The following is a 55497-nucleotide window of genomic DNA, read 5'->3' as shown; positions in this document are numbered from 1 at the left end:
TTGTGATCGACCTCCTGGGTGGAGACCGAAACCTCGGCGCCGTTGAGCTGGCGTTCCACATCAATCGGGTAAGCGAATGCGCTCAGGGGCAACAGGGCGATCAGTGCACAGGCAAGTTTTTTCATATGGCAGCCTCCAAAGGGGCTGCCAGTTTAGGGCGAGAATGCCGAGCTGTGCACCCGCCTGCGCGAATACCAACAGGAGAGCATCAGCATGAAGGCGCCACGCGTTACCCTCGATCAATGGCGCACCCTGCAGGCCGTTGTCGACCAGGGCGGCTTCGCTCAGGCTGCCGAGGTATTGCATCGTTCGCAATCATCGGTGAGCTACACGGTGGCGCGCATGCAGGAGCAACTCGGTGTTCCGCTGCTGCGCATCGACGGACGCAAGGCTGTGCTTACCGAGGCTGGCGACGTGCTGCTGCGCCGCTCGCGCCAGCTGGTCAAGCAGGCCAGCCAGCTCGAAGACCTGGCCCACCACATGGAGCAAGGCTGGGAAGCCGAAGTGCGTCTGGTGGTGGATGCGGCCTACCCCAACGCCCGTCTGGTGCGCTCCCTGACCGCCTTTATGCCACAGAGCCGCGGCTGCCGCGTGCGCTTGCGCGAGGAGGTGCTGTCCGGCGTCGAGGAGGTGCTGCGCGAGGGCGTCGCCGACCTGGCCATTAGTGGGTATTCGCTGCCCGGCTTTCTCGGCTCGGAGATGAACCCGGTGGAATTCCTCGCCGTGGCCCATCCCGACCACAGCCTGCATCGCCTGCAACGCACCCTGAACTTTCAGGACCTGGAAACCCAGATGCAGGTGGTGATTCGCGACTCCGGTCGGCAACAACCGCGCGATATGGGTTGGTTGGGCGCCGAGCAACGCTGGACAGTCGGCAGCCTGGCCACCGCCGCCACTTTCGTCAGCAACGGCCTGGGGTTTGCCTGGCTACCGCGCCATCTGATCGAGCGCGAGCTCAAGGATGGCTTACTCAAGCCCCTGCCCCTGGAAAAAGGCGGTACCCGCAACCCGCCGTTCTTTCTCTATGCGAACAAGGACAAACCCCTCGGCCCGGCCACGCAGATTCTCGTCGAGCTGATCCAGCGTTTCGATGAAGCCCCACTGGGCGCGGCCTTCGCCGCGCCGCTACCGCCCGCCTGAACCTGCAAGGACGCTCGCCATGCCCTACTTCGACCAGGACGATTGCCAGCTGCACTACGAGGACTACGGTCAGGGAACGCCACTGCTATTGCTGCATGGGCTGGGCTCGAGCGTGCGCGATTGGGAGTACCAGATCCCGGCGCTGGCCCGCCACTACCGTGTCATCGCCCTCGACATACGCGGCCATGGGCGCTCCGACAAACCCCGCGAGCGTTACAGCATCGCCGGCTTTGCCAGCGACGTGACGGCCCTGATCGAGCACCTGGCGCTGCCGCCCGTGCACCTGGTCGGTCTGTCCATGGGCGGCATGATCGGCTTCCAGCTGGGCGTCGACCAGCCCCAACTGCTGCGCAGCCTGACCATCGTCAACAGCGGCCCGGAGGTCAAACCCAAGAGCCTGCGCGACTGCCTGGAGATCGCCCGGCGCTGGACCCTGTCCCGCGTGCTGAGCCTCGATACCATCGCCCGCGGCCTCGGTCGGTTGATGTTTCCCAAGCCCGAGCAGGCCGAGCTGCGGCGCAAGATCGAAACCCGCTGGCCGCAGAACGACAAGCGTGCCTACCTCGCCAGCCTCGACGCCATCATCGGCTGGAGCGTGCGGGAACGCCTGGCCCGTATCACCTGTCCTACTCTGGTTATCAGCGCCGACCATGACTACACCCCGGTGGCGCAGAAGGCGGCCTATGTCGCCGAGATGCCGAACGCACGCCTACTGGTGATCGACGACTCGCGCCACGCCACCCCGATGGATCAACCCGAACACTTCAACAGCAGCCTGCTGGCCTTTCTCGCAGAGGTCGACAGTGCTGCCCAACCCGCCCCAAGGATGCCCTGACATGCTCAAAAAACTCGTGCTCACTGCCTGCTCGCTGCTGCTGGCCAGTCACCTGATGGCTGCTGAACAACCGCGCGTACTGCTGACCACCAGCCTCGGCGAAATCGAAATCGAGCTGAACGCCGACAAGGCGCCGATCAGCGTGAAGAACTTTCTCACCTATGTGGACAGTGGCTTCTACGCCGGCACCCAGTTCCACCGGGTAATTCCAGGCTTTATGGTGCAAGGCGGCGGCTTCGATGCCGACCTGCAGCAAAAGCAGACCCAAGCCTCGATCAAGAACGAAGCCGACAATGGCCTGCATAACGTACGCGGCACCCTGGCCATGGCCCGCACCCAGGTGCGTGACTCGGCCACCAGCCAGTTCTTTATCAACCACAAAGACAATGCCTTCCTCGACCACGGCTCGCGTGACTTCGGTTACGCAGTATTCGGCAAGGTGACCCGCGGCATGGACGTGGTCGACAAGATCGCCCAGGTGCCCACCGGCAATCGCGCCGGTCAGCAGAACGTGCCACTGCAACCGGTGCTGATCATCGACGCCAAGCGCCTCTAACAGCGCGAACCGCCACCCGCGCCTGCTGCAAAACCGGCAGACGCGGTGACTCTTACAGTTGCCAGGAAAGGCTATATCCCTAAATCGTGTTGCATCCCGTGCAAGCCATCACGCAGCACCAGAGTGAACTAGCGAACATGCGTAGGAGCCCCGCCTCGGGGCGAATCGATTGCAGCCATTCAGTTATTTCGGCGTTGCCCATGGCATTCGCCGCGGGGCGCAGCTCCCACAAAAGCATCGTCGCCGTGCAACACTGTTTGGGACATAGCCCAAGGAAACCCCATGCTGTTCCAGCGTTTCGAAGCCCTTATCGACGTATTCAAGCCCAGCCCGGACGTGGCCCCGCCCGCCGGCTTGCTGCGCTTTTATGCCTATTACCTGCGGCAGATCTGGCCGCTGATGCTCGCGGTGATCGTGGTCGGCTTCTTCGCCGCGCTGATCGAGGTGGCGCTGTTCAGCTTCCTTGGCCGCCTGATCGACATGACCCAGGCCACGCCAAGCGCAGCCTTTTTCAGCCAGCACAGCGGCGAGCTGCTGTGGATGGCACTGGTCGCCCTGCTCATTCGCCCACTGGTGTTCGGTCTGCATAACCTGCTGGTGCACCAGACCATCAACCCGGGTCTGACCAACCTGATCCGCTGGCAGAACCACCGCTACGTGCTCAAGCAGAGCCTGGGGTTTTTCCAGAATGACTTCGCCGGGCGCATTGCCCAGCGCATCATGCAAACCGGCCCTTCGCTGCGCGACTCGGCCATGCAGGTGGTCGATGCGCTGTGGCATGTCACCGTGTATGCCGGCAGCGCGCTCTACCTGTTCGCCGCCGCTGACCTGCGCCTGGTGATCCCGCTGCTGCTGTGGATCATCGGCTACTGCGCCACGCTCTGGTACTTCGTGCCACGCATCAAGGACCGCTCCGCTGCGGCCTCGGCCGCACGCTCGGCGGTCATGGGCCGGGTGGTCGACGGCTACAGCAACGTCAGCACGCTCAAGCTCTTCGCCCACACCCAGGTCGAAGAGAACTACACCCGCGACGCCATGCAAACGCTGCTCGAGCGCTTCCGCCTGCAGGGCCGCACCATCACCAGCCTGGACTTCACCATCACCTGTCTCAATGGCCTGCTGATCGCCGGCACCGCCGGGCTGGCGCTGTGGCTGTGGCACCAGGAGCTGATCAGCACCGGCGCCATCGCCCTGGCAGTGGGCCTGGTGATCCGTATCAACGGCATGGCCGAATGGATCATGTGGGTGGTCAACGGCATCTTCGAGAACGTCGGCACCGTGCAGGACGGCATGCAGACCATCGTCCAGCCGCGTCTGGTGCAGGACCGTGACGATGCCGAGCCGCTACAGGTGCGCCAGGGTGGCGTGCGTTTCGAGGGTGTGCAGTTCCACTACGGCAAAGCTGGCGGAGTGATCGACCACCTGGACTTGCAGGTGGCACCCGGCGAGAAGATCGGTTTGGTCGGCCCATCCGGGGCAGGCAAGTCGACCCTGGTCAACCTGCTGCTGCGCCTGTACGACCTGCAAGGCGGGCGCATTCTCGTCGATGATCAGGACGTCTCTCGGGTCACCCAGGAAAGCCTGCGCGCGCAGATCGGCGTGGTCACCCAGGACACCGCTCTGCTGCACCGCAGCATTCGCGACAACCTGCGCTACGGCAGGCCCGAGGCCAGTGAAGCCGAGCTGCTGGAAGCCGCCCGCAAGGCTCGCGCCGATGCCTTTATCCCGCTGCTTGACGACGGCCAGGGCGGCCATGGCCTGGATGCCCAGGTCGGCGAGCGCGGCGTCAAGCTGTCCGGCGGCCAGCGCCAGCGCATCGCCATCGCCCGGGTGTTGCTGAAGAACGCGCCGATCCTGATCCTCGACGAGGCCACCTCGGCGCTGGACTCGGAGGTCGAAGCGGCCATCCAGGAAAGCCTCGACAGCCTGATGGAGGGCAAGACGGTGATCGCCATCGCCCACCGCCTGTCGACCATCGCGCGCATGGACCGCCTGGTGGTGATCGACGCTGGGCAGATCGTCGAAACCGGCAGCCATGCCGAGCTGATCGCCCGCGGCGGCCTTTATGCGCGCCTGTGGCAGCACCAGACCGGCGGTTTTGTCGGCGTCGACTGAGCCCACTTAGGGGCACACTTAGGCCTGGCGATACGGCAGTAAGGTGCGCGCCTCTTCGGCATACGCGAGCACGCCAGCGCGCTCCTGGTCGAGAAAATCGGCCACGGCGGCGCGCAGGCCGGGATGACAGAGGTAATGCCAGGAGCGAGTGATCTGCGGCTCGAAACCGCGGATCAACTTGTGCTCGCCCTGGGCGCCGGCATCGAAACGCTGCACACCCTGCTCGATGGCGTAGGCCATGCCCTGATAGAAACAGGTCTCGAAGTGCAGCCGGTCGAACTCGGCCAAACAGCCCCAATAGCGGCCGTACAGGCTACCGCCACCAATCAGGCTGAACGCCATGGCCACCGGCCGACTGCCCTGGCGCGCCAGCACCACGCGGATTGACTCGGGCATGCGCTCAGCCAGCAGGCTGAAAAAAGCCCGCGTCAGGTACGGCGCCTGTCGCCGCACCTGGTAGGTGTTGGCATAGCACTGGTAGACAAAATCCCACTCGGCCTCAGTGAGTTGATGGCCCTCGCGCCACTCGAACTCGATGCCCTGCCCGGCCACCTGCTCGCGCTCCTTGCGCATCTGTTTGCGTTTGCGCGAACTCAGGGCCTCAAGAAAATCCTGAAAATCCCGGTAGCCGCGGTTGTGCCAGTGAAACTGGCAACCGTAGCGCTCCAGCCAACCCTCGCGCCCCTGCAACAACGCATCGGCTGCCGGGTCAGTGAAGTTCACATGCACACTCGACAGCCCCTGCGGCTCCAGGCTGGCGGTCAGTTCATCGAGCAACTGCGCCGCCGCCAACGGATCCCCCAGCAGGCGCGGCCCGCTGACCGGTGAGAAGGGAATCGCGCCCAGCAACTTGGGGTAGTACTCAATGCCTGCGCGGTGACAGGCATCGGCCCAGGCGTGATCGAACACATACTCGCCGTAAGAATGCTGTTTGACATAGGCCGGCAGTGCGGCCAGCGGCTTGCCGTCTGCGCCCAAGAGCACCTGATGGGCCGCCTGCCAGCCCGTACCAGCGCCGATGCTGCCGCTGTCTTCCAGGGCACTGAGAAAAGCGTGACGTAGAAAGGGTTGGTCAGTGGCCGACAGCGCGTCCCAGCTCGTAGCCGGCAAGCAGCGCAGAGAATCTGCGAGCAGAAGGGTCATGGCAGGGCTCCGAAGAAAATTTCCCGAGAGGGACTGCTCCAGCGCTGCGCGAACGAAATGGAACAGGCCCTGACAATGGCCAGACATGATGCCGTCGCACGCGAGCCACCACAACTCGAAGCCGTACTCTAAGTTTGCCAATCAACATATGAGGTTCGCCCGCGCGGCCCTACCGCGGTGATCGCTCCCCCGCTAACGGGGCCTTATATGCAATGCAACTGCTTGATTCTGAAAAAGTTCCCCTGACTCTAAAATGTCACACGGGAGCAAGCCTTCTGTCATATGGGACTTCCATAATCGCCTCCGTCCAAACAGATGAAGTCATGCCAAAGGCGATGACGGCGTTTCATAACCGAAGGAGTTTTTCAATGAAGATGAAGTTGATTGCGGTTGCTGTTGGTGCTGCTCTGTCGGTACCTGCTGTGGCCATGGCAGACGTAAGCGTCTATGGCCGTGCGCACGTATCGGTGGATTACCTTGATGATGGTGCCAAGTACTCCGAAACCAACCTGTCGAGCAACTCCTCCCGCCTGGGTTTCAAGGGCGACCATGAAATCAACCCGGACCTGAAAGCTTTCTTCCAGATCGAGCAGCAGATCAATTTCACCACCGGCTCCTCCAGCGGCGGCACCAGCTTCGCCACTCGTGACACCTTTGTCGGGCTGAGCGGCAACTTCGGCGCTGTTCAGGCCGGTCGTTTCGACAGCCCGTTCAAGGTAGCTCGTGGCCCGTTCAACCTGTTCGGTGACCAGGTCGGCGACATGAACAACCTGGCTCGCGTCACTTCCGGCCGCCTTGACGAGCGTTATGACAACACCATCCAGTACACCACGCCTGACTTGAATGGCTTCAATGTCAAAGCGGCCTACTCGATGTACCAAGGCCAATCGCTCAACATCACCGATAGCGCTGCCAACAACGAAGATAGCGATGCCTTCAGCGTGTCGCTGAACTACCTCGGTGGTCCTCTGGAAGCCTCCCTGGCCTACGAGCAGGTAGAAGAAGATACCCTGCGTGGCGAGGCTGACTCCATTCGCGCCGCTGCCGCCTACAAGCTAACCGAAACCTTCAAACTGGTCGGTTTCTACCAAACCACCGATTTCACCGGCGTTGACGATACTACCAGTGCTCAGCGTGATGCTGGCACCTTCAACGTCTTCGGCCTGGGTGGCGAGTTCGCAATTGCCAAGAACACCGCACTGAAAGCCACCTGGATGACCAACGACAGCGACACCAGAAATGCTGACGCCACCATGTGGGTAGTGGGTGTCGAGCACAAACTGGACAAAGCTGTACGCGTCTACGCCAACTACGCAGTAGTAGACAACGACGAAAACGTTGCTTACTCCCCATGGATGCAGTCCCGCACTGCCACGCCAAGCGGCCAGTCAATCGACGAAAACGACGTAAACAGAGCAGCCGGTGAAAAAGCGGCCGGTCTCACCGTAGGTCTGCGCTACGACTTCTAATCCCTAGGGACTGGAATGAAAACAAACCGGGCTGCTCCGCGAGGGGCAGCCCGGTTTGTCATTTAACTGACACTTATCAGTCTTATTCTTGTGTTCGAAATGCAATCGACCAAACCGCCGAGTACCGGCGGGCCTTCGCAATTAGGAGTTTCCATGCGCCGCTTGTTCGTTATCACAATGGCCTGCCTGATGGCCGCCTGTGCCCAGCAACCACAAGTTCAACTGTATTCCGGCGCACCGCAGCCGCAGAGCAAGGTACTGACTGTAGTGGTTCCCGGCGAGTTGGAGATTCGCAGTATCAACGGCCAGCCCTACTCCGCAGCCAACGCCGCGTATAGCCTGGACGACAAGCAACTGCTACTACAACCAGGCGCCTACCAGATTCAGGCTTTTTACAAGAATGGTTTCGACATCGCTGGCGGCATCAGCCATGAAGTAGTGCGTGGCCGCACTGCCATCTTCAATATCGAGGGCAAGGCCGGTGATCTTTGGCGCCTGGAGTTCGACCGCCCGAACAATCTGGCAGAAGCCAAGAAGTTCGAGGACGAATTCACTGCCTGGGCCGTGAACACCCGCACTGGTGAGCGTCAGCAAGCACAGGCCGGCAATCGTAACGTCTCGGCACTCGCCGCCCTGATGGGGTCCAGGGAAGTCGCCCCGCAAGCCACTACCGTCGCACCACTGGGCACAGCTTCCGGCGCAGCGACCCAACCAGTAGTACTGTCTCCCGCACCGGCTCAGGCCGCTGCGCTGCCGCACAACGATGCAACCCTGACCACTCTGCAACAAATGTGGAACCTGCTGACCCCGGAAAGCCGCAGCGCCTTCCTGAAATGGGCTCAACAGTAAGCACCTAAAACAGGGCTCCTGCGGTGCGCAGGAGCCAACTCTCAAGGCGCTCATCTATCACGACGCCCTCCCACTGCAGGGGCCTTAGCAGGGTCTTTTGATGTTTCGTTCGCGGCAACGCGGCGTGCAACGAAACATCAAAAGGCCCTCACATCCAAGGTGTCCTGGAGACGATTGAAAAAGGCTCTGTCCCAATAGGCTGTTGCAACCTTATGCAGGCCATAACGCAGCGCCGGTATAAACCACCCTACAGGCGTAAGAGCCCCGCCTCAGGGCGAATCGATTGCAGCCATTCAGTTATTTCGGCGTTGCCTATGGCATTCGCCGCGGGGCGCGGCCCCCACAAGTCGATTCTTGGACGCAGTGATTCAGGTACAGCGAAGGTTTAAGGACACCAGATGCCCTGACGTTGCCAGTCATCCAGCACGATCTGGGCGTTGTTGAAGTACTGCGTATCGGCCCTCAGGCCATGCTGCTGGGCCAGTTCCAGCAGAGCCGGTTCGGCCTCGCTGACATCCAGCGCCAGCTCGACCCACTCGTAATGCGCCAGCTCCAGCACAAACGGCGGATCGCCGGCCTCGGCGACATAGCCCTGCTGCAACCAGGCGAGAAACTCCTGGCTGATCTGCAAGAAATACGGCGTGCGCGCCTGGTGCTCAGCGATAAAACTGCGCACCAGGCGCTGCCAGCGACTGGCCTCGATCAGCCGGTGCAGCACCGGAAAGGCGCCGCTGATAAAGCCTTCGATATTGTTGCCGCTGTGAGTATTTTCTGCCGCGTTGAAGCACACAGCATCAGACATTACGGGGGAGAGTCGCTGGAAGGGTTGCGGGACAATGCCTGCAAGAAGACTCAGGGCAGCTCGCGGCGGGTCTCGGCCAGGCGGCTGGCGAGCGCATCGAGCTCGGCGCTGACGGGTTTGTCCAGCTGCCGCAGCACCGCCTGACTCAGGCGCATCTGGCGGATAAAGCGCCGGCAATGCCCGCACAAGGCCAGGTGCGCGCACACCGCCAGACGGCCGCGCAGGTTCAGTTGTCCATCCAGGTAGTCACTGGAATGCGCGACCAGCTCTTTGCACGTCAACATTGGCCGGTCTCCTCGAAGTGCTCCAGCGTGGCGAATACCTTCAAACGTGCACGATGCAGCAGCACGCGGACATTGGAGAGCGAGATGTCCAAAAGATTACAGATGTCTTGAAGCTCCAGCCCCTGTTGCTCACGTAGCTGCAAGACGCTGCCTTGCAACTCGGACAGGCTGGCCAACGTCCGCTCCAGGCAATCGCGCAGCTCGGCCTCGGTCAGCAGCGCCTCAGGGGTGTCCTGATGCCAGGCATGGGGGGCTAGCAACCAGTGGCCGTCTTCGGCGAAGCGCGCATCGTCGATGCTGCCGTGAGGCGATGGCAGATCATCCATCAACACCTCACGGCGGTTGTGGCGCAAACGGGTCTTGGCGGTATTGGCAGTGATGGTCAGCAGCCAGGTCTTGAGGCTGGCGCGACCCTGGAAGCCATCGAGGCTACGCACCACGGCCAGCCAGGCATCCTGCACCACTTCGTCGGCGTTACGGCTGCCGACAATGGCGAACGCCACCGCGCGCATGGCGCCCTGGTAAGTGGTAACCAGCTCACGGTAGGCCTTCTGCTCACCGGCCAGAAGACGCTTCAGCAGATCGGCATCCGTCATGGCGTTCCCGTAGGGTGCGCTATGCGCACCACAGCCGCATCAACAGGTACGCACGGCGCACCCTACAGCGATCTCAGCGTTTGCGCAGGATCACGCTGCCAATCGAATAACCCGCACCGAAGGAACTCAGCACGCCGATGCTGCCACTGGGCAGGTCTTCGTGGTTCTTGTGCAGGGCAATCACCGAACCCGCCGAACTGGTGTTGGCGTAGGTATCGAGGATCACCGGCGCTTCATGGGGCTCGGCGTCACGGCCCAGCAGTTTGCGGGCGATCAGCAGGTTCATGTTGAGGTTGGCCTGGTGCAGCCAGAAGCGTTTGACCTGGGCGACTTCCAGGCCGTTTTCCTGCAGGTGCGCGGCAATCAGTTCGGCAACCATCGGACAGACGTCCTTGAATACCTTGCGACCTTCCTGCACGAACAGCTTGTCGCGGGTGCCGATCCCCTCTTCCGCCGCGCGGTTGAGGAAACCGAAGTTGTTGCGGATGGTGTTGCTGAACTGGGTCAGCAGCTTGGTGCCGAGCACGTCGAACTGCTGCGCCGAGGTGGCCTGGTCGGCACGCTCGATGATCACGGCGGTGCAGGCATCGCCGAAGATAAAGTGGCTGTCGCGGTCACGGAAGTTCAGGTGGCCGGTGCAGATCTCCGGGTTGACCATCAGGATCGCCCGCGCCTGACCGAGCTGCACGCTGTTGACCGCAGCCTGGATACCGAAGGTTGCCGAAGAACAGGCGACGTTCATGTCGTAGCCAAAGCCCTGGATGCCAAGTGCGGCCTGTACTTCAATGGCCACCGCCGGGTAGGCGCGCTGCAGGTTGGAGCAGGCGACAATCACCCCATCAATGTCGGCGGCGGTCTTGCCGGCTCGCGCCAGGGCATCCTGGGCCGCGCCAATGGCCATCTCGCAAAGGATGCCCCACTGCTCGTTGCTGCGCTCGGGGATACGCGGAACCATGCGTGCCGGGTCGAGGATGCCAGCCTTGTCGATAACGAAGCGGCTCTTGATACCCGAAGCCTTTTCGATAAAGGCACTGCTCGACTCGGTCAGCGCGTCGACCTCGCCACGCTCGATGGCGCTGGCGTTCTCGGCATTGAACTGCTGCACGTAGGCATTGAAGGACGCCACCAGCTCATCGTTGGAAATGCTGTTGGCCGGGGTGTACAGGCCGGTGCCACTGATGACGACGTTGTGCACGGTCATTCCTCTTGTTCTATGCCACACGGGCAGACAGTTATCCGGGCGGCGCGGGCAGCCTGTCCGGGAGCAGATGGGACACAGGCGCCAGGCAGGAGCACATCCCTCTTAAGCAGCAGAGTGTGCCATAACCAAACCCTTTCGCCCATGCCGCTCGGAGACGCTACAGCGCTGGCAATTGCTGGCGAATATGCAGGGCGAACGCCGCCACCAGGCTACTCGGCTGCTCCCGGTCAAAGCGCAGGCTGATGCCCACGGCCGGTAGCGGCGGTAAGCCGGCGCTGGCCGGCACTATTTGCAGGTCGGCCGGTACCGCAGTCTGGGTCAACACCGCAATTGCCTGGCCGGAGCGTACCAGCGCGGTCAAGCCAGCGAGGCTGCTGCTGGCATAGGCCACGCGATAGGCACGGCCGACGCTGTCGAGCGACTGCCGCGCCGCCACGTGGTCAAGCGTGTCCAGGTGCGAAAGCGCCAGAGGCAGAGGCTCAAAGGCCGCGGCATCAGTGCCGGAGCAGCCGACCCAGACCAGCGGTTCACGGCGGATCACGTCCGTGGCATCGGCGTCGGCCAGGGAAATCAGCGCCAGGTCCACGGCATGCCCCTCGATCTGCTCAAGCAGGCGCGGAGTGGGTGCACAGATCACCTCCACCAGCACCTGCGGATGCTCGCGGGCGAAACCGCGCAGCAAGTGCGGCAGGAACACCGCGGCGTAATCGTCCGGGCAGCCGAAGCGGATGGTGCCGCTCAGGCCCTTGCCCGTGAGATCAGCCAGGGCCTCGTCGTGACAGCGCAAGATGCGCTGGGCATGCACCAGCAGGCGTTCGCCCTGAGGGGTGAGCAATACACCGCGACCGGTGCGTTGCAGCAGCGGCTGGTCGAGCACCTGCTCAAGGCGCTGCATCTGCATGCTCAAGGCCGACTGAGTGCGCCCGATATGCGCAGCGGCGCGGCTCAAGGCGCGGGTTTGCGCGACCATCACGAAACTGCGCAACAGATCGATATCCAGAGACAGGCCCACGCTATAAGCACTCCTGATAACTCATATAAGAACTATTCGATCCAATAAAACCTGAGGCAGCCCTAGACTGCAAGCTCAGTCAACGCTCACAGGAATCACCCGCCATGTCCGCCAATAACGATCCCATCTTCTGGCGCAATGCGCGTGAACACCTGATCCGCTATGGCGGCAGCTTCGAGCCGATGATCATCGAGCGCGCCCAGGGCAGCTTTGTCTATGACGCCGATAGCCGGCCGATTCTTGATTTCACCTCGGGGCAGATGAGCGCCCTGCTCGGCCACGGCCACCCGGACATCTGTGCCGTGGTCAGCGAGCACATTCAGCGCCTGGACCACCTGTTCAGCGGCATGCTCAGCCGCCCGGTGGTCGAGCTGGCCAGCAAACTCGCCGAAAAGACCCCGGCCGGCCTGGACCGCAGCCTGCTGCTGAGCACCGGAGCCGAGTCCAATGAAGCGGCCATTCGCATGGCCAAACTGGTCACCGGCAAGTTCGAAATCGTCGGCTTCGCTCAGTCCTGGCATGGCATGACCGGCTACGCCGCCTCGGCCACCTACAGCGCCGGGCGCAAGGGCTATGGCCCCGCGGCGGTCGGCTCGCTGGCAATCCCGGCGCCCTTCCCCTACCGGCCACGTTTCGAGCGCCACGGCGAGTTCGACTGGCAAGCCGAGCTGGATTACGCCTTCGACCTGGTCGACCGGCAGTCCACCGGCAACCTGGCCGCCTTTATTGCCGAGCCGATTCTCAGCTCCGGCGGCATCATCGAGCTGCCAGCCGGCTATATGCGTGCCTTGAAAACCAAGTGCGAGGAGCGCGGCATGCTGCTGATCCTCGACGAGGCGCAGACCGGCATCGGCCGCACCGGCATGATGTTCGCCTGCGAACGCGAGGGCGTAACGCCGGACATTCTTACCTTGTCGAAAACCCTTGGCGCCGGCCTGCCTCTGGCCGCGGTGGTGACTTCGGCGGCCATCGAAGAGCAGGCCCACGAGCGCGGTTTTCTGTTCTACACCACCCATGTCTCCGACCCGCTGCCTGCGGCTGTGGGCCTCAAGGTGCTGGAAGTGGTGGAACGCGACAACCTGGTCGAACGCGCCAATGTAGCCGGTGCGCGCCTGCGCAATGGTCTGCTGGCCTTGCAAGAGCGCTTCGACTGCATCGGCGATGTGCGCGGCCGCGGTCTGCTGCTGGGCATGGAAATCGTCAAGGACCGCCAGACCAAGGACCCCGCCTCGGAGCTGGGCGCGGCCATCACCCGCGAGTGCATGCGCCTGGGCCTGAGCATGAATATCGTGCAACTGCCGGGCATGGGTGGGGTGTTCCGCATCGCACCTCCGCTGACCGTTCGCGACGAGGAAATCGACCTGGGCCTGGCGCTGCTTGGCAGTGCCATTGCTAACTGCTTGAGCAAGGGTGTGTGAACACGCGCACGGTGATACCCAGCGCGCAGGCTTTCTGGTTAAGTGTCGGCTGCGCGATCTTTGCGAGCAGCCGGCATGCCCCGACGCCCCCTCACCTGGTACTCCCTGGTTTTTGCCTGCCTGCTTCTGGTGGGCAAGGCAACAGCTGACGAACAACGACCGCTGCGTTTTTCCGTCAGCGATAGCTGGGCCATGCCGATGATGCAAATCGTCGAGGGTCAAGCGACTGCCGGCATCCTCTACGACCTGCAGCTGCGCCTTGCCCAAAAGGTCGGGCGCCAGGCGGAGCTGTTGGTGCTTCCGCGCCTGCGCGTGCAGCAGATGCTGGTGCGCGGTGAAATCGACGTGCGTTGCTACGTCAACCCGGCCTGGCTGACCGAGTCCCATCATCAGTACATCTGGAGCGTGCCCTTTATGGTTCAGCACGACCTGCTGGTCGCGCACCAGCCAGTTGCTGTGGAGCCAACGCAGTTGCACGGCGAAACCATCGGCACCGTACTGGGCTTTACCTACCCGACCCTCGAAGCACTGTTCAGCAGTGGCCAGTTGCGCCGTGAAGACGCCCGCAGCCAGGAGCTGGTGCTGGAAAAGCTGAAGGCCGGACGCCAACGCTATGGCATCAGCAACTCAATGACGTTGGCCTGGTTCAATCGCCACCAGTCACCTACGCAGCAACTCTACCCAGTCAAAGCGCTGGCTTCCGATCTGGTGGCCTGCATCGTGCGTGACGAGCCGGATGTGCCAACCATGCGCTTGCTGCGCGCGTTGGTGCAGATGAGCCAGGACGGCGAATTCGAAGAAATACTCGCGCGCTATCGCTAAACCTGACTACCGGGTTTCCCGCCGACCTGTGAAAGGGGGATAATCGGCGGCTTTCTTCGCCGCACCGAGAGCCTCTGATGACTGCTGCAACCAGCCCCCGATTGACGCCGCGGGCGATCCTGCTGATCGAACTGGCTCTGGCCCTCGGCGGCTTCGCCATCGGCACCGGCGAGTTTGCCATCATGGGCCTGATGCCCGAAGTGGCGCGCGACCTGGGCATCAGCGAACCCCAGGTCGGTCATGTGATCAGTGCCTACGCCATCGGCGTGGTGGTCGGCGCGCCGATTCTGGCCATGCTCGGTGCTCGCCTGCGCCGACGCCCTTTACTGCTGATGCTGATGGGCACCTTCGCTCTGGGCAACGTGGCCAGCGCCCTGGCGTCCGACTATCCCTGGCTGATGCTGTTTCGCTTTCTCGCCGGCCTGCCCCACGGCGCCTATTTTGGCGTCGCCATGCTGGTGGCGGCGTCCATGGCCCCGCCACACAAGCGCGCCAAGGCCGTCAGCCGGGTGCTGATGGGGTTGTCGATCGCCATTCTGATCGGTAACCCGGTGGCCACCTGGCTCGGCCAGACGTTGAGCTGGCGCTACGCCTTCGCCCTGGTGGGCCTGATTGCCCTGTGCACCGTGGCCATGGTGGCGATCTTCCTGCCGCTCGACCGCAGCGAGGTGCGCAGCAGCCCGCTGGGCGAGTTACGCGCCTTCAACCGCGCGCCGGTGTGGCTGGCGCTGCTGATCGGCTCGATAGGCTTTGCCGGCATGTTCTGCGTGTTCAGCTACATGGCGCCGACCTTGTTGCAAGTCACCCGCGTCGACCCCGGCTGGATTCCGGTGGCCCTGGCGATCTTCGGCCTGGGCGGCATCCTCGGTAACCTCGCGGGCGGCTGGCTGTTCGACCGCCTGCGCTTCAAAGCGGTGGCCTGGATTCTCCTGTGGAGCGCCCTGGTGCTGGGCCTGTTCCCCCTGGCTGCCGACTCCCTGTGGACCCTGCTGCCGGCGATTTTCATGGTTGGCACCATGGTCGCCCTGGCCCCGGCGCTGCAGACCCACCTGATGGACGTGGCGCAAGGCGCGCAAACCCTGGCCGCCGCCTCCAACCATGCGGCCTTCAATATCGCCAATGCCCTAGGCCCATGGTTGGGCGGCCTGGCGATCAGCGCCGGCTTCGGCTGGACCATCACCGGCTATATCGGCGCCGCCACCGCCCTGGCCGGCTTGCTGGCGTTTGCCTGGGCCTGGCAGGTGCAACAAGCCAACGCGCAGGCAAACACCTGAGTACAGCCCCATGCGTAAGAAACGCTCGCGGCTAAAGCCCCTCCTACACACAGCTCGATAGCCTTCAGTGTTGTAGCCTGGGCCGCGCGAAGCGACAGCCGGGAATTAGCGTGTTCCCATGGGGCCGTTGATGGTCCCGATCATTGCGCACGACGGCCTCGACCGCGCTGGCGTAAAACGCCGCCTTGCTCCTACGCAGGCGGCGTTTGGCTTTATGTGCCTGAAGGCTGAACGTCCACGCGCTGCTCGTGCACGCTGCAAGTGCCCGCCCGGCAACGGTTGGCCTGGTGCTTGGGATCTTCGCGCAGGAGTTGTCGGGTCACCCCGTTGGTCCAGCCAAAGCCGTCCTGCAGCGGGTACTCACCCCCGTCAGCAGGCTCGGCACCCGCCTGCAGCACATACTTCTCGACCAGCTTGCTGCCCTGCTCGAAGCGCTCGGCGACGATGGACAACCAACGCTGCTCGATCTCCTCAGCCAGTTGCGCATGGCCGTAATGCTGCAGGCCGCGGATGGCGATCCATTGCAACGGCGCCCAGCCGTTGGGTTTGTCCCATTGCTGCGCGCTGACGTCCACGGTGGTGGTCGCCAGGCCACCGGGCATCAGCAAGTGCTCGCTGACCGCCGTCGCCACGCCGTCGGCCTGGGTCGGGCTGGCCAAGCCGACGAACAGCGGCGTGAGCATGGCAGCGGTCAGCGCGGTACGCGGGCTGGCGCGCTGCCAGTCGTAATCCAGGTAGGTACCCGCCTCAGCGCTCCACAGATAACGGTCGATGGCGACGCGCCGGGCATCGGCCAGGGCGTCGAAAGCTTCGGCCGACTGCGGGTCGTCGCGGATCGCGCTGAGCCGGGCGATCTGCCGCTCCAGCTTGTATAAAAAGCTGTTGAGGTCGACCGGCAGGATGCGAGTGGTGCGGATGCTCGACAGCTGCTGAGGATCATCCAGCCAACGCGAGCTGAAGTCCCAGCCGGATTCGCAACCGGCACGCAGGTCGCGGTAGACATGGTGCGGCGGCCGCGCGCAGGCATGGGCCGTTTCCACATCTTCGAGGTAGGCTTCGTCACGCGGCGTATCGCGGTCGTCCCAGTAGCGATTGAGCACGCTGCCGCACGGCAGGCGCACGCAACGGCGATGAGTTTCTCCGGCAGGTAGATGATCTGCGCCGTCCATCCAGAACGCGTGTTCCTTACGCAACTGCGGCAGGTAATCGCTGGCGCGGCGCACCCCGCACTCCTCGAACAGGTCGGTCATCAAGGCGAATACCGGTGGCTGCGAGCGGCTCAGGTAGTAGGTGCGGCTGCCATTGGGGACATGCCCGTAGGTGTCGATCAGGTAGGCGAAATTATCGGCCATGTGGCGCATCAGCTCGCACTGGCCACTGGCGTCCAGGCCCAGCATGGTGAAGTACGAGTCCCAGTAATACAGCTCGGTAAAGCGCCCGCCCGGCACTACGTAGTCGAACGGTAGCGGCAACAGCGAGGAACGCTGCGGGTGCTCGCAGGGGTGGCGGGTCAGCACCGGCCAGAGGCGGTCGATGTGCGCGCAGAGGCTGGCGCTGCGGTCGGCATCAAAATCACGCTCGGCGAAACTGAACACACTGAAGTGCGCATCGACGAACGCCGCCAGGTCGAAGTCCGGCCCATGATGCTCGGCCCGGTAAGCCTGCAGAATGTGCTCGGGGTACTGGCGCGGGGCGCAGTCAACGAAGGTTTTGCTGTCGGCAAAAACGCGCTGGGTCTGCACCGCAACGAACAGCTCCTGATAACGCTCGGCTGGCGACAGGGTGTCAGCCGGACAGACATCGGCCAACGCATCGCTAAAGGGATCAACCAGGGTCTCGGCGTTTATTGTTCGCTGTACTGCCATAACAGGCCTCCATCGACGACCAGCGTGGTACCGGTGATGTACTCGGCATCCGCCGAAGCCAGAAAGGCCACGGCGCCAGCCACATCGCGCGGCTGGCCCAAGCGTCCGGCGGGGATGTTCTCAAGCAGTCGCGCCAGGGTTTCGGGGCGGTTCATCAGGGCCTGGTTGATCGGCGTCTCGATGGCCCCCGGCGCCACGTTGTTGACCCGGATACCATGGGGCGCAAGCTCCAGCGCCAGGTTGCGGGCGAGCATCTTCAGCCCGCCCTTGCTGGCGCAGTAACTGCTGAAATTGGGGAATGGCAGCTCCTCGTGTACCGAGCTGTTATTGATCACGCAACCGCCACCACCCTGCTCCACCCGGTAACGGGCGAATGCCTGGGAGACGAAAAACGGCGCCCGCAAGTTGACCGCCAGCACCCGGTCGTAATCGGCTTGTTCTGCGTCGAGAAAGGCGGCGTGCTGCTGCACCCCAGCGTTATTGACCAGTATGTCCAGCGTGCCCATCTGCGCGATGGTCTCTGCTACCAGGCGTTGGCAGTCTGCTACGTGGGCCAGGTCTGCGGCGATAAAACAGGCGCGCCGCCCCTGCGCCAGTAACTGTTTCAGCGTCTCGCGGCTGTCATCGTCTTCACCACGGCCATTGATGACGACATCAGCGCCTTCGTCGGCCAGACGCAGCGCAATGCCGCGTCCAATGCCTTGGGTTCCACCGGTGACCAACGCCACCTTGTTCTGCAATTTCATCCGTCTCTCCAGGCACGCACAGGGGTGTGCAGGTTCAGACGGGGTAACGCGGCAGGTGTTCCCCCTCAAGCGTTGCAGAACATGAGGGGGCGGTTTTTACGGGGCTTCGAGGCGCAGATTGAAGCCGCCCTGGGACTGGCTGACGATGCGCACGTGCTGGGTCTGGCCGGACACGATCGGCACGGCGATTTCCTTGCGCAGGCGGCCTTTACCGCAGAGCGTGTCATCGGCTTCATCGACGCCGATCCCGACGACCCGCTTGCCCGCCGGCACTTGCAGAGTCACTTCTTCGCCGATGCCGATGCGCGCAGCGACCTGACGGTCGACCAGCACGGCGACATAGCAGCCACCGCCGAGCATACCCAGATCGCGGTTGACCACCACCTGGCCACCACCGGCCACCGGCGCCTGGTAAGCCAGCACGCGATCGGCCGGCACCTGGGTGATGGCCTCGGGATCAGCCTTGAACGAAGAACAACCGGCCAACAACAGCACGGGCCATAAGGCATGGATCAATCGCATGAAAGCCCTCCATGGGCGCAAAGAATTCAGCATTTAAGGTGGGTTAAAGCCTGCTCGCTCAAGCCTGTAAGCGTTTGAGCAAGCGCGCCTGCAACGCTTCGAGGTCGGCTGGATCGGCTTTCTGGCTGGCATGCACGCCCAGGCCCTGCTCGGCAAACCGCGGCACGATATGCACGTGCAGATGGAACACCGTCTGCCCGGCGGGCGCGCCATTGAACTGCGCGACCTGCACGCCTTCAGGTTGCAGCTCCTCGACCAGGACGCCGGTCAAGCGCTGCACCACCGCCATCACCTGGCACAGGCTCTCGGTGTCGATCTCGAGGATATTGCGCGCCTGAGCATGCTTGTGGATCACCAGCGTATGACCAAACGACTGCGGAAACAGATCGAGAAAGGCCAGCACGTTGTCGTCTTCGTAGATTTTGTAGCAAGGCGCATCGCCCCGGATGATCAGGGCAAAGATGTTTTGGGGATCGTAATCACCGTACAGGCTCATCGGGGTTCTCCGCTGATGGAATGAGGCTTGTCTGATGCGAACCATACCGGCTTCTACCCTGCCAGGTAAAAGCCTGTGTGCGCTATCGCCTGACGGTTTGCCGGCCAACCCATGATCATCGTGCGCCGGTGTCGTCTCGGGTCTGTTCCCGTTTCGTTCGCGGCAACGCAGCTAGCGACGAAACGGGAACAGACCCTAAGCTCTATGCGTCGGCCTGCTGAACAAGCACAATAGCCATGTGCCTTTATGGCCACCACGTCCGGTGTGGTTCGACAGTCTGTTGTCCTCACCTGCAGTTTTTTCAAAGGGTGCGGTATGCCAGCTCAACTGGAAACCAACGAACGCCACAAGCGCATGGTGCTCAAGGCACTGCTCTGGACCACTCTGGCCGGTGGCATATTCTTCGGCATTCTCAACCTGTTTCACGGCATCTGGGTGCTGTCCGCGCTTGAAGGCATTTATGCCTGCTTCTCGGTGGCGCTGCTGCGCATCGTTGAGCGCACGCCCCATCTGCGCTTTTGGACGCTGGTCTACCTGCTGCCGTTCTTCTGCGTCATGATGATTGCGTTGCTGCTGGCCAAGACCAGTTACACGATATTCGCCTGGATCCAGACCATCCCCATCATCTGCTACCTGCTGCTCGGTCTGCGTACCGGTTCGCGGGTCGCCATTGTGTTCATTACCCTTGGCCTGCTGGCGTTCAACTACCGCTTTACCGGCGAAAATCACCTGCTCAATCTCTCGATCATGTCCAACGTTGTCCTGGCCAGCCTGGCGATGGTGCTGTTCTCGCACATCTACGAGCGCAGCCGCATGGACAACGAGCGGCGGCTAATGGAGCTGGCCAGCACCGACAGCCTTACCGGCCTGGCCAACCGCATGAAACTGACTGAAGTGTTCAAACGCGAGCATGCTCACGCCCAGCGAAATACCGCGCCGCTGGCGCTGATCTTTATCGACATCGACCATTTCAAACTGATCAACGACCAGTATGGCCACGAGGCCGGTGACCAGGCGCTGCAACACCTGGCTCAGGTGCTGGGCGAACGCCTGCGCACTACCGATCTGCTCTGCCGCCTGGGCGGCGAAGAGTTTGCCGTGCTGCTGCCCAACACCGCCCCTGCCCAGGCCATTGAAGTTGCCGAAAACCTACGCCAGCGCCTAGAGGACAGCCCCCTGCGACTGGGTGAAAAATGCGTGGCGATGTCCCTCAGTGCAGGTGTGGCCAACCTCGGCTATGACGGCACCAGCCTGGACGATCTGCTGCGTACAGCCGACAGGCGCACCTATGCGGCCAAACGCAACGGCCGCAACCAGGTGGTGAGTGTCGATGAGCCCAGTGCTGATGCTCAGTCCGCCTGACCACTCGTTTAACAGGCTGTTGAAAAACTACCTGCGTGGCCATCGCCGCGTTAAAAACAGGCTCAAAATGCTCATTTACAACTCGTAAACTCCGCTTTTTCGCCTGTTTTTGTCTTGCGCTGGCTGCCTCGTCTACGCTTTTCAACGGCCTGTTAAAGGAACATACCGCCAGACGCCTCGATCCGCTGTCCGGTAATCCAGCGGCCACCGTCGCTCAGCAACATGGCAATCGCCCCGCCGATATCATCCGGCAAGCCGACCCGGCCCAAGGCCGTATTGGCGGCGATAAAGGCGTTGACCTGGCTGTTATCGCGCACCACACCGCCACCGAAGTCGGTCTCGATGGCGCCCGGAGCCAGCACGTTGACGCTGATCCCGCGCGGCCCCAGCTCCTTGGCCAAGTAGCGCGTCCACACCTCAATACCACCCTTCATTGCTGCATAAGCGGCATAGCCTGGCAGGCTGAAGCGTGCCAGGCCGGTGGAGATATTGACGATGCGACCCTGCTCGGCGATCAGCGGCAGTAACTGTTGAGTGAGGAAGAACGGCCCCTTGAGCTGAATATTCACCAACTGATCGAACTGCGCCTCGCTGGTTTCGGCAAAGCTGGCGTGAATGCCGATACCGGCGTTGTTGATCAGAAAATCAAAATCGCTGCGGCCAAAGGTGCTCTGCAAGCCTGCCGCCACTGCCGTGGCAAACGCAGCAAAGCTACTGCTCTGGCCAACATCCAGTTGCAGCATCAGCGCACGCGCGCCGAGCTGCTCGACCTCGCTAGCCAGGCTTTGCGCATCAGCCGCCTGACTGTGATACGTGCCGATGATGTCGATGCCCTGGGCCGCCAGATGCAATGCAGCATTACGTCCAAGGCCGCGGCTTGCGCCGGTGATCAATGCGATTTTACGTGTCATGTGCGTACCCTCTAATCGGTGACTAGCCGTGGTTGCAATCAGTGAGCACAGGTTATTGCTCGGTTTAAGCTGGATAAACCCAGAAAAATTGGAAACACTGATCGTCAATCACGAACAATCCAGTAGAGCTGCTGCCCATGAACACCCTGGAACTGCTGCGCACCTTCGTCCGCGTCAGCGAGCTGGCCAGTTTTACCCAGGCCGCCGATAACCTGGGCTTACCCAGGTCGAGCGTGTCGCAACAGGTTCAGAGCCTGGAAACCCTGCTCGGCACCCGCCTGCTGCACCGCACCACCCGCAAGGTGCGCCCCACCCAGGACGGCCTGGTGCTGTATGAGCGCAGCAAGGACCTCCTGGCCAACATGGACGAGTTGGAGAACCTGTTCCGCCAGGACGGCACGCAGCTCAGCGGTCGCCTGCGCATCGACATGCCGACCGCTATTGCACGGCGTCAGGTTGCCCCTCGGCTGGGAGAATTTACCGCGCAGCATCCCGCGATCGAGCTGGAGATCAGCAGCAGCGACCGACGTGTCGATCTGGTGCGCGAAGGCTTCGACTGCGTGCTGCGCGTCGGTGTAGTCAACGAGCCCAATCTGATCGTGCGCCCGCTCGGCCAACTGCCCATGGTCAACTGCGCCAGCAGCGCCTACCTGGCGCAATACGGCACCCCCCAGAACCTAGAGGACCTGGCCCAGCATCGGCTGATTCATTACGTGCCGGTGCTGGGCAGCCGCTCAGATGGTTTCGAATACCTGGACGGCGACACCCTACGCCAGCTTCCGATGGCGGGGAGCGTCACGGTCAATAACATCGATGCCTACGAAGGCGCGTGCCTGGGCGGCCTGGGGATTATTCAGGCGCCGCTGATCGGCGTCAGCGAGTTGCTGACCAGCGGCCAACTGCACCGCCTGCTAACGGATTACCTGCCGCCGCCCATGCCGATCAGCCTGCTCTACGCCCAGCGTCGCCATCAGCCGCAGCGGGTGCGGGCCTTTATGCAGTGGCTGGAAGAATTGCTGGCCGAGCACACAGGCACCTGACCAAACCACCAATCACCGTTATCCTGCGCCTTTCGCCACCCTCATATCCGGAGCGCGTATGTCAGACCCTATCGCCCACCCGATCACCCACAAATGGCCCGCCCAGCACCCCGAGCGCCTGCAACTCTATTCGTTGCCCACGCCCAACGGCGTCAAGGTCTCGATCATGCTCGAAGAAATCGGCCTGCCCTATGAGCCGCACCTGGTCAGCTTCGAGACCAACGACCAGCTCAGCAGTGAATTCCTCTCGCTTAACCCGAACAACAAGATTCCCGCCATTCTCGACCCCGCCGGTCCAGACGGCGTGCCCTTGGCGCTGTTCGAGTCCGGCGCGATTCTGATTTACCTGGCGGAAAAAACCGGCCAGCTACTGTCTCAGGATGCCGCGACGCGCTATGAAACCATCCAGTGGCTGATGTGGCAGATGGGCGGCATCGGCCCGATGTTCGGCCAGCTTGGCTTCTTCCATAAGTTCGCCGGCAAGGACTACCCGGACAAACGCCCGCGCGACCGCTATGTCGCCGAAACCCAGCGCCTGCTCGGCGTACTCGACCAACGCCTGCAAGGCCGCGACTGGATCATGGGCAATGCGTACAGCATCGCCGATATCGCCATCTTCCCCTGGGTGAGAAACCTGGTGGGTTTCTACGAGGCCGGCGAGCTGGTGGAGTTCGAGCGGTTCAGCAATGTGCAGCGGGTCTTGCAAGCCTTTGTCGAGCGCCCGGCGGTGATCAAAGGCCTCGCCACTCCAGCCCGCAGCTAACCTGAGATAACCGCGCCCCTGTAGGAGCGAATTTATTCGCGATTGTGCCGCGAATTTCGCGAATAAATTCGCTCCTACAGGTATGCAACATCCTATTGGGACATAGCTAATTTATTCGCGATACGCTCGCGCTACACAAGCCAAATCGGGGCGTAACAGCCAACTTGAATAGAGTCAGCACCCCATTCAACACTTACAAAAACAGCGTCACGAGAAGCGATATGAACAACCCACTTCAACAACCCACGGTGACAGCATGATCGAGGTAACCGAGGTTTCCATTGCCAAGCTGCGCGCCGCGCTCGAAGCCGGCCAGACCACAGCGGTCGAACTGGTGCAGGCCTATTTCGCGCGCATCGGTGCCTACGATGGCGCCGACACGCCGACCCGGCTCAACGCCGTGGTGGTACGTAACCCCGATGCGCTCAAGGAAGCCCAGGCATCCGATGAGCGCCGCGCCCGCGGTGCCACCCTCGGCCCACTCGATGGCATCCCCTACACCGCCAAGGACAGCTACCTGGTCAAGGGCCTGACCGCCGCCTCCGGCAGCCCGGCCTTCAAGGACCTGGTCGCCCACCGCGACGCCTTCACCATAGAGCGCTTGCGCGGCGCCGGGGCCGTCTGTCTGGGCAAAACCAATATGCCGCCCATGGCCAACGGCGGCATGCAGCGCGGCGTCTATGGCCGCGCGGAAAGCCCGTACAACGCCGGCTACCTCACTGCGCCCTTCGCCTCGGGTTCGTCCAACGGCGCCGGTACCGCCACTGCCGCCAGCTTTGCCGCCTTCGGCCTGGCCGAGGAAACCTGGTCGAGTGGCCGCGGCCCGGCCTCGAATAACAGCCTGTGCGCCTACACACCCTCGCGCGGGGTGATCTCGGTGCGCGGCAACTGGCCGCTGACGCCAACCATGGACGTGGTGGTGCCTTACGCCCGGACCATGGCCGATCTGCTGGAAATACTCGAGATCGTGGTCGCCGACGACCCGGATACCCGTGGCGATCTGTGGCGCCTGCAGCCCTGGGTGCCGATCCCCAAAGCCTCCGACGTACGCCCCGCCGCCTATGCCGAGCTTGCCGCCAAAGCCGATGCCCTGGCCGGCAAACGCTTTGGTGTGCCGCGCATGTTTATCAACCAGGACGCCGCCGCCGGCACCAGTGACAACCCAGGCATCGGCGGCCCAACCGGCCAACGCATCCACACTCGGCCATCAGTCATTGCGCTCTGGGAGCAGGCGCGTAAGGCACTGGAAGCCGCCGGCGCCGAAGTCATCGAAGTGGACTTCCCGCTGGTCTCCAACTGCGAGGGCGACCGCCCCGGCGCGCCAACCGTGTACAACCGCGGCATCGTCACCCCGGATTTTCTCCACGATGAACTGTGGGAACTGAGCGGCTGGGCCTTTGACGACTTCCTGCGCGCCAACGCTGATCCCAAGCTGAACAAACTAGCCGACGTAGACGGCCCGCAGATCTTCCCCCACGACCCCGGCACCCTGCCCAACCGCGAGGGCGACCTGGCCGCTGGCATGGACGAATACGTCAACATGGCCAAGCGCGGCCTGAAGACCTGGGAGCAGATCGAAACCCTGCCCGATGGCCTGCGCGGCCTGGAGCAAACCCGCAAGCTCGACCTGGAAGACTGGATGGACAACCTCGGCCTCGACGCCGTGCTGTTCCCCACCGTCGCCGACGTCGGCCCGGCGGACGCCGACATCAACCCCGCGTCTGCCGATATCGCCTGGAGCAACGGCGTCTGGGTGGCCAACGGCAACCTCGCCATCCGCCACCTGGGCGTGCCCACCGTCACCGTACCGATGGGCGTGATGGCCGACATCGGCATGCCCGCAGGCCTGACCTTCGCTGGCCGCGCCTACGACGATTCCGCCCTGCTGCGCTACGCCGCCGCGTTCGAGTCCACCGGCTCGAGGCGTTTGGTACCGCCGCGCACGCCGCCGCTATCGCGCGCTTGAAAGTAAAACGGGATTGGCGCGCAAGGCGTCAATCCCGTTTGGCGAGTCCATGAGATGCGCTACACTCTGCCAAGTCATGCACCAAGAGGTGAGCATCAATGGGCACCCTCAGCTTTGAAGCAAAGAAAGCCTATGCAGCCCGGACACGCAAATCCAACTACCTGGCCAGCCTGCGCCTAGAAGGCTTCAAAACATCTCTCGCAGACAGCAACTCCAAGCTGCCTTCTCGTGATGAAATCCTGAACGCTTTGGCTAAGCCCCGGCGCTAATGCCTGACAAATACGGCGTCGGCCAAGACTCCTATTGCTACCCGGACTCCACTGTCCTGTGCAACAAGCTCGGCATTCGTGACGAAGCAACCTTGAGCGAGGTTGAACGCCAACTATCGATGCTCGCAGCTGAAAGTCTTGATTTCAGCCTTCCGCCTTATGACCTGGGATATATGCAGAAAATCCATCACTGCCTATTTTCGGACCTGTATGAATGGGCCGGAGAGTTACGGACAGTGGGTATAGCAAAGCAAAACACCCGCTTCTGCCAACCAGAATATATGGCAAAGGAAGCCGACAAGATCTTCAAGACGATGGCGGCGGCAGACTGGTTTGAGGGCAGAGATCGTGCGGACCTGATTGTCTCGGTTGCGGAGGCATATTCAGAGCTCAACGTCGTACACCCGTTCCGTGATGGTAATGGTCGTACGCAACGGATTCTTTTTGAGCACCTGATCATGAACGCTGGATTTGAAATCAGTTGGTGGGGGATTGAAGAAGACCAGTGGCTCTACGCAAATATCGCGGCATACAGCTGCAACCTCGGGCCTATGGAACAGGTTTTTGAGAACTGTATTGGTCAGGCTATTGAGCCTTAAATCCCGCGACACTCATCAAAACCACATGGCGGTAGCCTGAAATATCTCCAAGGCAAAAGGGGATTCAGTCAAACCCGTTTGTTTGCTGTATAGCCCCGCAGCCAGTCAGCCGACAGTTCCTCAGTCTTTTCTAATGTTCTGGTAGAACATCAACCGCGAGGTTTCGTGCAGGACGCGGGTCAGTTCGGCTAGGCGTCGAAACTCTTCGGGGTATTGCTCGGCAACACTATTGAGCAGGGTTTGCGAGGCCAGGTCTTGCAAGGCTGGCTTGCTGCCGTCGTGCTGCATTTACCGGAGGAAGTTTTAAGCGTAAGCCTGGATAAACAGCTCCACCGCCGCGGCGATGCGTGACTGATCCGTAGGCGTGCTGGTACCGGGGTCCAGGTTACCGACCGCGAGCAGCAGGAATTGGCCAGCGCCGCGCCCAGGGTCGCGGCAACGGGCAGATTGGCCGAGCACTTTTTCCAGGTAGGCCTGATACGGGTGATAGCGCTTTCGCCAGCGCTTTTGTGGCACCCAGTTAGAGCGCAGCAGAATGTTCGTGAGTGCGAGAAATGCCGGATGCATGCTTTGCTGCAACAGCGCCTGGGCGACTGCGTCCAAACAGGTGCATAACTCGCCATTCACCGCGCTTGGCAGCGACGGCTCCGGCAGCTCCTCCATCCAGTACTCGATAACGGCCCGAAACAGCTGCGCCTTGTCGCCGAAATGCGCATAAAGCGTCGCCTTGGTCACGCCGGCGGACTCTGCAATCATCTGCATGTTGGCAAGGTCGTGGCCGAACGCCGCGAATATATCGCTCGCCGCCCACAACATCTCCCTCTGGCGCCTGCCACGGCGGGAGTCTTCTCGTAGCCGCAGACTCATGACAGAGGCTGCCAACGGCGCAACAGCAGGCTCGCATTGACGCCGCCAAAACCGAAGCCGTTCGACAGGGCGTACTGGATCGGCATTGGCCGCGCATGCAGGCCAACCAGATCGAGGCCGTTTGCCGCCTCATCAGGGTTGATGAGGTTCAGCGTGGGCGGAACGATCTGATCGCGTAGCGCCAGGACGGTGAAGATGGCCTCAACTCCACCTGCAGCTCCCAGTAGATGGCCGGTGCTGGATTTGCTCGAGGTGATCGCCACGCCCGAGCCAGTCCCAAAAACCGCGCGAATGGCGGCCAGCTCGCCGCAGTCGCCCACGTGGGTGGAGGTCGCATGGGCATTGATATGCTGCACCTCACCCGCAGTAACACCGGCCTGACGCAACGCCTGCTCCATGGCACGGCGCGCACCGCTGCCATCCTCGGGGCCGGCAGTGAGGTGATAGGCATCAGCACTGGTGCCGTAACCGACCAGCTCCGCCAGTGGCTGTGCGCCGCGGGCCAACGCATGCTCCAGGGACTCGATCACCAACAGGCCTGCGCCCTCGGCCATGACGAAACCGTCCCGGTAACGGTCGAACGGGCGCGACGCTTGCTGAGGGTGGTCGTTGAAGCCTGTGGACAGGGCGCGCGCCGCGGCAAAGCTGCCGAGCGTAACGCGATGGATCGCCGCCTCGGTCCCGCCGCACACGGCAATATCCGCCTCACCGCTGCGGATCAGCCGCGCTGCATCGCCGATGGCTTGCGCACCGGCCGCGCAGGCGGTCACCGGCGCGCCGAGCGGCCCCTTGAAGCCGTGCCGGATCGACACATGCCCGGCCGCCATATTGGCGAGAAACGAAGGCGCAGTGAATGGCGAGAGCCGGCGCGGCCCGCGTTCGTCGGTGATGCGCACGGCCTCGGCAATGGCTCCGAAGCCGCCAACCCCGGAGGCAATGATGGTCGCAGTGCGCTGGCGCTGCAGCTCGTCTGTCGGCTGCCAGGCCGCCTGCGCCAGGGCTTCCTGGGCGGCAGCGAGGGCAAACTCGATAAAGCGATCCATCTTCTTGCGTTCCTTGGCGGCGACGTATCGCTCCGGGTCGTAGCCGGCCTGTTGATCTTCTTCCAGCGTGGGCACCTGCCCGCCCACCGCACAGCCAGTACCGTCGGAAAGCTCGTCAGGCAGCGCTCGGATGCCTGATTGCCCAGCCAGCAGGCGCGACCAGACCGTCTCGCTGCCGCAGCCCAGCGGGCTGACCACTCCGACGCCCGTGACTACGATTCTTACGGGGTGCTCTTTATGGGTTGCCATATCTCGATCCTGCAACGCTGATGATGGGATAGCCAACGCGCTTTCAGCCGATACCGAAAGTCTTGCGCAGGCCAGAATCGACAGGGCCTGCCGGCATGAAGCGGCGCAGCCTTCTCAGCAAAGTGGCCTCGCCACTGGGCGTGTGGCGCATCTTCCAGCCGCCCAGGGCGGCTTCGACGATGGTCGCGGCGACACTTTCGGGCGCCGGCGCTTTGTGCACGTTCATCTGTATGGCCTGGGAGACGGTCGCCCGCTCGCTGTCGTATGCCGCAATTCTCAAGGCCGCCTGAGGCGCATTGAGGTCCAGATTGGTCTTGGTGAAAGATGGCTCGACCAGCGCAACGCGAATACCGAACTTGCGCACCTCGTGATCCAGGGTTTCCGACAGCCCTTCCACCGCATGCTTGGAAGCCGAATAAAGCCCCATATACGGCGCGGGAAGAAAGCCGAGCACCGAACTGACATTGACGATCCGTCCGCTACGCTGCGCGCGCATGTGCGGCAGTACCGCCTGGACCATGCGCAGAATGCCGAAGACATTGCTATCGAACAGCGCCACGGCCTCGCTGACTGCGGTTTCTTCCACCGCGCCGATCAGGGTCGTACCCGCGTTATTGACGAGCACGTCAATGCGCTTGGCCTGGTCGATGATGGATTGGATGCCAAGACGAACAGAGGTTTCCTCGCGCACATCCATCTCGACCAACTCGACACCGGCCAATGGGCTGGCGTTGGCAATGCTGCGTACGCTGCCAAATACCCGGCAACCCTGTTTGACAAATTGCTCCGCGGCGGCACGGCCAATGCCCGATGACACGCCGGTAACCAGAACAACGTTTGAATTCGACATAGCAGTTTCTCTCGCTTTAGATGAAAAAATGCGCCAGGGCCTGCCCGCCACAGACGCCTGTTTATGCGGGCTGCGCCTCCAGGAAGCGGCTACTGCTATCGGGTTTGATCCGGAACCAGATGGAGTACATGGCCGGCAGGAACACCAGGGTCAGCACGGTTCCCGCCAGGGTGCCGCCGATCAGGGTGTAGGCAAGCGTTCCCCAGAACACCGAATGGGTCAGCGGAATAAACGCCAGAATCGCCGCCAATGCGGTGAGGATTACCGGGCGGGCACGCTGCACGGTGGCCTCGACCACGGCGCGGAACGGATCGAGACCGGCCTGTTCGTTGTGGTGGATCTGCCCGATCAGAATCAGCGTGTTGCGCATGAGGATGCCGGACAGCGCAATCAGGCCGACCAATGCATTGATGCCGAACGGCTGCTGGAACAGGATCAGCGTCGGCACCACACCGATCAGCCCCAACGGGCTGGTCAGGAAGACCATGATCATTGCGGAGATCGAACGCACCTGCAGGATGATGATGATCAGCGTGACGGCCAGCATGATCGGGAACAGCGGCAACATGGCGACCATGGCCTTGCCCGACTCCTCGATGGAGCCCGCCTGCTCGATGCGATAACCGCTCGGTAGCTTCGCCATGATCGCTTGCAACTGCTGGGTGATGGCCGTCGATACGTCTGGCGGTTGCAGACCTTCGGCGATATCGCCACGCACAGTGATGGTCGGCATACGGTCGCGCCAGCGCATGATCGGCTCTTCCATGCGCACCTCCACGGTGCCGATCTGCGACAACGGGATGCGCTGGCCATCGGCACCGGCCAGGGTGAAGTCCATGACGCGGGTTGGATCGAAGCGAATATCGCCGGCCGCCCGGGCCATCACCTGCACCGTGCGGATGTCTTCGCGAACGGCGGTGATCGGTACGCCGCTGAGCAGGAACTGCAACTGTTGTGCAACGGCGCTGGAAGTGAGCCCCACTGCCTGCAGACGATCCTGCTGCAGGTTGAAGTGCAGCGCAGGCACGCGGGTGCCCCAGTCGCTATTGACCGTGCGCATCAGCGGGCTGGCGTCCAGCACCTGCTGCACCTCGGCGGCTATATCACGCAGCGTGTCCGGGTTCGGGCCGGTGACGCGATAAGCAACCGGGTACGGCGAATACGGACCGAACACCAACTGGCTGACGCGCACCTGCGCCTCGCTGGCCAGCCCCTCGGCAATCACCTGACGTAGCCGGTGCTTCAATGCTTCGCGCGCTTCCTGGCTGTCGGTCCGCACGACAATCTTGGCAAACGAAGGATCAGGCAGCTCCGGCCCCATGGCCATGAAGAAGCGCGGCGCGCCCTGGCCGATGTAGGCGGTGACGATCTTCGCCTCTTCCTGCTGAGCCAGCCAGGTCTCGACTTTTTCCGCGGCGGCGCTGGTCTGGGTAATGGAGGTGCCGTAGGGCATCTGCACCTCGACCAGCACCTCGGGGCGGTCGGAGATGGGGAAGAACTGCTTCTTGACCAGGCCCATGCCAAGCACCGCCACGACGAACAATCCGACCACGGAGCCGGCGACCAGCCACTTGTGGGCAATGACCCGGCCCAGTAGCTGGCGAAAACGGTTGTAGCGTGGGGTGTCGTAGATGGCGCCATGGCCGCCCTCAACCTTCTTAATTTCGGGCAGCAGCTTGACGCCGAAGTAAGGTGTGAAGACTACCGCGACCAGCCAGGAGGCGATCAACGCGATACCGACGATCCAGAACATGTTGCTGGTGTATTCGCCAGCGGTGGAGCGGGCAAAACCGTTGGGCATGAAACCGACGGCGGTGACCAGGGTACCGGAGAGCATCGGCGCCGCCGTATGGCTCCAGGCATAGGCGGAGGCCTGCACGCGGTCGTAGCCCTCCTCCATCTTCACCACCATCATCTCGATGGCGATGATGGCGTCGTCCACCAGCAGACCCAATGCCAGAATCAGCGAGCCCAGGGTGATGCGGTCGAAGTTCTTGCCGCTGGCAGCCATCACCACGAAGACCATCGCCAGCGTCAGCGGCACTGCCACGGCGACCACAACACCGACGCGCCAGCCCATGCTGACGAAGCACACCAGCATGACCACCAACAGCGCGACGAAGAACTTGACCATAAATTCGTCAACCGACGAGGCGATGTTGACGGCCTGGTCCGTGACCTTGCTCAGGCTCATGCCCAGCGGCAACTCGGCGTTGATCGCACTCACTTCGCCGTTCAGCGCCTTGCCCAGGTCGAGCCCGTTCCAACCCTCGCGCATGACAATGCCGAGCAGCAGGGCCGGCTCGCCACCGTTGCGAATCAGGAAGGTCGCCGGGTCCTCATAGCCGCGCTTGACTGTGGCGACATCCGACAGCTTCAGGGTTCGGCCCTGGGCGATCACCGGCGTGTCGCGAATCTTCTGCAGCTCATCGAAGGCGCCATCCAGGCGCAGGAACACGTCCGGGCCGCGGGTTTCCACTGAGCCGGCCGGGGTCAGGGCGTTCTGCCCGTTGAGCGCGGCGAACACCTCCTGCGGGCCAATGCCCAGGGTCGCCAGGCGCTCATGGGAGAACTCGACGAAGATGCGCTCGGCTTGCTCGCCGATGATGTTGACCTTTTTCACCCCCGGCACGTGCAGCAGCCGTTGGCGCAACGTCTCGGCGTCGCGCACCAGGCGGCGCTGCGGCTCGCCCTTGGCCTTGAGTGCGAACAGGGCGAAGGTGACGTCGGAATACTCGTCATTGACCAGCGGGCCGATCACCCCGGCGGGCAGCGTTTTCGCCTCGTCGCTGATCTTCTTGCGGGCCTGGTAGAACTCCTCCGGCACCTCAGAAGGCGGCGTGCTGTCGCGCAGCGACAAGGTGGTAAAGGCCAGGCCTGGTCGGGTGTAGGTCTCGCTACGGTCGTACCAGCGCAGCTCCTGCAGACGCTTTTCGATTTTCTCGGCGACCTGGTCCTGCATTTCCTGGGCGGTAGCACCGGGCCAGGCGGTGACGATGGTCATCACTTTGACCGTGAACGCCGGGTCCTCCGCACGACCCAATTTGAGAAACGCGATAACCCCAGCGAGCGAGATCAGGCAGACCAGAAACAGGGTGATGGAACGCTCGCGTACAGCAAGCGCTGACAGGTTGAAACGCCCTTCGCTCATGGCCGGTCTCCCTCGGCCGCCGCGACGGCGGCCTCACCGGCCACCCGTACCTGTTGGTCTTCGCGCAGCAGGTGCACGCCGAGCGCAACGACCCGCTCACCTTGCTTGAGCGGGGCAGTGATGCGTGCGTGCTCATCATCAAGGTGCTGAACCACCACCGATTGCCAGTGAACCTGTGCCGGTTCGCCCTGGATAACCCACACACCGGGGCCCTTGCCCGCGTCGTACAGCGCGCCGATCGGCACCTGCAAGAGTTCTTGCACGGAGGAATGCTCCGTTGCGGCAGGCCCGTGCGAAATCTGCACGGTGATCGTGGTGCCCAAGGGCGCGTTAGCCAACGCCCCTTCCAGCACATAGCGCGCCTCAAAGGTGCGGGTCTGGCTATCCGCTACATCCGAGAGTTGCCGCAATGTGGCCGGGACGCTAACGGCAGCATTGCCGAAGAGCATGGCCTGGGCAGCGGAGCCGAGCGCCGGGCGCAGGGTTTCCGGCAACTGGATAAGCGCTTCACGGGAGCCGGCATGTGCCAGACGCACTACGGCTTGGCCGGCACTGACGACCTGCCCGGGCTCGACCAGCGTGTCCATGACAACGCCGTCGGCATCCGCCCGCAACTCGGCATAACGGGTCGCATTGAGGGCTACCTCCGCCTGGGCCTGGGCCGCACGGAGCTGGGCGTTGGCGGAATCCGCCGCGGCCTTGAACTGATCATAGGCCGACGCCGATATCGCGCCGGTTCCGCGTAGGTCGCGGTAGCGCGCTTCATCATCACGGGTTTGCTGTGCCAGCGCTCGCGCAGCGGCGACCGCTTCGCGCTGTGCATGGGCGGCAAGTTTCAGGTCGACGGGGTCGATACGCATCAGTGGCTGACCGCGCTTGACGGTCTGCCCCGCATCCACAAGCCGTTCCAGCACCTTGCCGGCGACACGAAAACCCAGGTCGCTCTGCACGCGCGCCGTTACGGTTCCGCTGAAGGAACGCGAAGCGGGGATTGCCTGTTGCACGGTAGCGGCACGCACCAGCGGCGCTTCGGTGCGTGGATCGGTTTGCGTCTTCTCGCCGCACGCAACCAACGCAAACGGCAATACGCAGATAAGGGTAGGTAAAACAAAGCGACGCCGGAGCATGAGAGTCCCATACGCGAAATGATCGGGGCTCTCACTTTGATTCTAGTGACCAATTTAGTCAATAGTCACAACGACAATGATGCTGTTACGGTGACAGGCTGCGCAGTACCAGGCTGGACAGTTGCGCCGGCGCCTCGTCGATGTAGTCGAAGCCGTGCTGCAGCAGCAGTGGGTTGATATAGGGCCGAAGAACCAGATAGATCGCCATCACGGTTTCATCCAGGGGCGTCTTGCGCTCGAAGTCTCCGCTTTGCCGACCGGCCTGGAGGATGTCCTGCAGCAACTCGCGGATGCGCCCTTCATAAGCAAGCGCCGCCTGCCAGCGCTCGGTCGCCGCCGACGTCGCAATCTCGTAGAGCTTACGGTCCTGGGAAAACAGACGCAGGCTGGCCTCGACGATCGACTTGAACATCCGCCGCAGCTGCTCCGGCGGGTGTTCGGCCTCACTGACGGCCGCCCTGACATCGGCCTCGATCTGGCTCAGACAGTTGGCGCAGATCGACTCGCCAATGGCCTGCTTGGACTCGAAGAACTTGTAGATATAGGCCTTGGAAAAGCCGATGGCCTTGGCGAGATCGGAAACGGTGGTCTTCTCGTAGCCATACAGGCTGAAGTGCTCGGTTGCGGCGGCAACGATCTGAACGCGCACATCGTGATCAACCGGGCCGCGGACCGAACCTGAATTAAGCTCTGTCTTGCTCATGGGTACATGCCTACTGCCAATATTTAAAGTGGACAACTAGTGACCAATACGTATTATGGTCACAAGCAGTCTGTTTATCATACCCCGTTCTGGAATAAGCCCATGCCAACCAAGCGCGTTCTTGCCCTGCTTATCAGCGTCAGCCTCTCGGCAGGCTGCGCCGTCGGCCCCGACTACACGCAACCCGATACGCCCCTGCCGGAGCGATACCTGGGGCAAACGGTAGTCGAGCAACGGCATGCCGCTGCCAATGCCAGCCTTATCGCCTGGTGGACAGGTTTCGACGACCCGCAGCTAACGCGCTTCGTAACCCTGGCCCTTGAGCAGAACCTCGACCTGTCACAGGCGGCCGCCCGCGTCGCTCAGGCGCGTGCTGGACTGGGAGCGGCGAATGCCGCTTTGCTGCCCTCTGGCAACATCAGCGGTCAAGCGGCCAGGACCTACCAGTCAGTTGAAACGCCGCTGGGACAAGTGCTGAATTCGACACCCGAGTTCGACCGCTACGGCAATGCCTATGAAGCCAATCTTGGCGCGAGCTGGGAGCTGGACCTGTTCGGTGGCCTGCGCCGCGAACGCGAAGCAGCGCTGGCCGAGTACCAGGCGAGCGACGCCGGGGCGAGCGCCACACGATTGGCTGTGGCGGCACAGACCGCAGACATTTACATCAGCATCCGCGGGCTGCAGGCCCGTCTCGACATTGCCCACAAGCAGATACAGACCCAGCAAGAGCTGCTTGCGAGGGTCAATCTTCTTTATAGCAAGGGGCTGGCTGCCGAACTCCAGGTCCATCAGGCTGAAGGGGCACTCGCCCAGGTTCAGGCATCCGTCCCCGTCCTCGATACGGCCCTGACGGCGGCCATGAACGCAATGGATGTGATGCTCGGCGTATCGCCCGGCACACACCGCACGGAACTGGCCGAAGCGACCGCCATACCGGCTGCGCCGCAGATTGCGGCGACGGGGTCACCGGGTGACCTGCTCAGACGCCGCCCCGATCTGATTGCGGCCGAACGCCAACTGGCCGCCGCCAACGCACGTATCGGCGTCGCCATCGCCGAGTATTACCCCAAGCTCTCCCTGAGTGGACTGATTGGCAGTGCGACCTCGGTGTCCAGCGGCAACCTGTTCAGTAACGCCGCCAGCCAGACCGCCGGCGTGCTGGGCCTGCGCTGGCGTCTGTTCGATTTCGGCCGGATCAACGCGCAGATCGACCTGGCCAAGGGCCAGGAGGCCGAGATGCTGGCGGCCTATCGACTGGCCGTGCTGCGCGCCACCGAGGATGTAGAAAACGCCTTCTCGGCACTGGTCAACCGCGAGCAGCAGGCAACGCTACTTGCCAGGGGCGTCGACTCGCTCGGCCAAGCACGCGATGCTTCGTTTATGGCCTATCAGAAGGGGGCTGTCAGTCTGATCGAAGTCTTGAATGCCGATGAAACCTTGCTGCGCGCCAGCGATACGCGCGCACAGGCGCAGACGGAATCAGCCCGCGCAGCGGTCGCGGCCTTCAAGGCCCTCGGTGGCGGCTGGCAACCCCGTGAGCCGGCACAGCAGTTGCTCAGCGCTGCACAAATCTTCTAAACAGCGCTCGGCAAAACGCAGTAATTTGAGCGCCCACGCAGATTAAGCTGAACAACCACTTCTGGAGTCATCCGTGGATACACGCAACTGGATTGAGCTGTCCCAGGATGCCGATACCGGGATTGAGTCTATTCGCGCCCATTTTCAGGGGCATGCCTACGATCCGCATTGGCATGACAGCTTTCTGGTGGGGGTAACCGAACAGGGCGTACAGCAGTTCAATTGCCGGCGTGTGCGCCATCTCAGCACACCGGGCAAGGTCTTTATGCTCGAGCCAGGGGAAATCCACGATGGGCATGCGCCGACCGAGGAAGGCTTTACCTATGCCATGCTCTACCTTGAACCGCATTGGCTGGAAAGAGAGTTGCACGCGCTGTTCGAGCACGTACCAGCCAACAGCCAACTGGGCTTTGCCGCCACCCTGAGCCAGGACCGCGACCTGTCCATGGCCATTAATCAGGCATTCCACGCGTTCCATGGCGGTGATCTGCGCATCGTGCGCCAGAACGCCGTCGACACCTTGCTCGACTCGCTCACTTGCCACCTTGATTGGCGCAAACGCCAATCGCGTGACCCGCGTCTGCCGCTGGTGGCCCAGGTTGCACGTGATTACCTGCATGCACATGTCTACGAGAACATCGGTCTGGATGATCTGGCACAAGCCTGTGCAGTTGACCGCTTTCGCCTGACTCGAGCCTTCAAGGCAGCCTTTGGCTTGGCCCCACATGCTTATCTGATCCAGCTGCGGCTGGCCAAGGCCCGCCAGCTGTTAGCCCGCGGCGAGTTGCCGGCACAGGTGGCCAGTGCCCTCGGGTTCGCCGATCAAAGCCATCTGGGGCGCTGGTTTCGTCGGGCCTACCAACTCACACCAGCGGATTACCGCAAGCGCTGCTCAAACCTTCCAGACTGACTGGCACTGACTTGCAACCATGGACTTCTTTTCGATTCAGGAGTCCATGCCATGCCGTTGTCACTGCTCGCCTTGCCTGTCTCATTGCACTGCAAGGGAGCCTGAGCCATGGAGTCCTTGCTGCCTTTTCTGCTGTTTGCCTTTGTTGCCTCGATTACCCCAGGGCCGACCAATATTCTGGTGTTGAGCCACAGTTCGAGGTGCGGGCTAGGCGCCACGCTGCCGATCATTTTGGGGGCATGCACAGCGGCGGCATTTATAGTGTTGGCCGTCGGTCTCGGCGTAGGTGAAACGCTGCTGCGCTTTCCACTTGTCCAGCAGGTGATGGTGTGGTCCGGCGTGCTGTGGCTAAGCTGGCTGGCGTGGCAGATTTTCCATAGTCCACCGCCCTCCCTGGACGTGCCGAGCCCCCGCGGCAAGGGCATCAATGTCCTCAGTGCCGCCACCCTGCAACTGGTCAACCCCAAGGTCTGGATGATGGCCGTGGCAGTGGTCAGCGTGTTTGTCGGTGCTGGCGACAAGACTTTGCAGGTGATGGTCCTGACGCTATTGTTTCTGCTGGTCTCCTTGCCGTGCATGACCCTATGGGCATTACTCGGCTTGGGCAGTGCCCGAGTTTTACGCTCGCCTCAGGCGCTCAAGCGACTGAACCAGGTGCTGGCGTTCTTGCTGCTGATCTCGGCTTGGATGCCCATACTGGTCTAACGCAGTGGAAGAGCCTTGAACACTGCGGCAGTCAATTGCCGTTATAGCCCCAATTGCGAAAGCCCCGGATGCTCGTCAGGACGACGGCCCAGTGGCCAGCGGAATTTACGCTCGGACGCCTGAATGGGCAGGTCATTGATACAGGCAAACCGGTGGGCCATCAGGCCGTTTTCGGCGAACTCCCAGTTCTCGTTGCCGTAAGAGCGAAACCAGTTGCCCGAGTCGTCGTGCCACTCATAGGCATAACGCACGGCAATGCGGTTATCGGTAAACGCCCACAGCTCCTTGATCAGGCGATATTCCAGCTCCTTGTTCCATTTGCGCTCTAAAAACGCCTGGGCTTCGGCACGGCTGGTCACGAACTCCGCGCGGTTGCGCCATTGGGTATCAGGGGTATAGGCCAGGGCCACTTTTGCCGGATCGCGGCTGTTCCAACCGTCTTCGGCCAGACGCACTTTCAAGGTGGCGGACTCCCGGGTAAAAGGCGGCAACGGTGGACGCGTTTCAGCACTGGGCATGACGGTGGCTCCTGTTTTTTTGAGAGAGGGAATAGCCGGCTAGTATCGCGTCAACCATGAAATGTCGGTACGCAGGATGGGCCGGGCGGCGCTCCGCTTTAGCCGCAACACTGCAGCGCTTTAACGATTTATCGCGAATAAAGGCTAGGCGCCCCCTTCGCTACTACAAAAAGCAACAGATGATTCGTGTCGCGACACTAGAGTTCAAGCACCAGAGGTTGGATACCACCTTCCTGCTGCGCCGGTACAGCGCAGCAGATCAGCACACTATCGCTCGCCGGTAGCTGTGCCGGGGGATTGGGGTAATGCACGTTGCCGCTGATCAGGCGCGTTTTGCACGTACCGCACGAGCCGCCACGGCAGCTGAAGTCGGGGCTCAGACCGCGGCTTTCCGCCAGCTCCAGCAAGCTGCCACTGCCCGGTGTCCAGCGCGCCTCTTTCGCCGACGAGGAGAAATAGACCGGTACCGGGGCACTGGCGGCGGGTAACTGGGCCGGTGCAGCAAACGGTTCAACCGCTAAGCGCTGCAATGTCGAGGGGCCGAAGGCTTCGGCGTGGATGCGTTCATCAACAATGTTCAACCCGCGCAGGCCGTCGTACATGCTCTGCAGAAAGCTGCCAGGACCGCACAGGTAAAAGTCGTAGTCATCCAGCGGCAACCGCGCCTTGACCTGGGCGAAGTCGAGCCGGCCGGTTATTTCAAAGTCGCGGCCAGCCACAGCATCCGCACCCGGACGGCTTAAGGCGCGATGGAGATGCAGGCGTTCGGCATCGCGTTGCTGCAGCGCCTTGAGTTCTACCTGGAACGGCAGGTCCTCCAGGGTTCTGGCACTTTGAAACAGATGTACCTGGCGCTGGGATTGATGCGTTTGCGCGGCCAGCTCCCGGAACATCGAGAGCAAGGGCGTGATGCCAACCCCGGCCGCGATCAACACCACGGGGCGCTCGGTTTCCTCGATCAGGGTGAAACTGCCCATGGGCGGGCGAACCTCCAGGACATCGCCCACCTGCACATGCTTATGCAGATGATGCGAAGCCGGCCCCTGGGCCTTGACGCTGATACGGATATGCCCGTCGGACGGCGCGCTGGAGACGCTGTAGGTGCGGATCAGCGGCGCCTCAGCGTCAGGTGTTTGCAGGCGTAGCGGCATATGCTGGCCTGGGGTAAACGCCACCGCGGCCTTATCCAGCGGCTGGATAAACAACGAGCGGATGTCCTGGCTCTCTTGCTGTATCTGGGTCACACGCCATTGTTGCCACTGCCGGCGTTGTTCGTTCTGCCGCAGCTTCTCGTCCGCCTCAGCCCAGGAGCCGGTGGCCAGGCTGGTCGGTGCGTAATCGTGAAATTCCCAACGCAGCGCTGTTGCTGCCGGGCGTAATACTGCCTGCTCGACATCGAAGGTCCAGAGACGCTCGGCGCCTTCAAACGCGGTGATCATCGGGCCATCGAGAATCAGCTCGGTACGGCCGGTAAGTTGCAGCATGTCGCCGCTGACGAAATCGACAAACAGCAAGCCGGCGACAGGATTGGCCTGCAGGTTTCCCAGGGTGTTGAAGAACAGGTTGCCGGCGTAATCGGGGATGGTCAGGCGGTTACCCTCGACTTTGACAAAGCCGGCGCGGCCACCGCGATGCGAGACATCCACCGAGCGGCTGTGCGCGTCATGGTCGAAGTAACTGGCGATAAAGAAGGTGTCCGCTGCGCGGATCAGCTCGGTGGTGCGGGCATTCAACTCCGTGAAATCCTCGCGTGCGGCGCGGTGCTTCAGCCGCTCCGGCAAGCGGCTATAGCCGCGTGCCTGGATGTACTTGGGGCAATTGCCGTAGGAGTGCTCGACCGCCACGGCCAGGCCATCGGCAGAGACCTGCTGGATCACCCCGTTGATGCGATTGCGCCGCCGTGTATGCAGCTCGATGCCGAGCAAGCCAATGGCCTGGCCGGGTTGCAGGCCGGCAGCGGCCGGGTCCTGCTCGTCGGGTTGTACGGCCACTAGCAACTGCTGCGGATCGGGCGAAGTGACGAAGCCTTCCGGCCCCTCAAGCAAGGTCGCCCAGGGCCGCTGCTGTGCATCGACCGCGCCGACCAGCATAAAGGGCAACTGCTGATAAAACTCACGATGTTGCTCAGGCATGTAGTCGCGAATGACCTTCTGCCCGATAACCTCCATGCGCTCGGAAACGCTGTAGCGCTCCTGAAGCTGTTTTTCCCCGGCATGCCAGGGTGAGCGGCGGTGTTTGGGCAGATGATCCATGCAATGCGCTCCTCGAAAGGGCTACCGGAAAACCCGGCAGCCAGTACGGGCTCAGAGGGTTTGCAAACCGGCAGCAGTACGCTGCATGGGCACAAAACCTGGTAGTGCTTCTACCCGCTCCAGCCAGGCGAGCACGTTCGGGTAGGCCTGCAGCGAAACATTGCCTTCCGGTGCATGGGCAATGTAGGTGTAGTTGGCGATATCGGCGAGGGTGGCCGTATCGCCTGCCAGGAAAGGCGTGCTGGCCAGTTCGCCGTCCATCACCTTGAGCAGGGCGTGGGAGCGCGCGATCACTTCCTCGGCATTCAATGGCGCACCGAACACCGTGATCAGCCGCGCAGATGCAGGGCCGTAAGCCAGTTGACCAGCCGCCACCGACAGCCAGCGCTGAATGCGCGCAGCAGCAAGAGGCTCTTCAGCCAGCCACTTACCGTCGCCATATTTCTTCGCCAGATAAACCAGAATGGCATTCGAGTCGCTGAGAATGGTGCCGTTGTCATCGATAACCGGCACCTGCCCAAAAGCGTTGAGCGCGAGGAACTCAGGCTTTTTATGGGCGCCATTGGGCATGTCGACAAACACCAGCTCGGTGGGCAGCTGCAGCAGTGACAGCATCAGTTCGACGCGATGGGCATGGCCTGAAAGAGGGACGTGATAGAGCTTGATGGCTGGTTGAGACATGGGGTGGCTCCGCATCGGGTTAGGGATGTCAGCGCAGCTTGTTGCGCTGGTAGACCCATGCTGCACCCGCTCGCGGCCAAGCAGAATCCCCATGCAGAGCAATGCATAATTTCGTTTTCTAAAAGAATGCGGCTGTGCGCTGAGGTGACAAGCGCGCGGCGTCAGCCAATAAATGCCGGATGAGCGCGCAGCCTGGGCGTGGCAAAATCGATAAAGGTGCGCACCCGCGCCTCGGCACGGCGGCCATCGCGGTAGATCAGCTGCACGGGCAGATCCTCGCTGGCAAAGTCGCTCAATACGGGCTCAAGCAAGCCGTTCTGCAGCTCATGGTGCGCCTCGTAGCTCATGCAGCGAATCAGGCCCAGCCCTAGGGTCGCAGCATGGATAGCGGCGCGCTGGGTGGTGCAGGTCAGCACTGGCGTGGGCTTCACCAGGCGTGTGGTGCGCTCATAGCGAAAGCGCCATTCGTTTTGCGGGCCGTCGGCCGTAGTCAGCACGCTACGGTGCACTTTGAGGTCGTCGGGTATCTGCGGGCGCCCCCACTTGGCCAGGTACGTGGGAGAGGCGCAGACAATCGGCCGCACCCTGCCCACCGGCATGGCGAACCCGGAAGAGTTCGGCAAATGGCCCACCACCAGGGCGACATCAATGTTCTCCTCAAGCAGCTTGGGCACGCCTTCGCTGGCCCGGGTGACCAGCTGCACCTCGGGAAATGCCGCGAGATAGTCGAGGGCGATTGCTGTGAATACCTGCTGATCCATCAGCATCGGCAGTGACACGCTCAACTGCCCGGCAGGGCTAGCATGCAAGCCGGCAGCGGAGCGTTCGGCAACCGCGGTTTGTTCGAGGATCTGCCGACAGCTGACAGCAAAGAGTTCGCCCGATGGGCTCAGCTCGACACCACGCGGCCCGCGAATCAGCAGGGTGTTGTTCAGGCGTGATTCCAGCAAGGCGACGCTACGCATGATGGTCGCGGGCGAGTGGTTTAGCTGACGCGCGGCCGCTGCCAGGCTGCCGGCTTGCACCACGGCGTCGAACACCTGCATCTGGCGATAGCGGCTCACGGGTTAAGCACCCCCGCCCCGCTGCAGCGCGGGATCCTGCAGGAAGCGGCCGGCACAAAAGTCGACAAAAGTGCGCACCTTGGCCGGCACTCGTCCGCCACCTTGATAGAGCACATGCACCGGTATCGCTGCCGCCTCAAAGCTATCGAGGATGATCTCCAGCTCCCCTTTCGCGACCAACTCGGCTACCTGATACGACAGCACCCGCGTCAGCCCCCAGCCCAGGCACGCAGCATTGATTGCCGCCTGATTGGAACTCACCATCAGCCGCGGTTTGGGATGCAGGGTAAGAGCGCTGGTGCCCAGGTTGAATTGCCAGTCGGTAAGCAGGCTGCTGGCCGAGGACATCACCACAGGAGCCGCCAGTAAATCCTTGGGCTCTTGCGGCCGACCAAAGCGCTCGAGAAAGGCCGGAGCAGCGCAGATGACCGGACGGATATGCCCGACCTTGATGGCCTGCAAGCCGGTTTCCGGCAACTGGCCAATGCGGATGGCGACGTCCACGCCCTCCTCGACCATATTCACCAGGCGGTCCACCAACAGCGCGTTGATCGCCACCTGCGGATGCGCCGACAAGTACTCGGTAATCAGCGGAATCAGATACAGCTCACCGAACATCACCGGCGCCGTCACCGTCAGGTTGCCCCGCGCACGAATACTGCTGCCAGTGGCCAACTCCTCGGCCTCTTCCAGCTCCAGCAGGATGCGTTTGCAGTCTTCGACATAGCGCCGGCCTGCCTCGGTCAGGCGCAGGCTGCGTGTGCTGCGCGCCAGCAACAGCGTGCCCAGCCGCTTCTCCAGCCCGGCAATTACCCGGGTCACGCTGGGCGGCGACATGCCCACCAGCCTCGCGCCACCGGCAAAGCTTTGCGCCTCGGCAACGGCCAGCAGCACCTTCATCTCCTGAAACCTGTCCACAGTCACCGCCCGACGTCGAGATTGGCGTTAAGAATTGCATAAAACGCAACTGACGGAGCGTTTGCGCGCCGCCTACCAGCAGACAGCTGCGGACAGACAGGCGTATTACCACCGTTAGTCTTTGCTGGGCAGATTGCCGCGCGCCAGAGCGGTAAATGCCTTGAGCGCTGCGGAGGGGTTGCGACGGTTCGGGTAGTACAGGCACAGATTGTCTCGGGGTGGAGTCCAGTCTTCCAGTACGCGCTCGAACTGCCCAGCCTCGATTTCAGCCAGCACATCCTGCTCCAGGAAAAAGCCCAGCCCCACACCTGCCTGCACCACGGTCTTGGCAACACTGGACTCATCAAGGGTCAGCGGCCCGCTTATATCCAACCGGGTCACCTCGCCCGCCCGTTCAAAATGCCAGGGGAAGATCGCGCCATTCGGCAGCCGGATACGTAGGCACTGATGGTGGAGCAGATCGGCTGGCGTAAGAGGCCGGCCATGCTGCTCGAAGTACGCGGGCGAACCAACCACAGCGTAGCGTTGCGGTTGGCCAAGGGGGATCACGATCATATCGCTGGGCACCAGACTCGCGGACCGTACACCGAGATCGAAACCGTCCGCGACTATGTCCACCAGGCGGCCTTCAGTCACCAGGTCGATATGCACCTTCGGGTAACGCTGCAGAAACTCCAGCACCAGCGGCAGCAATGCGGCGCGAGCGGCACTGGCGAACGCATTGATGCGCAACACGCCAGATGGCCCGGCATTATGCGAGCGCACGGCTTCCAGCGCTGCCCGCACGTCCTGCAATGCCGGCCCGACCTGCTGCAGGTACAGGGTGCCCGCCTCGGTCAGCGACACGCTGCGGGTGGTGCGATTGAACAACCGCGTTTCGAGACTCGCCTCCAGTTTGGCAATGGTGTTGCTCAATGCCGTAGTCGAAACATCAAGGTCGATAGCCGCCTGCCGAAACGAGGCGCGGCGGGCCACGGCCAGCCCGGCTTCCAGCTCATTAAGGCCCAGGCGCGGGTCTGCCATGCAATTGTCCTGAAATTCGGGATAGGTCATTAACTTCTATCCCAGTTGAGCAAAGTATCCGTCGAGCGGCAAGATCACAGTCGTGAATCCCAACCCACTGTGAGAGGAGATCAGGCCATGAACCTGCAACTGCCTGACGCCGTACAGACCTACTTCGATGTCAGCAATGGCGGCGACATCTCGCGCCTTGCCGCCTGCTTCTACGCGGACGCCAGGGTGACCGACGAAAACCGCACGCACCAGGGCATTGCCGCCATCGAAACCTGGCAACAGGAAGCCCGCCAGGCATTCACCTATAGCGTCGAGCCGCTGGCGGCGACGCAGAGAGACGACACGCTGAGCGTCACGGCACGTTTGGTCGGTAACTTCCCTGGCAGCCCGGTGCAGCTGAATCATGTGTTTCTGCTGCAGAACGGCCAGATCCGCTCACTGGAGATTGCGCCATGAACCTCGATCTGAGCGGTAAGCGAGTTCTGGTAACAGGCGGCACCAAAGGCGTCGGCCGCGCGGTGGTCGAGCTGTTCCTCGCCGAGGGCGCCAAGGTGCTGACCTCGGCTCGGCAGGCAAACAGCGAGCTGCCGGCCGAGCTGTTCGTGCAGGCCGACCTCTCGACCCCGAAAGGCTGCGCAACACTGGTAACCGCAGCGAAGCAACGGCTGGGCAGTGTGGACATCCTCGTCCACGTCCTGGGTGGTTCGTCAGCACCCGGCGGCGGCTTCGCAGCGCTGGACGACGCGCAGTGGCAACGCGAACTCAATCTGAACCTGTTTCCAGCAGTGCGCCTGGATCGCGCCTTGCTCCGATGCTGTTGGCATAAGAGTGTTTATAACTGACCTCCGACGCCATGGTCGCTATACCGGCTGGTCACGTTCGTTCAATGACGAATGTTCCCGTGAGCTACGTGTGCGTTGGCGCAGCCACTGCGCGACGTCATCCAGGTAGGTAAAGACCACCGGGATCACCAGCAGACTCAACAGGGTCGAGGTCATCAGCCCGCCGATCACGACAATCGCCATGGGTGAGCGGAAACTCGGATCAGCGCCCACGCCGAGGGCAACCGGCAACATCCCCGCGCCCATGGCAATGGTCGTCATGATGATGGGCCGGGCGCGCTTGCTGCAGGCGTCGATAATCGCGTCCCACCGCGCCAGGCCGTAGTCGCGGCGCGCGAGGATGATGTAGTCGATCAGCAGAATCGAGTTCTTGGTGGCGATGCCCATCAGCATGATCAGGCCGATCATCGACGGCATCGATATCGCGGTTGCGCTAAGAAACAGGGCCACGAACGCGCCAGGGATCGACAGCATGGGCGCGGCCAGAATGGTCAGCGGCTGCATAAAGTCCTTCAGCAGCAGCACCAAGACCATGTAGATGCACACCACCCCCGTCAGCATGGCCAGCCCGAAACCCATGGCCAGCTCGCCCATCGCTTCGGCATCGCCACTGGCGCTCTGTATCACGCCCGCCGGCATGTTCTGCAAGCTGGGCAGCGCCAGCACCGCCTGCTCGATAGTGCCCAGTGCTTCGCCGTTGAGCTCAATCTCGAAGTTGATGTTGCGCATGCGGTCATAGCGGGCAATTTCTGCAGGGCCACTGCCGATCTCCAGCGTCGCGACATTTTCCAGCGGCACCGGGCCGCGCGCGCCGGGTACCGGGAGGCGCTTGAGCATCTCGAAGTCGCCGCGTGCGGCATCGCTAAGCCGTACGACCACGGGCACCTGCCGTTCGCTGAAGCTCAGTTTGGCCAGCTCCTGATCGTAATCACCGGTCGTGGCGACACGCAGGGTGTCGGCGATCGCGGCCGAGGTAACACCAAGATCGGCCGCACGGGCAAAATCGGGCCGTACGATCAGCTCGGGGCGCACCAGGCTGGCCGTCGATGTCACTGCGCCCACCCCAGGAATGGTGCGCAACTCGCGCTCCACCTGCTGCGCGTGACGGCTCAGTACCCGACCGTCTTCGCCCGCCAGCACCAGCACATAGTTTTCCGAGTCGCCCATGCCAACCTTGACGCGCACGCCAGGCAATACGGCCAGGGCTTCGCGCAGCTGGCTTTCGATCTGCTGCTTGGTCAGCCCAGGGCGCTCCTCGCGGTGCGTCATGTTCAGCGTCAGCAGCGCCGTGCGCACATCTCCAGCGGAGCTTCCAGAGGCGTTTATAGGGTCGCCACTGGTCGCGCTTGCGCCGATGCTGGTGTACACCATCTTTACCTGCTGGTTGTGCTCGATGATCCTGCGCGCGCGCTCGGCAAGCACGAGGCTGTCGTCCAGCGTGCTGCCGGGGGCGAGCGTCAGGGTGACCTGGGTCTGCCAATTGTCATCGGGCGGAATAAAGGTGCCCGGCAAAGACGACGCGAGCAGCAACCCACCGACGAAAAATGCCGCTGCCGCCGTGACCGTCAGCGCGCGGTGGCGCAGGCACCAGCGCGCCCAGACCAGGTACAGGCTTATCCAGCGCGAGGGCTTTTCCGCCTGCTGCTTCGGTGCCCGCAACAGGTAAGCCGCCATCATCGGCGTGAGCATGCGCGCGACGAGCAGCGAGAAGAACACCGCGATTGCCGCCGTCCAACCGAACTGGACGAAGAACTTGCCGACCGTACCGCTCATAAACGCGGTGGGCAGAAACACCGCAATCAGGGTGAAGGTGGTCGCGACAACCGCCAGGCCGATCTCGTCGGCCGCCTCCATCGCGGCCTGGTAAGGCGTCTTGCCCTGACGTATATGGCGCGCGATGTTTTCGATCTCGACAATCGCGTCGTCCACCAGAATGCCGATCACCAGGGACAAGGACAGCAGCGTTACGGTATTGAGGGTGAAGCCCATCCAGTACATCACCGCGAAGGTCGGGATCGCCGACAACGGCAACGCCACGGCGACGACAAAAGTCGCCCGCCAGTCGCGCAGGAAGAGAAACACCACCAGCACGGCGAGCGCCGCCCCTTCATAAAGCAGGCGCATCGAGCCATCGTAGTTCTCCACCACCATGTCAACGGAGTTGAACGCTTCGGTGACGGTGATTTCCGGGTGCTTGGCTTTCAGCTCATCGAGCGCGGCACGCACGCCTTCGCCAACGTCCACCTCACCGGCGCCACGGGCGCGGACGATTTCAAAACCGACTACCGGCTGGCCATTCAACAGTGCGGCCGAGCGCGGCTCGGCGACCGTGTCAGAGACGTTGGCAACCTGGTCGAGCCTGACGCGCCTGCCATCGCTGAGGGTGATTTCCAGCCTGGCAATCTCCTCAGCCGACTGCACGGTGGCGATGGTGCGCACCATCTGCTCACCGCCGCCAAGATAGGCCCGGCCGCCGGAGGCTTCCTGCTGCACCTGACGCAGCTGGCGCGAGATGTCCAGGGCCGTGGTGTTCAGCGCAAGCAGCTGCGCCGGATCCAGCGCAATACGCACCTCGCGGGTGACGCCGCCGACCCGAGAGACGGCGCCGACGCCGGGCACAGCAAGCAATGCCTTGCTGATGTCGTGGTCGACGAACCAGGACAGGGCTTCATCATCCATGCGCGTCGAAGCGACCGTATACGTGAGGATCGGCGAGCCGGAGATCACCACCTTTCTGATCACCGGGTCGCGCAGGTCTGCCGGCAGATCGGCGCGTACCCGGGCCACGGCATCGCGGACATCGTCCAGCGCTTCCTGGGTCGACTTCTCGAGGCGAAACTCGACCGAGATATCCGCAGTACCGTCAGTCAGGGTGCTCTGGATATGTTTGACGCCCTGCACCGTTGCGAGGGAATCCTCTATCTTGCGCGCGACATCGTTTTCCAGCTGTGAGGGCGAAGCGCCTGGCAATTCGGCCGTCACAGTGATCACCGGCAGGTCGATATCGGGAAACTCCTGGATTTTCATCATGCCGAACCCCATCAGGCCGGCGAACGTCAGCAGGATGAACAGCAGGATGGCCGGGGTTGGATTGCGGATCGACCAGGACGAGACGTTCAGGCTCATTGCACACCTCCGCTCAAGGAGGTGCTGACGGGTGTGGCGTCTGTAACCGAGGTCAGCGGGTCATTACTCAAGGCCGGCGGTTCCTCAACCACGCGAACAAAATCGCCGTCACCCAAAAACCCGCCGCCCGCCAAAACAACCTGATCTGCTGTATCGATGCCGTCAGTAATCTCGACGCGCTGCCCTACTCGCCGTCCGACCGTCACCTTGGTTTGCACAACCTTGGCGTCCGCCCCCACGTGCAGCACATAACTGAAACCGTCGCGCAGCAGCACCGCACTCTGCGGCAAGGTCATCGCCTGATCGCTGCCGACCTCGAACTCGCCACGGGCGAACATGCCGGCGCGTACCGGGCTGTCCGTTGGTAGATCGACATACACCAGGCCGTTGCGGGTTTGCCTATCGACCACCGGAGCAATCATTCGCAGCCGGCCCTCCACCACCTGCTCATTGGCCACGCGCACCTGGGCAATCTGGCCGGGCTGCAGCCGGGCAAGGTCCGCTGCGGCCACCTCGGCGTGCCATTCAAGGCGCCGGCCGCGGATCAAGCGAAACAACTCCTGACCGGCCGGGAGCACGGCGCCCACGGTGGCGCTGCGCGATGAGATCACGCCATCGTCAGGCGCCAGTACACGGGTCTGGCCCATGCGCAGACGTTGGGTTTGTTCGGTCGCTCTAGCGGCCTCCAGCCGGGCCTGCGCCGTACGCTCCGCCGTGAGGTATTGAGTGATCTGCTGCGCCGATAACGCCCCACTGCTTTGCAGTAGCCGCGCCCGCTGGGCGTTGGCCTCGGCCTCGGCAAGCGCCGCCTCTGCCTCTGCCGTCGCCGCGCGACGTTGCGCCAGCTCGGCGCTCACTGTGTCGGCGGCAAAGATGGCGAGCACCTGGTTACGCCGCACCAGATCACCCACATTGACCATGACCTCGGCAAGGCGCAGGCCGTCCGCCTCGGTGCCAACGCTGGCTTCCTGCCAGGGCATGACATTGCCGTTCGCCTGTACGCGAATGGGCAGGGTCGCGGGTTGCAGGCGGGTGACGGAGACCGTGAGCGCAGGCTTCGCCGTCGCGAGCGCCTTATCGGTAGCCGGCGCTGGGCCAGGGAGCCATACGAGCAGAGCCGCGATCACGAGGGTAAACGCCGCGACCATCGTCATGACGATAAAGGCAGTGTGGCGGGTTGTTCTGTTCATGGGTGTAGTAATCCTGGGCAGGCGTGCGAGTGGCTTATGGGGGCGTCACACGCCGCTGATTTCGTTTAGTTCAGCAGCGGACCAGCCACCGCCGACCGCGCGGTACAGGGTGATCCAGCTGGCGACACATTCGCGTTGCAGCTCGATCAGGGTGACCTCGGCGGCAACCTTGCTGCGGCGCGCATCCTCAAGCTCGAACAAGCTGGCACTGCCGACCCGGTAACGGGATTCGACGGCGAGATATGAACGCTCGAAGCCGTCGAGCGCACGGCGAGCATCGTCACTGCGGGTCGCAGTGCTTTGCAGGGTGACGAGTGCGGTTTCCACCTCACGGATGGCGTTGCGCAAACGCTCGGCGTAGACAACGCTGGCCACCTCGTAGCGCACCTTTGCCGCCTCGGCATTCGCCCGCCGAGTACCGCCGTCGAACAGCGGCAGCGTCACCGCAACCGGGCCGACGCTCCACAGCGTGCCGTTGCTGCTGACACCACCCTCCTCGGCGATACGTGTGCTGCCGATATTTCCGCTCAAGGTGACGCGCGGCCAGCGCAACGCCTGCGCCTGTACCGACTCAGCACTGGCGGCGACGACATCGCGCGCCGCCGCATAGATATCGGGGCGCTGCGCCAGCACCTGGGCCGGCACGCTGGCTACGCGAAACTGGGCTGGCTGCGGCAGTTGCGCAGTGGCGTCAGCCAGTTGCTTGCGTAGCACCGGCTCATCTCGCGCCGTCAGGGCAACCAGCGACTTGATCAGGTAGGCGCATTGCACGCGCTGCTCAGCCAGGGTCACCTGCCCTTGCGCCGCGCTGGCACGAGCCAGGTCGGCCTCGGCGGGTGCCTGAAAGCCGCCCATCACCATCAGCTCGGTCAAGCGCGCTGTTTCTCTGCGTGATTCGGCGTCGAATTCGGCCTGCACGACCTGCGCTTCGCACGCCCGTAGCTCGACGTACGTCGTCGCTATCTCGGCGGCCAGTGAAACGCGTGCGTCATGCCAGCCCGCCATGCGCGCTTCCAGCTGTGCCTGCGCGGCGCTGGCGCCAGCACGGTTGGCGCCGAACAGGTCCAGCTCCCAGCTGGCCTGCAGACCTGCGGAAGATAACGAAGCAACCGGGGCGGCCACTTCGGACCGACCACGGCTGGCCTCGATAACCGCATCCAGCGAGGGCAGCAACGCCGCCATGCCACCAATGCGTGCCGCCTGTGCATCGGCAATACGCCCAAACGCCTGGGCCAGGGTCGCACTGGCGTACTGCCCATCGGCGATCAGGCCGAGCATCAGCGGGTCGTCGAATTGCGCCCACCAACGTGTCAGCTCATCGACTGTGCCCTCATGGGCAAGGGGTGCATGCCAACGCGCAGCAACGGGCGCCTCGGCACTGCCTGGTGTGGGCGGCGGCGCGATAGAGGCGCAGCCGGCGAGCACGGCTGCTGCCAACACGGCCCAGGGCAGGCTGAGTAATGCATTCAAAACGACGTTCTCCCTTCTTACGTGGGCAAAGCCGCACGTGTTCAACACGACGCCACTGGCCGTCGGTTAGCTGTTTTCGGGAGTCACTATCGGGGGGCCAACCTTTCCAGATACTTACCGGCAGGCGAAACAAATAAGGCGCGGTCAGTAAGTGTTCAGTAAGTCAGAGCTGCCAATCATTGAGCCGTCTTCATCCTTGCTCTGGAGAGCCCAATGCATCGTTTCCGCTTCCCCGCTCCGAACCTATCGCGTGCACTCATGCGCACCGCAGCTGCTTCAGCCGTTGTCGCGGGCCTGTGCTCATCGCTCACGGCCCACGCGGGCGAACAGCCAGCCAGCGACGGGACGTCGTCCTGGGGCCTGGGGCTTGGCGTTGCCAGCACTCAGCAGCCCTACACCGATATCGACCGTGATAACCAGGCAATACCGCTGATCTATTTCGAGAACGACTATGTCCGGGTATTCGGCCCAACTGCCGAGATCAAGTTGCCCAGCCTGCGCATCAGCGATTCTCAGCAATTCAACTTCTACATCGTCGCCGAGTATGATTCCAGCGGCTATGAAGAAGGCGACGCGCCAATTCTCGATGGCATGGACGATCGCGACGGCGGCTTCTGGGGCGGGGCGAAAGTGGAGTGGCAGAACGAGCTGGTCAACGTCAACGCCGAGTGGCTCGCCGATATATCGGGCGACAGCGACGGCCAGCGGTTTACCCTGGGGCTGGAAAGAAGCTGGACGTTCGGCGAGCACATAATGCTCACCCCGCGGCTGGCCGCCGTCTGGCAAAACCAGGATTACGTCGACTACTATTTCGGCGTGCGCAGCGACGAAGTCCGTGTCGACCGCGCAGCCTATGAAGGGAAATCCACCATCAACACTCAATTTGGCGTGCGTGGAACCTACATGTTCGATCAACAGCACTCGGTATTCCTCGACCTGGAAGCCGTACGCCTTGGCAGCGAGATCGAGGACAGCCCGCTGGTAGACACCTCTAGCGAAAACAGCGTGCGCTTCGGTTACCTGTACCGCTTCTGATGAGCCGCATTCTCCTGATCGAGGATCACGAACGGCTGGCCCAGCTGATCTGCAAGGGCTTGGCGGGCGCCGGCATTGCGGTCGATATGGTCAGCCGCGTGGATGCCGCCTGGGCGGCGATCCAGCAACTGCCTTACCAGGCCATGATCCTTGATCGGGGCTTGCCGGATGGCGACGGTCTTACTCTGCTGCAGAAACTACGCAGGGCCGGCCAGGGCCTGCCTTGTCTGGTATTGACCGCCCGCGATGCGTTACATGATCGCGTGGAAGGTCTGGACGCCGGCGCCGACGACTACCTTGCCAAACCCTTCGCCATGGATGAAATGGTGGCGCGCGTGAAGGCGCTGCTGCGTCGTCCTGTGGTGCTCAACGCCCTCGATCCCAGTTACGGCGGTCTGACCCTGCGTCCCGACACCGGGGTTTTATGGCACGGGGAAAACAGCGTTGCCCTATCGCCTGCGGAGATGCAGATCATGCTGCTGTTTTTGCGCAACCAGGAGGATGTGGTGCGCCGCAGTGCGCTGGAGGCAGCAGCCTGGGGCCTGAGCGAAGCGGTTACACCAAATGCTCTGGACGTCGCCCTGCATCGTATTCGCCGCAAGCTGATCGCCATTGGTTCACGCTACAAAATTGTCAACGTCAGAGGGCATGGTTATGCGCTTCGCGAGCACGCTGGGGCTCAATAGCCTCGCGGCAAAAGTGTTGCTTGCCTACATCGCGGGCGCGGTGCTGACCACCACCCTGATGGTGCTGGCCGTCGTCTCCATCACGACCTCGCAAAGCGCCTTACTCTCTGACGCAGAGGTGGCCGATACCACGAAAGAGTTGGCTGATGACCTGCTATTCGACCGCAATGGCATACCCATTGGGCTCGACATTGACGACTTCGACGTCGAGTGGGTATTCGACAGCCTGAAACAGGAGACCGCTTACCGCGTGCTGGATACCTCAGGGAAGGTTGTGCTGTCCGCGCCGACCAGCGAGGTCATCTGGCCTGAAAGCGCCGCCGGCCAGCCCCAGCCTGGCAGCTTCACGTTCGAGCAGAGGGGCGTGACGATGCACGGCGCCACCGAAGCCGTCGAGCACGACGGACGCACCTGGTATCTGCAGTTCACCGCCAGTACGCGGTTTTTCCACTTGGTCTATCGGGCGTTTGCCATGCCATTTACTGGCCTGGGCATCACCCTGTTCAGCCTGATGCTGCTCTTCGTTTTCGGCGCAAGCGTTTATGTGACCTTGAAGTACAGCTTCAAACCACTGCGGGACATATCGACTGCCGCTGCCGGCATTTCCCCGCGCTCCCTTCACGCGCGCCTGCAGAGCGATACGGTCCCGACGGAAATTGCCCCACTGGTGGACAGCTTCAACAAGGTGCTTGAGCGGCTTGAACACGGCTACCGCGTCCAGCAGGAGTTTCTCGCAACCGCAGCGCACGAACTGAAAACACCCCTGGCATTGATTCGTGCGCAGATCGAGCTGATTGACCATGGCCATGAGCGCGAGTCACTGCTCAACGATGTCGAGCACATGACCCGCCAGGTCCACCAATTACTGCACCTGGCCGAGGCGAGCGAACTGCAGAGCTATAGGTTCGCCAGCGTCAACATTCGCGACCTGGCAAGCGAAGCGGTGAATTACCTGCAGCGCATGGCAGACACCGCGGATGTGCGCCTGGTGATGTCTGGCGATAGTGAGCAGCAGTGGCTGGCTGATCGAGGCGCCCTCTTCACCCTGCTTAAAAACCTGCTGGAAAACGCCATTCAGCATGCCCCAGGCGGAAGCGAAGTTCATCTTGAGGTACGTAGTAATAGCCTGACGCTACGCGACTGGGGTCCTGGAGTGGAGGCAGAGCAACTGGTCCATCTGTTCGTGCGCTTCTGGCGTGGTGCGCACAGGCGTGACCATGGCGCAGGCCTCGGCTTGGCCATCTGCCAGGAAATTGCAACGGCCCATAGTTGGACACTGACGGCGCAGCGGGCGGAACCGGGCCTGATATTTCAGCTGTCTCGACCGGAGAATGGGCCTGCGCCTGAATCGCCCTTGGCGGTGTAGCCTTCGCAAAGAAATACCCGCTTAGCCTAAATCTTTATCCCTTTTGCGCTGCGCATTGACATATCGGTAAATTTCGATATTATCGCCCCCATGGAATTACTCGACGTATTCAAAGCCCTCTCCAACCGGACACGCCTTGAAATCTTGAAAGGCTTGAAGGACCCGGTGAACAGCTTCCCTCCGCAGGATGAGGGCGACGTGCTCACGGTTGGCGTTTGCGTCAGCAGTATCCAGGAAGGCGTCGGCCTGTCCCAGTCAACGGTGTCGGATTACCTTGCCACCCTGCAACGAGCCGGCCTGGTTGAAGTCAGGCGCATTGGTCAGTGGACTTACTACAAGCGCAATGAAGCAAACATCAAAGCCCTGGCCGAGATCATAGGGACAGAGCTGTAATTTTTTGCCATATCGCATCGAAAAATCTCGATATCCCTTTTAACAGAAATGAGGCTCCTCATGACATAGAAATGCGCAGTGATTTTCCGCCACAAAACATCGATATTTCCCGATATTCCTTTTTTCAGAAATGAGGTTTTACAATGAAAGCAATGATACTCACGTCATTCGGCGGCCCTGAATCGTTCGAACTCCGCGACCTGCCCAAGCCAGTGCCGGGCACGGGAGAAGTTCTGGTGCGGGTACACGCAACCTCCATCAACCCGTTGGATTACCAGGTCCGCCGTGGCGACTATTCCGACTATGTGCCACTGCCGGCCATTACCGGTCACGACGTATCTGGCGTTGTTGAACAAGTCGGCCCAGGGGTGTCGGCTTTCGCGCCTGGCGATGAAGTCTGGTACACCCCGCAAATATTCGACGGCCCGGGCAGTTACGCCGAGTACCACATTGCGGCCCAAAGCATCGTTGGCAAGAAGCCCGCCTCGTTAAGCCATCTTGAGGCGGCAAGCCTCAGCCTGGTCGGCGGAACAGCCTGGGAAGCACTGACCGTGCGAGCGGCGCTCAAAGTGGGCGAAAGCATCCTGATACACGGCGGCGCGGGAGGCGTCGGTCATGTGGCGATCCAGCTGGCAAAAGCCATTGGCGCAAAGGTCTTCACCACCGTGCGCGAAGCCAACGCTGAGTTCGCACGCAGCATGGGTGCCGATGTACTTATCGACTACGAAAAGGAAGATTACGTCGACGTCATCAACCGGGAAACCGATGGCCGCGGCGTCGATGTGGTGTTCGATACCATCGGCGGCAACACACTGTCACGCAGCCCCGACGCCCTCGCCCAACTTGGCCGCGTGGTCTCGATCGTCGACATCGCCCAGCCACAAAACCTCGTTCAGGCCTGGGGCAAGAACGCGAGTTATCACTTCGTTTTCACCAGACAAAACCGCGGCAAGCTGGATGAGCTAAGCACCTTGATCGCGCGCGGCCAGCTGCGCCCGCACGTTGGCGCCGTCTACTCCCTTGCCGACATTGGCCTCGCCCATGCCCGGCTGGAAAGCCCCAACAATGGGCTCCAAGGAAAAATCGCAATTGCCGTCGTGCCGTCGTGCATAACGTTAAACATTGAGGAAACGCCATGATTTACGAGATCGCTCTACTCCCCGTCCACAAACAACAGATTGACGCGTTCAGGCAGGCATTTGCCGAAGTCGCCCCGCTACTCAGCCGCGCGAAGGGTTACGGCGGGCACATGCTCGCCCAAGGGATCGAAAACCCCGAGCAATTCAATTTGATCGTGCGCTGGCAAACACTCGAAGATCACACGCCGGGCTTCGAAGCGAGTGAAGACCATCGGCTGTTTATGCTGGGCCTGCAGGAATATTTCTCGGTAAGCGCTCCATAACCCCCATCTACAAATGACATGCAGCACCCTTGATGCTGAGCTCCCATTTCTTGCTGGAGCTCACCCTCATGATGCGTCCCGACACCAAGGTGCAGAAGGTCTACCTCTATCCCAAGCCCGTCGACTTCCGCAAATCCATCAACGGCCTGGCAGCATTGGTCGAGTTGGACATCAAAGTGGAAGTATTCAACCCGGTGCTCTTCGTGTTCCTCAACCGCTGCCGCAACCAGGTCAAGATCCTCTACTGGGAACGCAATGGCTTCTGTCTGTGGCTCAAGCGCCTAGAAGCCGAGCGTTTCAAG

General features: G+C 62.2%; 55 protein-coding genes (1 of these 55 only partly in view). 27 read left to right on the top strand and 28 right to left on the bottom strand.

Going from position 1 to position 55497, the window contains the following annotated elements:
- Positions 1–125 carry the beginning of a 3-phosphoglycerate kinase gene (locus BMW49_RS00275; protein WP_069517101.1) on the bottom strand. 187 nt of this gene lie to the left of the window's left edge, so only the first 125 of its 312 coding nucleotides appear in the window; its start codon is at positions 123–125; the stop codon falls past the left edge of the window.
- Positions 126–213: 88 nt separating this feature from the next.
- Here BMW49_RS00275 and BMW49_RS00270 point away from each other — a divergent pair, with 88 nt between their 5' ends.
- The 4 genes from BMW49_RS00270 (at position 214) to BMW49_RS00255 (ending at position 4646) form a co-directional block, all read left to right on the top strand.
- On the top strand, positions 214–1140 hold the full coding sequence (locus BMW49_RS00270; RefSeq protein ID WP_069517102.1) for a PA3225 family LysR-type transcriptional regulator: 927 nt from the start codon (positions 214–216) through the stop codon (positions 1138–1140).
- A 19-nt stretch (positions 1141–1159) separates the two neighbouring features.
- Positions 1160–1975 carry an alpha/beta fold hydrolase gene (locus tag BMW49_RS00265; RefSeq protein WP_069517103.1) on the top strand — a complete coding sequence of 272 codons (816 nt, stop codon included), beginning with the start codon at positions 1160–1162 and terminating at the stop codon, positions 1973–1975.
- Position 1976: 1 nt separating this feature from the next.
- Positions 1977–2531, top strand: coding sequence for a peptidylprolyl isomerase (locus tag BMW49_RS00260; RefSeq protein ID WP_069517104.1), 555 nt, complete (start codon positions 1977–1979; stop codon positions 2529–2531).
- A gap of 282 nt (positions 2532–2813) precedes the next feature.
- The gene (locus BMW49_RS00255) at positions 2814–4646 is read left to right on the top strand and encodes an ABC transporter ATP-binding protein (RefSeq protein WP_069517105.1); all 1833 of its coding nucleotides are present in this window, start codon (positions 2814–2816) and stop codon (positions 4644–4646) included.
- Positions 4647–4664: 18 nt separating this feature from the next.
- On the opposite strand, the gene BMW49_RS00250 is transcribed toward BMW49_RS00255, so the two are convergent.
- The gene (locus BMW49_RS00250) at positions 4665–5789 is read right to left on the bottom strand and encodes a GNAT family N-acetyltransferase (protein WP_069517106.1); all 1125 of its coding nucleotides are present in this window, start codon (positions 5787–5789) and stop codon (positions 4665–4667) included.
- A 368-nt stretch (positions 5790–6157) separates the two neighbouring features.
- Between BMW49_RS00250 and BMW49_RS00245 the strand changes: the two genes are divergently transcribed.
- Entirely contained in the window at positions 6158–7258 is a 1101-nt protein-coding gene (locus tag BMW49_RS00245; RefSeq protein ID WP_069517107.1) for a porin, read from the top strand.
- Positions 7259–7411: 153 nt separating this feature from the next.
- Complete coding sequence (locus BMW49_RS00240) at positions 7412–8107, top strand: DUF2057 family protein (protein WP_069517108.1); 696 nt, start codon at positions 7412–7414, stop codon at positions 8105–8107.
- 385 nt (positions 8108–8492) lie between these two features.
- Here the strand turns inward: BMW49_RS00240 and BMW49_RS00235 are convergent, their stop codons facing one another.
- From BMW49_RS00235 to BMW49_RS00215, 5 genes are all read right to left on the bottom strand, one after another.
- Positions 8493–8909: an HvfC/BufC family peptide modification chaperone gene (locus tag BMW49_RS00235; protein WP_069517109.1), complete on the bottom strand. Its 417-nt coding sequence runs from the start codon at positions 8907–8909 to the stop codon at positions 8493–8495.
- Between the two features lie 50 nt (positions 8910–8959).
- The gene (locus BMW49_RS00230; protein WP_069517110.1) at positions 8960–9193 is read right to left on the bottom strand and encodes an anti-sigma factor family protein; all 234 of its coding nucleotides are present in this window, start codon (positions 9191–9193) and stop codon (positions 8960–8962) included.
- Positions 9187–9789, bottom strand: a complete 603-nt coding sequence (locus BMW49_RS00225; RefSeq protein ID WP_069517111.1) for an RNA polymerase sigma factor — start codon at positions 9787–9789, stop codon at positions 9187–9189. The genes BMW49_RS00230 and BMW49_RS00225 overlap by 7 nt, the downstream gene beginning before the upstream one ends.
- A 73-nt stretch (positions 9790–9862) precedes the next feature.
- Entirely contained in the window at positions 9863–10984 is a 1122-nt protein-coding gene (locus tag BMW49_RS00220) for a beta-ketoacyl-ACP synthase III (protein ID WP_069517157.1), read from the bottom strand.
- Between the two features lie 163 nt (positions 10985–11147).
- Positions 11148–12002, bottom strand: coding sequence for a LysR substrate-binding domain-containing protein (locus BMW49_RS00215; RefSeq protein WP_069517112.1), 855 nt, complete (start codon positions 12000–12002; stop codon positions 11148–11150).
- 104 nt (positions 12003–12106) lie between these two features.
- Between BMW49_RS00215 and BMW49_RS00210 the strand changes: the two genes are divergently transcribed.
- From BMW49_RS00210 to BMW49_RS00200, 3 genes are all read left to right on the top strand, one after another.
- Positions 12107–13420 (top strand): aspartate aminotransferase family protein, encoded by a 1314-nt coding sequence (locus BMW49_RS00210; RefSeq protein ID WP_069517113.1) that lies wholly within the window; start codon positions 12107–12109, stop codon positions 13418–13420.
- A 75-nt stretch (positions 13421–13495) separates the two neighbouring features.
- Positions 13496–14242 (top strand): substrate-binding periplasmic protein, encoded by a 747-nt coding sequence (locus BMW49_RS00205; protein WP_083251678.1) that lies wholly within the window; start codon positions 13496–13498, stop codon positions 14240–14242.
- Positions 14243–14319: 77 nt separating this feature from the next.
- On the top strand, positions 14320–15516 hold the full coding sequence (locus BMW49_RS00200) for an MFS transporter (protein WP_069517114.1): 1197 nt from the start codon (positions 14320–14322) through the stop codon (positions 15514–15516).
- 212 nt (positions 15517–15728) lie between these two features.
- Here the strand turns inward: BMW49_RS00200 and treF are convergent, their stop codons facing one another.
- The 4 genes from treF to BMW49_RS00180 form a co-directional block, all read right to left on the bottom strand.
- The gene (treF, locus tag BMW49_RS00195) at positions 15729–17381 is read right to left on the bottom strand and encodes an alpha,alpha-trehalase TreF (RefSeq protein ID WP_069517115.1); all 1653 of its coding nucleotides are present in this window, start codon (positions 17379–17381) and stop codon (positions 15729–15731) included.
- The gene (locus tag BMW49_RS00190) at positions 17360–18127 is read right to left on the bottom strand and encodes an SDR family NAD(P)-dependent oxidoreductase (RefSeq protein WP_069517116.1); all 768 of its coding nucleotides are present in this window, start codon (positions 18125–18127) and stop codon (positions 17360–17362) included. Before BMW49_RS00190 ends, treF begins: the two co-directional genes overlap by 22 nt.
- A 96-nt stretch (positions 18128–18223) precedes the next feature.
- Positions 18224–18649 carry a 3-isopropylmalate dehydratase gene (locus BMW49_RS00185; protein WP_069517117.1) on the bottom strand — a complete coding sequence of 142 codons (426 nt, stop codon included), beginning with the start codon at positions 18647–18649 and terminating at the stop codon, positions 18224–18226.
- Between the two features lie 58 nt (positions 18650–18707).
- On the bottom strand, positions 18708–19145 hold the full coding sequence (locus tag BMW49_RS00180) for an HIT family protein (protein ID WP_069517118.1): 438 nt from the start codon (positions 19143–19145) through the stop codon (positions 18708–18710).
- Between the two features lie 315 nt (positions 19146–19460).
- Here BMW49_RS00180 and BMW49_RS00175 point away from each other — a divergent pair, with 315 nt between their 5' ends.
- Entirely contained in the window at positions 19461–20507 is a 1047-nt protein-coding gene (locus BMW49_RS00175; RefSeq protein ID WP_069517119.1) for a GGDEF domain-containing protein, read from the top strand.
- Between the two features lie 152 nt (positions 20508–20659).
- Here BMW49_RS00175 and BMW49_RS00170 read toward each other — a convergent pair whose 3' ends face one another.
- Complete coding sequence (locus tag BMW49_RS00170; RefSeq protein ID WP_069517120.1) at positions 20660–21418, bottom strand: SDR family NAD(P)-dependent oxidoreductase; 759 nt, start codon at positions 21416–21418, stop codon at positions 20660–20662.
- Positions 21419–21555: 137 nt separating this feature from the next.
- Here BMW49_RS00170 and BMW49_RS00165 point away from each other — a divergent pair, with 137 nt between their 5' ends.
- From BMW49_RS00165 to BMW49_RS00145, 5 genes are all read left to right on the top strand, one after another.
- Positions 21556–22458: a LysR family transcriptional regulator gene (locus BMW49_RS00165; RefSeq protein ID WP_069517121.1), complete on the top strand. Its 903-nt coding sequence runs from the start codon at positions 21556–21558 to the stop codon at positions 22456–22458.
- A 58-nt stretch (positions 22459–22516) separates the two neighbouring features.
- Complete coding sequence (locus BMW49_RS00160) at positions 22517–23221, top strand: glutathione binding-like protein (protein ID WP_069517122.1); 705 nt, start codon at positions 22517–22519, stop codon at positions 23219–23221.
- A 256-nt stretch (positions 23222–23477) separates the two neighbouring features.
- Positions 23478–25187, top strand: a complete 1710-nt coding sequence (locus BMW49_RS00155; protein ID WP_069517123.1) for an amidase — start codon at positions 23478–23480, stop codon at positions 25185–25187.
- A gap of 98 nt (positions 25188–25285) precedes the next feature.
- Positions 25286–25456: a YhfG family protein gene (locus BMW49_RS00150; RefSeq protein ID WP_090390804.1), complete on the top strand. Its 171-nt coding sequence runs from the start codon at positions 25286–25288 to the stop codon at positions 25454–25456.
- Positions 25456–26055: a Fic/DOC family protein gene (locus BMW49_RS00145; protein ID WP_069517124.1), complete on the top strand. Its 600-nt coding sequence runs from the start codon at positions 25456–25458 to the stop codon at positions 26053–26055. The genes BMW49_RS00150 and BMW49_RS00145 overlap by 1 nt, the downstream gene beginning before the upstream one ends.
- 120 nt (positions 26056–26175) lie before the next feature.
- Here BMW49_RS00145 and BMW49_RS00140 read toward each other — a convergent pair whose 3' ends face one another.
- The 7 genes from BMW49_RS00140 to BMW49_RS00110 all read right to left on the bottom strand — a co-directional run bounded on the left by BMW49_RS00140 (position 26176) and on the right by BMW49_RS00110 (position 34045).
- On the bottom strand, positions 26176–26316 hold the full coding sequence (locus tag BMW49_RS00140) for a hypothetical protein (RefSeq protein WP_371850861.1): 141 nt from the start codon (positions 26314–26316) through the stop codon (positions 26176–26178).
- Positions 26317–26358: 42 nt separating this feature from the next.
- Positions 26359–26871 carry a TetR/AcrR family transcriptional regulator gene (locus BMW49_RS00135; RefSeq protein WP_069517125.1) on the bottom strand — a complete coding sequence of 171 codons (513 nt, stop codon included), beginning with the start codon at positions 26869–26871 and terminating at the stop codon, positions 26359–26361.
- A gap of 47 nt (positions 26872–26918) precedes the next feature.
- The gene (fabF, locus tag BMW49_RS00130) at positions 26919–28214 is read right to left on the bottom strand and encodes a beta-ketoacyl-ACP synthase II (RefSeq protein WP_069517126.1); all 1296 of its coding nucleotides are present in this window, start codon (positions 28212–28214) and stop codon (positions 26919–26921) included.
- A 43-nt stretch (positions 28215–28257) separates the two neighbouring features.
- Positions 28258–29064: an oxidoreductase gene (locus tag BMW49_RS00125; RefSeq protein WP_069517127.1), complete on the bottom strand. Its 807-nt coding sequence runs from the start codon at positions 29062–29064 to the stop codon at positions 28258–28260.
- Positions 29065–29125: 61 nt separating this feature from the next.
- On the bottom strand, positions 29126–32215 hold the full coding sequence (locus BMW49_RS00120) for an efflux RND transporter permease subunit (RefSeq protein WP_069517128.1): 3090 nt from the start codon (positions 32213–32215) through the stop codon (positions 29126–29128).
- Positions 32212–33342: an efflux RND transporter periplasmic adaptor subunit gene (locus tag BMW49_RS00115; protein WP_069517129.1), complete on the bottom strand. Its 1131-nt coding sequence runs from the start codon at positions 33340–33342 to the stop codon at positions 32212–32214. Before BMW49_RS00115 ends, BMW49_RS00120 begins: the two co-directional genes overlap by 4 nt.
- 85 nt (positions 33343–33427) lie before the next feature.
- Positions 33428–34045 carry a TetR/AcrR family transcriptional regulator gene (locus BMW49_RS00110; protein ID WP_069517130.1) on the bottom strand — a complete coding sequence of 206 codons (618 nt, stop codon included), beginning with the start codon at positions 34043–34045 and terminating at the stop codon, positions 33428–33430.
- A gap of 102 nt (positions 34046–34147) precedes the next feature.
- Here BMW49_RS00110 and BMW49_RS00105 point away from each other — a divergent pair, with 102 nt between their 5' ends.
- From BMW49_RS00105 to BMW49_RS00095, 3 genes are all read left to right on the top strand, one after another.
- Positions 34148–35623 (top strand): efflux transporter outer membrane subunit, encoded by a 1476-nt coding sequence (locus BMW49_RS00105; protein WP_069517131.1) that lies wholly within the window; start codon positions 34148–34150, stop codon positions 35621–35623.
- Positions 35624–35696: 73 nt separating this feature from the next.
- Positions 35697–36533, top strand: a complete 837-nt coding sequence (locus BMW49_RS00100; RefSeq protein ID WP_069517132.1) for an AraC family transcriptional regulator — start codon at positions 35697–35699, stop codon at positions 36531–36533.
- A 108-nt stretch (positions 36534–36641) separates the two neighbouring features.
- Positions 36642–37238, top strand: a complete 597-nt coding sequence (locus BMW49_RS00095) for a LysE family translocator (protein ID WP_069517133.1) — start codon at positions 36642–36644, stop codon at positions 37236–37238.
- A 41-nt stretch (positions 37239–37279) separates the two neighbouring features.
- On the opposite strand, the gene BMW49_RS00090 is transcribed toward BMW49_RS00095, so the two are convergent.
- From BMW49_RS00090 to BMW49_RS00065, 6 genes are all read right to left on the bottom strand, one after another.
- Positions 37280–37756, bottom strand: a complete 477-nt coding sequence (locus BMW49_RS00090; RefSeq protein WP_069517134.1) for a nuclear transport factor 2 family protein — start codon at positions 37754–37756, stop codon at positions 37280–37282.
- Positions 37757–37953: 197 nt separating this feature from the next.
- Positions 37954–40008 carry a pyridoxamine 5'-phosphate oxidase family protein gene (locus tag BMW49_RS00085; RefSeq protein ID WP_069517135.1) on the bottom strand — a complete coding sequence of 685 codons (2055 nt, stop codon included), beginning with the start codon at positions 40006–40008 and terminating at the stop codon, positions 37954–37956.
- A gap of 51 nt (positions 40009–40059) precedes the next feature.
- Positions 40060–40689: a glutathione S-transferase family protein gene (locus tag BMW49_RS00080; protein ID WP_069517136.1), complete on the bottom strand. Its 630-nt coding sequence runs from the start codon at positions 40687–40689 to the stop codon at positions 40060–40062.
- Positions 40690–40850: 161 nt separating this feature from the next.
- On the bottom strand, positions 40851–41753 hold the full coding sequence (locus tag BMW49_RS00075; RefSeq protein WP_069517137.1) for a LysR family transcriptional regulator: 903 nt from the start codon (positions 41751–41753) through the stop codon (positions 40851–40853).
- Positions 41754–41756: 3 nt separating this feature from the next.
- Positions 41757–42653 carry a LysR family transcriptional regulator gene (locus BMW49_RS00070; RefSeq protein WP_170829035.1) on the bottom strand — a complete coding sequence of 299 codons (897 nt, stop codon included), beginning with the start codon at positions 42651–42653 and terminating at the stop codon, positions 41757–41759.
- Between the two features lie 132 nt (positions 42654–42785).
- Complete coding sequence (locus tag BMW49_RS00065; RefSeq protein ID WP_069517159.1) at positions 42786–43694, bottom strand: LysR family transcriptional regulator; 909 nt, start codon at positions 43692–43694, stop codon at positions 42786–42788.
- Between the two features lie 117 nt (positions 43695–43811).
- Between BMW49_RS00065 and BMW49_RS00060 the strand changes: the two genes are divergently transcribed.
- Positions 43812–44141 carry a nuclear transport factor 2 family protein gene (locus tag BMW49_RS00060; RefSeq protein ID WP_069517139.1) on the top strand — a complete coding sequence of 110 codons (330 nt, stop codon included), beginning with the start codon at positions 43812–43814 and terminating at the stop codon, positions 44139–44141.
- Complete coding sequence (locus tag BMW49_RS00055; protein ID WP_244168288.1) at positions 44138–44527, top strand: SDR family NAD(P)-dependent oxidoreductase; 390 nt, start codon at positions 44138–44140, stop codon at positions 44525–44527. Before BMW49_RS00060 ends, BMW49_RS00055 begins: the two co-directional genes overlap by 4 nt.
- A gap of 18 nt (positions 44528–44545) precedes the next feature.
- Here BMW49_RS00055 and BMW49_RS00050 read toward each other — a convergent pair whose 3' ends face one another.
- From BMW49_RS00050 to BMW49_RS00040, 3 genes are read right to left on the bottom strand one after another with little or no spacing between them, the layout of a single operon-like run.
- Positions 44546–47653, bottom strand: coding sequence for an efflux RND transporter permease subunit (locus tag BMW49_RS00050; RefSeq protein WP_069517140.1), 3108 nt, complete (start codon positions 47651–47653; stop codon positions 44546–44548).
- On the bottom strand, positions 47650–48843 hold the full coding sequence (locus BMW49_RS00045) for an efflux RND transporter periplasmic adaptor subunit (RefSeq protein WP_069517141.1): 1194 nt from the start codon (positions 48841–48843) through the stop codon (positions 47650–47652). The genes BMW49_RS00050 and BMW49_RS00045 overlap by 4 nt, the downstream gene beginning before the upstream one ends.
- A gap of 45 nt (positions 48844–48888) precedes the next feature.
- On the bottom strand, positions 48889–50313 hold the full coding sequence (locus BMW49_RS00040; RefSeq protein WP_069517142.1) for an efflux transporter outer membrane subunit: 1425 nt from the start codon (positions 50311–50313) through the stop codon (positions 48889–48891).
- A 213-nt stretch (positions 50314–50526) separates the two neighbouring features.
- Between BMW49_RS00040 and BMW49_RS00035 the strand changes: the two genes are divergently transcribed.
- The 7 genes from BMW49_RS00035 to tnpB form a co-directional block, all read left to right on the top strand.
- Positions 50527–51348: a MipA/OmpV family protein gene (locus BMW49_RS00035; protein ID WP_083251680.1), complete on the top strand. Its 822-nt coding sequence runs from the start codon at positions 50527–50529 to the stop codon at positions 51346–51348.
- A complete protein-coding gene (locus tag BMW49_RS00030; protein ID WP_069517143.1) occupies positions 51348–52034 on the top strand; it encodes a response regulator transcription factor in 687 nt (228 codons plus the stop codon). The genes BMW49_RS00035 and BMW49_RS00030 overlap by 1 nt, the downstream gene beginning before the upstream one ends.
- On the top strand, positions 52003–53400 hold the full coding sequence (locus BMW49_RS00025) for a sensor histidine kinase (RefSeq protein ID WP_069517144.1): 1398 nt from the start codon (positions 52003–52005) through the stop codon (positions 53398–53400). The genes BMW49_RS00030 and BMW49_RS00025 overlap by 32 nt, the downstream gene beginning before the upstream one ends.
- A gap of 90 nt (positions 53401–53490) precedes the next feature.
- Complete coding sequence (locus BMW49_RS00020) at positions 53491–53793, top strand: ArsR/SmtB family transcription factor (protein ID WP_069517145.1); 303 nt, start codon at positions 53491–53493, stop codon at positions 53791–53793.
- Positions 53794–53936: 143 nt separating this feature from the next.
- Positions 53937–54932 carry a zinc-dependent alcohol dehydrogenase family protein gene (locus tag BMW49_RS00015; protein WP_069517146.1) on the top strand — a complete coding sequence of 332 codons (996 nt, stop codon included), beginning with the start codon at positions 53937–53939 and terminating at the stop codon, positions 54930–54932.
- Positions 54929–55195, top strand: coding sequence for an antibiotic biosynthesis monooxygenase family protein (locus tag BMW49_RS00010; RefSeq protein ID WP_090390801.1), 267 nt, complete (start codon positions 54929–54931; stop codon positions 55193–55195). Before BMW49_RS00015 ends, BMW49_RS00010 begins: the two co-directional genes overlap by 4 nt.
- A gap of 68 nt (positions 55196–55263) precedes the next feature.
- The coding region (tnpB, locus tag BMW49_RS00005; RefSeq protein WP_244168287.1) for an IS66 family insertion sequence element accessory protein TnpB at positions 55264–55497 on the top strand (234 nt) is incomplete at its 3' end.

It is taken from the genome of Pseudomonas cuatrocienegasensis (assembly GCF_900110925.1).
Taxonomy (GTDB): Bacteria; Pseudomonadota; Gammaproteobacteria; order Pseudomonadales; family Pseudomonadaceae; genus Aquipseudomonas; species Aquipseudomonas cuatrocienegasensis.
This window is presented reverse-complemented; position numbering and strand designations above follow the sequence as displayed.

What these genes read in the sequence shown, in the direction of transcription:
- BMW49_RS00270 (WP_069517102.1), top strand. Translation starts at nt 214, where the DNA reads ATGAAGGCGCCACGCGTTACCCTCGATCAATGGCGCACCCTGCAGGCC.
- BMW49_RS00265 (WP_069517103.1), top strand. Translation starts at nt 1,160, where the DNA reads ATGCCCTACTTCGACCAGGACGATTGCCAGCTGCACTACGAGGACTAC.
- BMW49_RS00260 (WP_069517104.1), top strand. Translation starts at nt 1,977, where the DNA reads ATGCTCAAAAAACTCGTGCTCACTGCCTGCTCGCTGCTGCTGGCCAGT.
- BMW49_RS00255 (WP_069517105.1), top strand. Translation starts at nt 2,814, where the DNA reads ATGCTGTTCCAGCGTTTCGAAGCCCTTATCGACGTATTCAAGCCCAGC.
- BMW49_RS00250 (WP_069517106.1), bottom strand. Translation starts at nt 5,789, where the DNA reads ATGACCCTTCTGCTCGCAGATTCTCTGCGCTGCTTGCCGGCTACGAGC.
- BMW49_RS00245 (WP_069517107.1), top strand. Translation starts at nt 6,158, where the DNA reads ATGAAGATGAAGTTGATTGCGGTTGCTGTTGGTGCTGCTCTGTCGGTA.
- BMW49_RS00240 (WP_069517108.1), top strand. Translation starts at nt 7,412, where the DNA reads ATGCGCCGCTTGTTCGTTATCACAATGGCCTGCCTGATGGCCGCCTGT.
- BMW49_RS00235 (WP_069517109.1), bottom strand. Translation starts at nt 8,909, where the DNA reads ATGTCTGATGCTGTGTGCTTCAACGCGGCAGAAAATACTCACAGCGGC.
- BMW49_RS00230 (WP_069517110.1), bottom strand. Translation starts at nt 9,193, where the DNA reads ATGTTGACGTGCAAAGAGCTGGTCGCGCATTCCAGTGACTACCTGGAT.
- BMW49_RS00225 (WP_069517111.1), bottom strand. Translation starts at nt 9,789, where the DNA reads ATGACGGATGCCGATCTGCTGAAGCGTCTTCTGGCCGGTGAGCAGAAG.
- BMW49_RS00210 (WP_069517113.1), top strand. Translation starts at nt 12,107, where the DNA reads ATGTCCGCCAATAACGATCCCATCTTCTGGCGCAATGCGCGTGAACAC.
- BMW49_RS00205 (WP_083251678.1), top strand. Translation starts at nt 13,496, where the DNA reads ATGCCCCGACGCCCCCTCACCTGGTACTCCCTGGTTTTTGCCTGCCTG.
- BMW49_RS00200 (WP_069517114.1), top strand. Translation starts at nt 14,320, where the DNA reads ATGACTGCTGCAACCAGCCCCCGATTGACGCCGCGGGCGATCCTGCTG.
- treF (WP_069517115.1), bottom strand. Translation starts at nt 17,381, where the DNA reads ATGGCAGTACAGCGAACAATAAACGCCGAGACCCTGGTTGATCCCTTT.
- BMW49_RS00190 (WP_069517116.1), bottom strand. Translation starts at nt 18,127, where the DNA reads ATGAAATTGCAGAACAAGGTGGCGTTGGTCACCGGTGGAACCCAAGGC.
- BMW49_RS00185 (WP_069517117.1), bottom strand. Translation starts at nt 18,649, where the DNA reads ATGCGATTGATCCATGCCTTATGGCCCGTGCTGTTGTTGGCCGGTTGT.
- BMW49_RS00180 (WP_069517118.1), bottom strand. Translation starts at nt 19,145, where the DNA reads ATGAGCCTGTACGGTGATTACGATCCCCAAAACATCTTTGCCCTGATC.
- BMW49_RS00175 (WP_069517119.1), top strand. Translation starts at nt 19,461, where the DNA reads ATGCCAGCTCAACTGGAAACCAACGAACGCCACAAGCGCATGGTGCTC.
- BMW49_RS00170 (WP_069517120.1), bottom strand. Translation starts at nt 21,418, where the DNA reads ATGACACGTAAAATCGCATTGATCACCGGCGCAAGCCGCGGCCTTGGA.
- BMW49_RS00165 (WP_069517121.1), top strand. Translation starts at nt 21,556, where the DNA reads ATGAACACCCTGGAACTGCTGCGCACCTTCGTCCGCGTCAGCGAGCTG.
- BMW49_RS00160 (WP_069517122.1), top strand. Translation starts at nt 22,517, where the DNA reads ATGTCAGACCCTATCGCCCACCCGATCACCCACAAATGGCCCGCCCAG.
- BMW49_RS00155 (WP_069517123.1), top strand. Translation starts at nt 23,478, where the DNA reads ATGATCGAGGTAACCGAGGTTTCCATTGCCAAGCTGCGCGCCGCGCTC.
- BMW49_RS00150 (WP_090390804.1), top strand. Translation starts at nt 25,286, where the DNA reads ATGGGCACCCTCAGCTTTGAAGCAAAGAAAGCCTATGCAGCCCGGACA.
- BMW49_RS00145 (WP_069517124.1), top strand. Translation starts at nt 25,456, where the DNA reads ATGCCTGACAAATACGGCGTCGGCCAAGACTCCTATTGCTACCCGGAC.
- BMW49_RS00135 (WP_069517125.1), bottom strand. Translation starts at nt 26,871, where the DNA reads ATGTTGTGGGCGGCGAGCGATATATTCGCGGCGTTCGGCCACGACCTT.
- fabF (WP_069517126.1), bottom strand. Translation starts at nt 28,214, where the DNA reads ATGGCAACCCATAAAGAGCACCCCGTAAGAATCGTAGTCACGGGCGTC.
- BMW49_RS00125 (WP_069517127.1), bottom strand. Translation starts at nt 29,064, where the DNA reads ATGTCGAATTCAAACGTTGTTCTGGTTACCGGCGTGTCATCGGGCATT.
- BMW49_RS00120 (WP_069517128.1), bottom strand. Translation starts at nt 32,215, where the DNA reads ATGAGCGAAGGGCGTTTCAACCTGTCAGCGCTTGCTGTACGCGAGCGT.
- BMW49_RS00115 (WP_069517129.1), bottom strand. Translation starts at nt 33,342, where the DNA reads ATGCTCCGGCGTCGCTTTGTTTTACCTACCCTTATCTGCGTATTGCCG.
- BMW49_RS00110 (WP_069517130.1), bottom strand. Translation starts at nt 34,045, where the DNA reads ATGAGCAAGACAGAGCTTAATTCAGGTTCGGTCCGCGGCCCGGTTGAT.
- BMW49_RS00105 (WP_069517131.1), top strand. Translation starts at nt 34,148, where the DNA reads ATGCCAACCAAGCGCGTTCTTGCCCTGCTTATCAGCGTCAGCCTCTCG.
- BMW49_RS00095 (WP_069517133.1), top strand. Translation starts at nt 36,642, where the DNA reads ATGGAGTCCTTGCTGCCTTTTCTGCTGTTTGCCTTTGTTGCCTCGATT.
- BMW49_RS00090 (WP_069517134.1), bottom strand. Translation starts at nt 37,756, where the DNA reads ATGCCCAGTGCTGAAACGCGTCCACCGTTGCCGCCTTTTACCCGGGAG.
- BMW49_RS00085 (WP_069517135.1), bottom strand. Translation starts at nt 40,008, where the DNA reads ATGGATCATCTGCCCAAACACCGCCGCTCACCCTGGCATGCCGGGGAA.
- BMW49_RS00080 (WP_069517136.1), bottom strand. Translation starts at nt 40,689, where the DNA reads ATGTCTCAACCAGCCATCAAGCTCTATCACGTCCCTCTTTCAGGCCAT.
- BMW49_RS00070 (WP_170829035.1), bottom strand. Translation starts at nt 42,653, where the DNA reads ATGAAGGTGCTGCTGGCCGTTGCCGAGGCGCAAAGCTTTGCCGGTGGC.
- BMW49_RS00065 (WP_069517159.1), bottom strand. Translation starts at nt 43,694, where the DNA reads ATGGCAGACCCGCGCCTGGGCCTTAATGAGCTGGAAGCCGGGCTGGCC.
- BMW49_RS00060 (WP_069517139.1), top strand. Translation starts at nt 43,812, where the DNA reads ATGAACCTGCAACTGCCTGACGCCGTACAGACCTACTTCGATGTCAGC.
- BMW49_RS00055 (WP_244168288.1), top strand. Translation starts at nt 44,138, where the DNA reads ATGAACCTCGATCTGAGCGGTAAGCGAGTTCTGGTAACAGGCGGCACC.
- BMW49_RS00050 (WP_069517140.1), bottom strand. Translation starts at nt 47,653, where the DNA reads ATGAGCCTGAACGTCTCGTCCTGGTCGATCCGCAATCCAACCCCGGCC.
- BMW49_RS00045 (WP_069517141.1), bottom strand. Translation starts at nt 48,843, where the DNA reads ATGAACAGAACAACCCGCCACACTGCCTTTATCGTCATGACGATGGTC.
- BMW49_RS00035 (WP_083251680.1), top strand. Translation starts at nt 50,527, where the DNA reads ATGCATCGTTTCCGCTTCCCCGCTCCGAACCTATCGCGTGCACTCATG.
- BMW49_RS00030 (WP_069517143.1), top strand. Translation starts at nt 51,348, where the DNA reads ATGAGCCGCATTCTCCTGATCGAGGATCACGAACGGCTGGCCCAGCTG.
- BMW49_RS00025 (WP_069517144.1), top strand. Translation starts at nt 52,003, where the DNA reads ATGCGCTTCGCGAGCACGCTGGGGCTCAATAGCCTCGCGGCAAAAGTG.
- BMW49_RS00020 (WP_069517145.1), top strand. Translation starts at nt 53,491, where the DNA reads ATGGAATTACTCGACGTATTCAAAGCCCTCTCCAACCGGACACGCCTT.
- BMW49_RS00015 (WP_069517146.1), top strand. Translation starts at nt 53,937, where the DNA reads ATGAAAGCAATGATACTCACGTCATTCGGCGGCCCTGAATCGTTCGAA.
- BMW49_RS00010 (WP_090390801.1), top strand. Translation starts at nt 54,929, where the DNA reads ATGATTTACGAGATCGCTCTACTCCCCGTCCACAAACAACAGATTGAC.